This is a genomic window from Schaalia sp. Marseille-Q2122 (assembly GCF_903645355.1).
Taxonomy (GTDB): domain Bacteria; phylum Actinomycetota; class Actinomycetes; order Actinomycetales; family Actinomycetaceae; genus Pauljensenia.
The window spans coordinates 173014-230684 of record NZ_CAHJXR010000007.1 but is presented as its reverse complement, the minus strand read 5'-3'; the positions used below and the strand labels follow the sequence as shown (position 1 = coordinate 230684).

Annotated in this window: 45 protein-coding genes, 1 other RNA gene and 2 pseudogenes (1 of these 48 running past the window's edge); 13 read left to right on the top strand and 35 right to left on the bottom strand. The window is 61.1% G+C overall.

The genetic code is table 11. The features are described from left to right. Window positions 1-486 carry the 3' portion of a LysR family transcriptional regulator gene (locus HWX48_RS09625; protein WP_175957009.1) on the top strand. It extends 438 nt beyond the left edge of the window, so the window shows 486 of its 924 coding nt (coding positions 439-924); its start codon lies beyond the left edge, outside the window; its stop codon occupies window positions 484-486. 102 nt (window positions 487-588) lie between these two features. Here the strand turns inward: HWX48_RS09625 and HWX48_RS09620 are convergent, their stop codons facing one another. From HWX48_RS09620 to clpS, 4 genes are read right to left on the bottom strand one after another with little or no spacing between them, the layout of a single operon-like run. After that, window positions 589-1413 carry an MBL fold metallo-hydrolase gene (locus HWX48_RS09620; RefSeq protein ID WP_175957007.1) on the bottom strand — a complete coding sequence of 275 codons (825 nt, stop codon included), beginning with the start codon at window positions 1411-1413 and terminating at the stop codon, window positions 589-591. Then, entirely contained in the window at window positions 1413-2240 is an 828-nt protein-coding gene (gene murI / locus HWX48_RS09615; protein ID WP_175957005.1) for a glutamate racemase, read from the bottom strand. The genes HWX48_RS09620 and murI overlap by 1 nt, the downstream gene beginning before the upstream one ends. A gap of 15 nt (window positions 2241-2255) precedes the next feature. Beyond that, window positions 2256-2822 (bottom strand): DUF2017 family protein, encoded by a 567-nt coding sequence (locus HWX48_RS09610; protein ID WP_175957003.1) that lies wholly within the window; start codon window positions 2820-2822, stop codon window positions 2256-2258. Next, window positions 2816-3109, bottom strand: coding sequence for an ATP-dependent Clp protease adapter ClpS (clpS, locus tag HWX48_RS09605; RefSeq protein WP_175957001.1), 294 nt, complete (start codon window positions 3107-3109; stop codon window positions 2816-2818). Before clpS ends, HWX48_RS09610 begins: the two co-directional genes overlap by 7 nt. Before the next feature lie 81 nt (window positions 3110-3190). Between clpS and HWX48_RS09600 the strand changes: the two genes are divergently transcribed. After that, window positions 3191-4534: a nicotinate phosphoribosyltransferase gene (locus tag HWX48_RS09600; RefSeq protein ID WP_175956999.1), complete on the top strand. Its 1344-nt coding sequence runs from the start codon at window positions 3191-3193 to the stop codon at window positions 4532-4534. A gap of 138 nt (window positions 4535-4672) precedes the next feature. Here the strand turns inward: HWX48_RS09600 and HWX48_RS09595 are convergent, their stop codons facing one another. The 10 genes from HWX48_RS09595 to chvE all read right to left on the bottom strand — a co-directional run bounded on the left by HWX48_RS09595 (window position 4673) and on the right by chvE (window position 16055). Then, window positions 4673-6490 carry a DEAD/DEAH box helicase gene (locus HWX48_RS09595; protein WP_175956996.1) on the bottom strand — a complete coding sequence of 606 codons (1818 nt, stop codon included), beginning with the start codon at window positions 6488-6490 and terminating at the stop codon, window positions 4673-4675. After that, window positions 6487-6840 (bottom strand): DUF3039 domain-containing protein, encoded by a 354-nt coding sequence (locus HWX48_RS09590; protein ID WP_175956995.1) that lies wholly within the window; start codon window positions 6838-6840, stop codon window positions 6487-6489. The genes HWX48_RS09595 and HWX48_RS09590 overlap by 4 nt, the downstream gene beginning before the upstream one ends. Window positions 6841-6953: 113 nt before the next feature. Further along, window positions 6954-7727, bottom strand: coding sequence for a glucosamine-6-phosphate deaminase (gene nagB / locus HWX48_RS09585; protein ID WP_175956993.1), 774 nt, complete (start codon window positions 7725-7727; stop codon window positions 6954-6956). A gap of 259 nt (window positions 7728-7986) precedes the next feature. Then, complete coding sequence (locus tag HWX48_RS09580) at window positions 7987-8268, bottom strand: HU family DNA-binding protein (RefSeq protein ID WP_175956990.1); 282 nt, start codon at window positions 8266-8268, stop codon at window positions 7987-7989. A gap of 228 nt (window positions 8269-8496) precedes the next feature. Then, window positions 8497-10005, bottom strand: coding sequence for an L-arabinose isomerase (gene araA, locus HWX48_RS09575; protein WP_175956988.1), 1509 nt, complete (start codon window positions 10003-10005; stop codon window positions 8497-8499). Between the two features lie 100 nt (window positions 10006-10105). Further along, entirely contained in the window at window positions 10106-10816 is a 711-nt protein-coding gene (locus HWX48_RS09570) for an L-ribulose-5-phosphate 4-epimerase (protein ID WP_175956986.1), read from the bottom strand. 84 nt (window positions 10817-10900) lie between these two features. Further along, entirely contained in the window at window positions 10901-11941 is a 1041-nt protein-coding gene (locus tag HWX48_RS09565; RefSeq protein ID WP_175956983.1) for a LacI family DNA-binding transcriptional regulator, read from the bottom strand. 118 nt (window positions 11942-12059) lie between these two features. Beyond that, window positions 12060-13238, bottom strand: coding sequence for a multiple monosaccharide ABC transporter permease (gene mmsB / locus HWX48_RS09560; RefSeq protein WP_175956981.1), 1179 nt, complete (start codon window positions 13236-13238; stop codon window positions 12060-12062). Next, window positions 13235-14782, bottom strand: a complete 1548-nt coding sequence (gene mmsA / locus HWX48_RS09555; RefSeq protein WP_175956979.1) for a multiple monosaccharide ABC transporter ATP-binding protein — start codon at window positions 14780-14782, stop codon at window positions 13235-13237. The genes mmsB and mmsA overlap by 4 nt, the downstream gene beginning before the upstream one ends. Window positions 14783-14861: 79 nt before the next feature. Continuing rightward, a complete protein-coding gene (gene chvE, locus HWX48_RS09550) occupies window positions 14862-16055 on the bottom strand; it encodes a multiple monosaccharide ABC transporter substrate-binding protein (RefSeq protein ID WP_175956977.1) in 1194 nt (397 codons plus the stop codon). A 296-nt stretch (window positions 16056-16351) separates the two neighbouring features. Between chvE and HWX48_RS09545 the strand changes: the two genes are divergently transcribed. Further along, complete coding sequence (locus HWX48_RS09545) at window positions 16352-17098, top strand: glutamine amidotransferase (RefSeq protein WP_175956975.1); 747 nt, start codon at window positions 16352-16354, stop codon at window positions 17096-17098. An 84-nt stretch (window positions 17099-17182) separates the two neighbouring features. Here HWX48_RS09545 and HWX48_RS09540 read toward each other — a convergent pair whose 3' ends face one another. Beyond that, window positions 17183-17506, bottom strand: a complete 324-nt coding sequence (locus HWX48_RS09540) for a hypothetical protein (protein WP_254873058.1) — start codon at window positions 17504-17506, stop codon at window positions 17183-17185. A gap of 71 nt (window positions 17507-17577) precedes the next feature. Then, window positions 17578-18564, bottom strand: a complete 987-nt coding sequence (locus HWX48_RS09535; protein WP_175956971.1) for a S66 peptidase family protein — start codon at window positions 18562-18564, stop codon at window positions 17578-17580. 218 nt (window positions 18565-18782) lie between these two features. Between HWX48_RS09535 and relB the strand changes: the two genes are divergently transcribed. Together relB and HWX48_RS09525 are read left to right on the top strand one after the other, a co-directional pair. Next, window positions 18783-18995 carry a type II toxin-antitoxin system RelB family antitoxin gene (gene relB, locus HWX48_RS09530; protein ID WP_175956970.1) on the top strand — a complete coding sequence of 71 codons (213 nt, stop codon included), beginning with the start codon at window positions 18783-18785 and terminating at the stop codon, window positions 18993-18995. Beyond that, a complete protein-coding gene (locus HWX48_RS09525) occupies window positions 18995-19276 on the top strand; it encodes a type II toxin-antitoxin system RelE/ParE family toxin (RefSeq protein WP_175956968.1) in 282 nt (93 codons plus the stop codon). The genes relB and HWX48_RS09525 overlap by 1 nt, the downstream gene beginning before the upstream one ends. A gap of 24 nt (window positions 19277-19300) precedes the next feature. Here HWX48_RS09525 and HWX48_RS09520 read toward each other — a convergent pair whose 3' ends face one another. The 3 genes from HWX48_RS09520 to HWX48_RS09510 are packed head-to-tail and all read right to left on the bottom strand — an operon-like array spanning window position 19301 to window position 21522. After that, window positions 19301-19987, bottom strand: coding sequence for an alpha/beta fold hydrolase (locus HWX48_RS09520; RefSeq protein WP_175956965.1), 687 nt, complete (start codon window positions 19985-19987; stop codon window positions 19301-19303). Between the two features lie 58 nt (window positions 19988-20045). Beyond that, entirely contained in the window at window positions 20046-21263 is a 1218-nt protein-coding gene (locus HWX48_RS09515) for a type II toxin-antitoxin system HipA family toxin (protein WP_175956963.1), read from the bottom strand. Next, on the bottom strand, window positions 21256-21522 hold the full coding sequence (locus HWX48_RS09510) for a helix-turn-helix domain-containing protein (protein WP_175956961.1): 267 nt from the start codon (window positions 21520-21522) through the stop codon (window positions 21256-21258). The genes HWX48_RS09515 and HWX48_RS09510 overlap by 8 nt, the downstream gene beginning before the upstream one ends. 911 nt (window positions 21523-22433) lie before the next feature. Between HWX48_RS09510 and HWX48_RS09505 the strand changes: the two genes are divergently transcribed. Both HWX48_RS09505 and HWX48_RS09500 read left to right on the top strand, forming a co-directional pair. Then, the gene (locus HWX48_RS09505) at window positions 22434-22652 is read left to right on the top strand and encodes a helix-turn-helix domain-containing protein (protein ID WP_175956959.1); all 219 of its coding nucleotides are present in this window, start codon (window positions 22434-22436) and stop codon (window positions 22650-22652) included. Window positions 22653-22957: 305 nt separating this feature from the next. Then, the gene (locus HWX48_RS09500) at window positions 22958-25864 is read left to right on the top strand and encodes a hypothetical protein (RefSeq protein ID WP_175956957.1); all 2907 of its coding nucleotides are present in this window, start codon (window positions 22958-22960) and stop codon (window positions 25862-25864) included. Between the two features lie 35 nt (window positions 25865-25899). Here HWX48_RS09500 and HWX48_RS09495 read toward each other — a convergent pair. After that, a pseudogene (locus tag HWX48_RS09495) lies at window positions 25900-26762 on the bottom strand (IS3-like element ISPfr10 family transposase); the annotation flags it as partial. 269 nt (window positions 26763-27031) lie between these two features. Continuing rightward, complete coding sequence (locus tag HWX48_RS09490; RefSeq protein ID WP_175956955.1) at window positions 27032-28060, bottom strand: LacI family DNA-binding transcriptional regulator; 1029 nt, start codon at window positions 28058-28060, stop codon at window positions 27032-27034. Between the two features lie 198 nt (window positions 28061-28258). On the opposite strand from HWX48_RS09490, the gene HWX48_RS09485 reads away from it, so the two are divergent. The 4 genes and pseudogenes from HWX48_RS09485 to HWX48_RS11430 form a co-directional block, all read left to right on the top strand. Further along, window positions 28259-31318, top strand: coding sequence for a glycoside hydrolase family 2 TIM barrel-domain containing protein (locus HWX48_RS09485; RefSeq protein ID WP_175956953.1), 3060 nt, complete (start codon window positions 28259-28261; stop codon window positions 31316-31318). 40 nt (window positions 31319-31358) lie between these two features. Further along, window positions 31359-32738, top strand: a complete 1380-nt coding sequence (locus HWX48_RS09480) for an MFS transporter (RefSeq protein ID WP_175956951.1) — start codon at window positions 31359-31361, stop codon at window positions 32736-32738. Between the two features lie 930 nt (window positions 32739-33668). Next, complete coding sequence (locus HWX48_RS11435; protein ID WP_368483993.1) at window positions 33669-34097, top strand: DDE-type integrase/transposase/recombinase; 429 nt, start codon at window positions 33669-33671, stop codon at window positions 34095-34097. Between the two features lie 202 nt (window positions 34098-34299). Further along, a pseudogene (locus HWX48_RS11430) lies at window positions 34300-34644 on the top strand (recombinase family protein); the annotation flags it as partial. A 99-nt stretch (window positions 34645-34743) separates the two neighbouring features. Here the strand turns inward: HWX48_RS11430 and HWX48_RS09465 are convergent. The 8 genes from HWX48_RS09465 to HWX48_RS09430 form a co-directional block, all read right to left on the bottom strand. Beyond that, a complete protein-coding gene (locus HWX48_RS09465; RefSeq protein ID WP_175956947.1) occupies window positions 34744-35184 on the bottom strand; it encodes a hypothetical protein in 441 nt (146 codons plus the stop codon). 56 nt (window positions 35185-35240) lie between these two features. Then, window positions 35241-35617: a transfer-messenger RNA gene (ssrA, locus tag HWX48_RS09460) on the bottom strand. A gap of 105 nt (window positions 35618-35722) precedes the next feature. Further along, window positions 35723-38272 (bottom strand): DUF262 domain-containing protein, encoded by a 2550-nt coding sequence (locus tag HWX48_RS09455; RefSeq protein ID WP_175956945.1) that lies wholly within the window; start codon window positions 38270-38272, stop codon window positions 35723-35725. 15 nt (window positions 38273-38287) lie between these two features. Beyond that, complete coding sequence (locus HWX48_RS09450; protein ID WP_175956943.1) at window positions 38288-40090, bottom strand: DUF262 domain-containing protein; 1803 nt, start codon at window positions 40088-40090, stop codon at window positions 38288-38290. Window positions 40091-40310: 220 nt separating this feature from the next. Continuing rightward, on the bottom strand, window positions 40311-42170 hold the full coding sequence (locus HWX48_RS09445; RefSeq protein ID WP_254873056.1) for a cytochrome c biogenesis protein CcdA: 1860 nt from the start codon (window positions 42168-42170) through the stop codon (window positions 40311-40313). A gap of 34 nt (window positions 42171-42204) precedes the next feature. Continuing rightward, complete coding sequence (locus HWX48_RS09440; RefSeq protein WP_175956941.1) at window positions 42205-43161, bottom strand: anti-sigma factor; 957 nt, start codon at window positions 43159-43161, stop codon at window positions 42205-42207. Next, complete coding sequence (locus tag HWX48_RS09435; RefSeq protein ID WP_175956939.1) at window positions 43158-43721, bottom strand: sigma-70 family RNA polymerase sigma factor; 564 nt, start codon at window positions 43719-43721, stop codon at window positions 43158-43160. The genes HWX48_RS09440 and HWX48_RS09435 overlap by 4 nt, the downstream gene beginning before the upstream one ends. A 98-nt stretch (window positions 43722-43819) precedes the next feature. Then, window positions 43820-45751, bottom strand: a complete 1932-nt coding sequence (locus HWX48_RS09430; protein WP_254873055.1) for a cytochrome c biogenesis protein CcdA — start codon at window positions 45749-45751, stop codon at window positions 43820-43822. A gap of 191 nt (window positions 45752-45942) precedes the next feature. Between HWX48_RS09430 and HWX48_RS09425 the strand changes: the two genes are divergently transcribed. Next, window positions 45943-46194, top strand: coding sequence for a hypothetical protein (locus HWX48_RS09425; RefSeq protein ID WP_175956937.1), 252 nt, complete (start codon window positions 45943-45945; stop codon window positions 46192-46194). A 1657-nt stretch (window positions 46195-47851) separates the two neighbouring features. Here HWX48_RS09425 and smpB read toward each other — a convergent pair. The 4 genes from smpB to ftsE form a co-directional block, all read right to left on the bottom strand. Then, window positions 47852-48379, bottom strand: a complete 528-nt coding sequence (smpB, locus tag HWX48_RS09420; protein WP_175956935.1) for an SsrA-binding protein SmpB — start codon at window positions 48377-48379, stop codon at window positions 47852-47854. A 76-nt stretch (window positions 48380-48455) separates the two neighbouring features. Then, window positions 48456-49787 carry a M23 family metallopeptidase gene (locus HWX48_RS09415; RefSeq protein ID WP_175956929.1) on the bottom strand — a complete coding sequence of 444 codons (1332 nt, stop codon included), beginning with the start codon at window positions 49785-49787 and terminating at the stop codon, window positions 48456-48458. Window positions 49788-49845: 58 nt separating this feature from the next. Further along, window positions 49846-50760, bottom strand: a complete 915-nt coding sequence (gene ftsX / locus HWX48_RS09410) for a permease-like cell division protein FtsX (protein WP_175956928.1) — start codon at window positions 50758-50760, stop codon at window positions 49846-49848. A gap of 6 nt (window positions 50761-50766) precedes the next feature. Then, on the bottom strand, window positions 50767-51456 hold the full coding sequence (gene ftsE / locus HWX48_RS09405; protein WP_175956927.1) for a cell division ATP-binding protein FtsE: 690 nt from the start codon (window positions 51454-51456) through the stop codon (window positions 50767-50769). Window positions 51457-51757: 301 nt separating this feature from the next. Here ftsE and HWX48_RS09400 point away from each other — a divergent pair, with 301 nt between their 5' ends. Then, window positions 51758-52756 carry a CAP domain-containing protein gene (locus HWX48_RS09400; RefSeq protein WP_175956926.1) on the top strand — a complete coding sequence of 333 codons (999 nt, stop codon included), beginning with the start codon at window positions 51758-51760 and terminating at the stop codon, window positions 52754-52756. Window positions 52757-52849: 93 nt separating this feature from the next. Here HWX48_RS09400 and prfB read toward each other — a convergent pair whose 3' ends face one another. Both prfB and HWX48_RS09390 read right to left on the bottom strand, forming a co-directional pair. Further along, window positions 52850-53965, bottom strand: a complete 1116-nt coding sequence (prfB, locus tag HWX48_RS09395; protein WP_175956925.1) for a peptide chain release factor 2 — start codon at window positions 53963-53965, stop codon at window positions 52850-52852. A gap of 181 nt (window positions 53966-54146) precedes the next feature. Next, on the bottom strand, window positions 54147-57620 hold the full coding sequence (locus tag HWX48_RS09390; protein ID WP_175956924.1) for an ATP-binding cassette domain-containing protein: 3474 nt from the start codon (window positions 57618-57620) through the stop codon (window positions 54147-54149). Window positions 57621-57671: the final 51 nt, after the last annotated feature.

Genomic DNA, 57671 nt, shown 5'->3' with positions numbered 1-57671 from the left:
GCTTTGGAGCGGGACGCAACGCCGGGGCCCGCGCCTCGCGGTTTCACGGATACCCTGCTTCTTGATGAGCCGTGGGTGTTGGCGACGCCTGCGCATGCCCCTGCGGTGAGTTCTGAGGATGATCTGGCTGCGCTGACATGGCTGCGCACCCCGGCGGGATCGGCGGGCGGGAAGGCGACGGCCCGCTTGACGGCGAGTATTGCGCACCCAGCGTGGTCGGTGCACACCTACTACAACTATGGTGCGGCCGTGTCGATGGTGGCTGCTGGCTTGGGGTCGACAGTGTTGCCTTCCCTGGCGCTGAGCGAGGCCATTCCCGAGCAGGTCCGCCTCACTCCCCTGCCGACCTTGGGTGTGCGTCGCATCCTCTTGCGCCACCGGACGCGCTCTTCGGGCCCTGATACGCCGACGGGGCAGGTCATTGAGCTGCTCAAGCGGTGGGTGAGTGAAAATCCGCAGTCGTGGGGGATTCAGCAGTTCAGCTGATTCTTCCCCCTTTCACGAGGCCACCGCCGATCCACCGTCGGTGGGAGGCGTGCGCTGCGCTTGGGCTGGGCAGGTGTGGGTGGGGCCTTTGAAGGGGGCAGGTTAGAGCGTGTAGACCTGATTCGATTGGGCAACATCAAGCGGCCCTGACCAGGTTTGGCGCACCTCGTTGACAACGACGGCAGGATCAGTCCAGGGCTGAATGTGGGTGACAACCAGCCGACCGACACCGGCTTCAGAGGCGAGGCGGCCGACCTTGACGCCATTCATGTGGATGCCTTCGACCTCGTCAGCCAGGGTGAAGCCCGCTTCTGACAGCAGCAGGTCCACGCCGCGAGCGCCCTCAATCATTGTCGGACACAGGTCGGTGTCGCCGGTGTAGAGCATGTTCACGGTTGAGGGTGCCTCGCCCTCCTGCAGCGCGTCCTCACCTTCGGCTTCGGCTGGGCCTTCAATGCGCACACCAAATGCGTCCACCGAGTGCCAGCCTTCCACGGGCGTTAGGCGTAGGGGGCCACATTCAAGGGGTTGGCCAGCCTCAAGGCTGTGGATGCGGAAGTCCAGGGCGTAGTCCTCTTCGGGAGGGCAGCCGTCGATCTGCCGGATGCGGTCGAGAAGATTGCAGGTCCCGGCGAGCAGCAGCGGCGCTTGGCCTCGTGCGGGCCCCCAGCGGCGGTGAACGTGCAAGGAGATGACGTCCCCCATGTGGTCGGCGTGGCAATGGGAGAAAACCACGGCATCCAGATCGGCGGGGTCAATGTGGTTCCAAAGGGCTCCGAAGGAACCCGGTCCCAGGTCGAGGGCGACGTTCCATGTGCGTTCAGCGCCCAGGGCGGGGTCGTATCCGCGGGCTTGGACGAGGTAGCAGGAGGCTGCTGAATGGGGGCCCGACATGGAGCCCGTACACCCTATGATGGTGAGTTTCATCAGCAGGTTCCTTCCACGCACACGCGTTCTGCTCGGCCGACCTCTGGCCCGAGGAATCGGCGGGCCAGATGAGAGAAGGATTCTTCTTCATCGGTGGTCAAGAATCGGTGCTCGACACCGGCCCCACCCTGGCGCGGCTCGTGGAGCATATTGCGGTCCATCAGCGTGTTGTAGGTGAGGTTCGCCGTGGTTTCTGACGAGGTCACCAGGGTCACGCCCTCTCCCATGACGCGGCCGATAATGCCGGTGAGCAGCGGGTAGTGGGTGCATCCCAGGACGAGGGTGTCGACTTCGGCTTCGCGCAGGGGTTCGAGGTATTCGCGGGCGACCTTTTCGAGTTCTTCGCCGTGGGTGATGCCCTGTTCGACGAAGGGGACGAAGCGCGGGCATGCTTGGGTGAAAACGGTCAGGTCAGGGACGGCGGCGAGGGCGTTGGCGTAGGCCTCGGAGCGGATGGTTGCCTCGGTGCCAATGACCCCGACGCGGCGGTTACGCGTGGTGGCCACGGCTGAGCGGGCGGCTGGGGTGATGACTTCGATGACGGGGATGCCGGCGTCGATCCAGTAGCGTTCGCGCGCGTCAGAGAGGGCGGCTGCGGTGGCTGTATTGCAGGCGATGACGAGGACTTTGACGCCGCGGGAGGCCAGTTCGTCCAGGCCTGCTAGGGTCATTTCACGCACCTGAGCGATGGGGCGTGGCCCGTAGGGGGCGTTTTTGGTGTCGCCGAGGTAGAGGATGTCTTCGTCGGGAAGCTTGTCGATAATGGCGCGCGCCACTGTCAGGCCTCCGAGGCCGGAGTCGAAAATACCGATGGGCGCGTTATCCATATATGGACAGTAGTTCTATTTCATGCCCGCTTGCATTGCCTGCAGGAGTGAATCCTGCCACCAGGTGACAAGTTCGTAGACAACGGACATCATGGTTTCGCGTGAATTATCGCCGCGTTGGGCGCGTTGGTGGACTCGTTCGGCGTCGTCTTCGGTGACGATGTGAAGTTCCTCCGCCAGGACGAGGCGCATGTCGTTGAGTGCGGAAAGCCACTCCCACACGGACTCGTGGTGGACGAAGATTTGTGTCGTTCCCGTCTGGGAGATTTCCTCGAGTTGGTCGAGGACGCAGCGGATGCGGTCGCTTTTCTCAGCGCGCAGATAGTCCTCAGTGAGGGCTCGTAGTTCCATGGCCGTGTCATTGTCTTCTGACATGTCCGGCAGGAGGCGGCTGAGGGTGGGCGAGTCGGGGCTTTCGCGGGTGAGTTCAGGTTCGGTGACGGCGACGACGATTTGGGACAGGGGCGCGGGCTCATCAAGGATGCCCAGCGTTTCGTTCATGAGTCGGCGTAGCAGGTGGTTGAGATCGGTGCTGATGCTGGTGGTGTATCCGCCGACGCTTCTGCGGAACTCCCCTAGCATTGCGCTGGTTCCAGCAGTGCTCGTAGTCCGTAGGCGTGAAGGGCCAGCACGTCCGCTTCCATTCGTTCCCGTAATCCCGTTGACACCACGGCGCGACCGTGGTCATGAACCTGCCACATCAGTTGATCGGCATATTCTGCACTGTATCCGAAATGTCGTTGAAAGACATGCGACACGTAGGTGGTGAGATTGACGGCGTCGTTGAGGACCACGGTCTGCCATGCAGCCATCTTTGACCGCGCCGGTGCGGTCTGCAGTGCGGGTTGTCCCAACGTCGAATGTGCCATGAGATAAGCCTAAACGTGAGAGTCACCTAAATGTAAGCGTTTTACACACCTTGGCGTCAAAAGTCAGGATAAATTGAGCGTATGCCCGCTTCTCATTCAACAGCTCTGCTGACAGATATGTACGAACTCACGATGCTCGATGCCGCCCTTCAGGCGGGCACCGCGTATCGTCACTCCGTGTTCGAGCTCTTCGGACGCCGCCTGCCTTCAACTCGTCGTTTCGGCGTGGTTGCGGGCACGGGCCGTATCCTGGAGGCCTTGGAACGTTTCCATTTTGAACCCGAGCAGATCGCTTGGCTTGCCGACAATACCGCGCTTTCAGAAGCCGCGCTCGAGTACCTCTCGACCTTCCGTTTCAGTGGCAATATTGACGGCTATGCCGAGGGCGAGTGCTACTTCCCGGGTTCTCCTCTGCTCACCGTTGAGGGTACTTTCGCCGAGTGCACCCTGCTGGAGACCCTGCTGCTGTCGGTGCTTAACCACGACTGCGCCATCGCATCAGCCGCCTCTCGTATGACGATCGCCGCCCACGGCCGCCCCTGCATGGATATGGGTGCTCGCCGCGCTCACGAGCGGGCAGCGGTGTCCGCCGCCAGAGCAGCCGTCATCGGCGGGTTTGCGGGTACCTCTAATCTGGAGGCCGGTAAGCGCTACGGTATTCCCACGATTGGTACCTCGGCCCACTCCTTCACGCTGCTGCATGATTCGGAGCGCGCGGCCTTCGACGCGCAGATCGCGCGCCTGGGTACGAAGACGACGCTGCTGGTGGACACCTACAACGTCACTGAGGGCGTCAATAACGCTGTCGAGGCTGCTCGCGCTGCTGGCGGTGAACTCGGCGCGGTTCGTTTGGATTCGGGTGACCTTGTTGCCCAGGCCTTCAAGGTGCGCGGCCAGTTGGATGCCCTGGGTGCAACCTCGACGAAGATCACGGTCACTAACGACCTTGATGAGTATGCGATTGCTGCACTGGGTGCCGCCCCGATTGATTCCTATGGCGTGGGGACGAAGCTTGTGACGGGTTCGGGTGTGCCGACGGCCGCCCTCGTGTACAAGCTGGTGGCCCGCGACGATGGTAATGGCGTGATGGTTCCCGTGGCTAAGCGCTCCGAATCCAAGGGCACCGTCGGTGGCCGTAAGAGCGCTGGCCGTCTGGTTGACGAGGATGGTTACGCCTCTGAGGAGGTCCTGGTTGCCGGGTCTGACGAGGCTGCCCGCCTGTCGGAGTTGGAGGCGCTGGGTGCCCGCCCGCTGCAGGTGCCTCTGGTTCGCAATGGCGTCATTGATCCCACCGCGTGGGGTCCGAGCGCTCTGAAGGAAGCTCAGGAGCGTCACGTGCGCTCCCGCAATGAGCTGCCCTACCAGGCGTGGCGTCTGTCCGAGGGTGAGACGGCGATTCCGACTCGCTACATTTCCTTGGACTGACGCGGGATCGTGTGGCGGGATTTCTTCCGTCACGCTGGTCATGTGTCGTAGAGACTGCGCCCCTCTTCAGGCCTTCATGGTGTGAAGAGGGGCGCAGCCTTTTGCGCCATGTGTCGGTGAAGCGACTGTCATTGGGTGTTAGCGTCGTCCAACGAACCATTCGCGCAGCAGGGCAATGCGTGCGGCGATCTGCTCGGTGCTGGCCTGGGCGACTTCGGGGCCACCGCAGCGCTGGCGCAGTTGAGAGTGGATGACGGCGTGGGTTTCCCCTGAGCGACGTGACCAGGATGAGACGAGGTTTTGTAGTTCCTTGCGTTTGGCGGCGCGCACGCGGTGGTCGGAGATTCCTGAGTTTTCATCGCGGAGTTTCGCGGCTGCGCGGGCACGCTTTTGGCTGGCGATCTGTTCTTCTTGACGGGCGCGCAGCAGGGTCGTCACCTGGTCGGGCTCCAGCAGGCCCGGTATGCCCAGGTATTCCTGTTCTTCCACGGAGCCGACCTCGGCCACTGATCCCCAGGCGGCGCCGTCGAAGAGCACGGCGTCGAACTCCGCGTCGGCGCCGAGGGCCTCGAAGGATCCCAGCAGGTCAGAGGAGGCTTTCTCCTGTCGGTTCGCCTGGGCGATGAGGGCATCCTCGGGGTTGCAGAGGTCGCCTTCCTCGTTGGCGTTCGTTGGCCGATCGAGGGCGTGGTCGCGTTCAACCTCCATAGCGCCGGCGAGGTCAAGCAGCGGCAGGACGGAGGGGATGAAGACGGTGGCGGTTTCTCCGCGGCGGCGTGCGCGCACGAAACGCCCGACGGCCTGGGCAAAGAACAGGGAGGTCGAGGTGTTGGTCGCGTACACGCCCACGGACAGGCGCGGCACGTCCACGCCCTCGGACACCATGCGTACGGCCACCATCCACCGGTCGTCATTCTCCCGGAAGGTGTCGATGCGTTCGGAGGCATCCTTATCGTCAGAGAGGACGACGGTGGCTGCCTTGCCGGTAATCATGCGCAGGTGGCGTGCGTAGGCGCGTGCCTGGGTTTGGTCGGAGGCAATGACGAGGCCACCGGCGTCGGGCACCTGGCGGCGCACCTCGGTCAGGCGCTGGTCGGCGGCCTGGAGGACGGCAGGGATCCACTCGCCCTTGGGGTCCAGGGCGGTGCGCCACGCCTGCTTCATCATGTCCTTAGTGAGGGGCTCACCTAGGCGCGCAGAGTATTGCTCGCCAGCGCTGGTGCGCCAGGACATGGTGCCCGAGTAGGACATGAAGAGGACGGGGCGCACGACGCCGTCACGCAGGGCGTCGCCGTAGCCGTAGGTGTAGTCGGCTTGTGAGCGGCGGATGCCTTCCTCGTCCTCGACGTAGCGCACGAAGGGGATGGGCGAGGTATCCGATCGGAAGGGTGTGCCCGTGAGGTTGAGTCTGCGGGTGGCGTCCTTGAAGGCTTCGGAGATGCCATCGCCCCAGGATAGGGAGTCACCCGCGTGGTGGATCTCGTCGAGGATGATGAGGGTGCGGTGGGCGCGCGTGCGCGCCGAGTGCACGGCGGGGTTGGAGGCTACCTGGGCGTAGGTGACGGCAACGCCGTCATAGTGGGAGCCTGCCATGCCTTGGGAGTTACTGAACGCGGGGTCAATGTGGATGCCCACCCTGGCCGCGGCGTCAGCCCACTGGCTTTTTAGGTGCTCGGTGGGGCAGACGACCGTCACCTTGTCGACTATGCCTGAACCCATGAGTTCAACGGCGATACGCAGAGCGAAGGTGGTTTTACCGGCGCCGGGGGTGGCGACGGCGAGGAAGTCCTTGGGGGATTTTTCGAGGTAGAGGTTCAGTGCAGCTGCCTGCCAGGCGCGCAGACTCCCCGCAGTGCCCCATCGGGCGCGCTCAGGAAAGGACGGAGAGAGGTTCTGAGCTGCTGAGGCGGAGACTCGTTGCGGGCCGCTGGTGGAACCAACAGGGCCGCGATTCACTGGTGGGAACCTCCCGAGCCTCCTGAACGACCATCAGAGAAGGGCCAATTCGGGCCAAAGTTATTCATCTCGTCGCGCAGGGCCTTGCACTTGGGGCACACCGGGTATTGGCTGGCGTCCCGGGTGGGAATCCACACCTTGCCGCACAGGGCGACGACAGGCTGGCCGGTCATCATGGAGGAGTCAGCTTTGTCTTTGCGGACGAAGTGTGCGAAACGGTCACCGTCACCCGGATCCTTCTCGCGCTCTACCTCAGTTCGTTCCAGCAGTGCGGTCGAGGACTGGGGGTTCGATGGCGCGTTCGGGCTTTCGGGGCCGCCGGGGGCCATGGGTTCATCCAGTGCTCGCATGTCCTCCATTGTAGGTGCGCAATCGCCCTCGCCCCACATGTGCGGGGCGAGGGCGACGCGGGAGTTCTCACACTCGGGTGTTCACGCGCTTGTGATCAGGGCGGGTGGAGGGATCAGAGGGATTCCTTTTCCCACACCTCACGGTAGAAGTCCTTGAGTTCGAGGAGGGAGGCTGCGGCCTCGTCAAGCAGGACGGTGGTGTTGTCGTGCATCTGAAGGATGGTGGCGGGCCAGCGTGCGGAGATGCCGCCTTCGATGAGTTCCTTGACGGCCTCGGCCTTGCCCGCGCCGGTGACGATCATGAGGTTTTCGCGAGCGTCCATGATGGTGCCCAGGCCCTGGGTCACGCAGTGGGTGGGGACGTCGTCGATGTTGCCGTCGAAGAAGCGGGCGTTGTCGCGGCGGGTCTGTTCGGTGAGGACACCCACGTGGGTGCGGGAGGTCAGGGAGCCGCCGGGTTCGTTGAAGCCGATGTGGCCGTCGGAACCAATGCCCAGGACCTGCAGGTCAATGCCGCCAGCGTCCTTAATGGCCTGATCGTAGGCGGCTGCGCCTGCGTGCAGGTCGTCGCACCAGCCGTCGGGGCCGTGAGCGGCGCCCTCTGCCATGTCAAGGTGGTCGACGAGGTTGCGGTGGATGAAGTTGGCGTAGCCCTCGTAGTGGCCCTTGGGCAGGCCCACGTACTCGTCGAGGTTGAAGGAGCGGACCTGAGCGAAGGAAATACGGCCAGCCTTGAAGCGTTCGATGAGTTCAGCGTAGAGCGGAAGCGGTGAGGAGCCGGTGGCCAGGCCGAGGACGAAGTCGGGCTTGCGGCGGTACAGGGCTTCAACGTGGTCAGCGGCGATACGTGCGATTTCTTGCTCGTTGGGAAGGATTGCGACCTTCATAACGTGTGCTCCTCATCCTTGTGGATTCTTGTCACTGTCTATGTGACAGGCTCTGGGTGTCCCAGGCTCTGGGTGCGACAGACGATGGGTGTGACAGACCGTGGGCGTGGCACACTCCCTGTGGACACTTTCACAGTGTAGTCACCACAACCAGTGTAGTCATCAGACAAATTTTTGGGAACCTACCCAGCCCAGAAAACATAAGAAAAGGGCGGGCGCCGAAGCGCCCGCCCTTTCGAGACTCCTCAGAGGCTCAAACTCACTTAGCAACAGCCTTCTTCAGGGTGGAGCCAGCGGAGATCTTCACGCCGAAGCCAGCGGGGATCTGGATTTCTTCGCCGGTGCGGGGGTTGCGGCCGGTGCGAGCTGCGCGCTCGACACGCTCCACGGAGAGCAGGCCGGTGACCTTGACAGCTTCACCCTTGGCGAGGGACTCGACGAGAACCTTCTGGAAAGCGGACAGGGCGGCGTCAGCCTGGACCTTGGTCAGGCCAGCGTCTTCGGCGATGGCGGCGACGAGCTCAGTGCGGTTGACAGACATTGGATACCTCTTCTGATTCGGTACAAGATTAGGAACCTCGTGCGAGGTCATAGGGAAACAGTACGGAATAACAGGCGGTTTTGTCAGGTTGAACCGGCGTTTCTTCCTGATTTCTCACGTTTTGCTGAGGTTTGGGGGTGGTTTTTCACCAAAACCACCCCCAAAATGCGACATTTTCAACAAACTGACCGTTGAGTCAGACACGCCGCAGGAAGCCTCCGCTCCCCCTCACAGCCCCTCAGCCAGACGGTAGTACACCTGGTTCCAACGCAGACGATCAGCGAAGCTTCGCGTCGTGGTGTCCTCGTCAATGACCACCAGTTCCATGCCGGCAATCGATGCGAAAGTCTCCCACTCAGCCACACCTACCTGAGTAGTCATCGCCGTATGGTGCGCCCCACCTGCCGTCAGCCAGGACTCAATAGAGGTCTCCATATTCGGTTCAGGCACCCACATGGCGCGGGCCACCGGCAACTTCGGCATGTCATGAGGCGGCTCAACCACCTTCACCACATTGGCCGTCAAACGGAAACGATCACGCATATCCGCCAACGCCACCACCATGCCCGGGCCAGCATCAGCGTTAAACACCATGCGCACAGGATCCTCACGATCCCCAATACCCAGGGGATGAATCTCAATGCGGACCTTCTGAGCGGTCAGACTCGGGCAGATCTCCAGCATGTGGGCGCCCAGAATCATCTCCTGACCAGGCACAAGGTTATAGGTGTAGTCCTCCATCAGGGAGGCACCGCCCGACAGCCCCTCGCCCATGACCTTCGCCACACGCACCAGCAGGGCCGTCTTCCAGTCGCCCTCAGCACCAAAACCATAGCCCTCAGCCATGAGACGCTGCACCGCCAAGCCCGGCAGCTGCTTCAGGCCACCCAGGTCCTCAAAGTTCGTCGTAAACGCGCTCGCCCCGCGTTCCTCCAAGAAGGAACGGATCGCAATCTCCTGGCGGGCAGCATAGCGCAGGGACTCGTGACGCTCGGCGCCCGCGCGCAACTCCTCAGCCACGTCGTAACGCTCCTCGTAGAGCGCAACGAGGGCATCAACGGCGGCCTCGTCAACCGCGTCAACGACCGCAACCAGATCATTGACCCCCCAAGTGTTGATCGACACGCCAAGACGCCGCTCAGCCTCAGTCTTATCCCCCTCGGTAACAGCCACATTGCGCATATTGTCGCCAAAACGCACAATGCGCATCTCCTGGGCCGCCGCCCAGCCCGCCGCAGCACGCATCCACGAGGCCACCCGCGCGGTGACCTGAGGGTGGGAGGCGTGGCCCACCACCGTGGTGCGCGAAACCCCCAGGCGGGTGAGGATGTAGGCGTACTCGCGGTCACCGTGAGCAGCCTGGTTGAGGTTCATGAAATCCATGTCGATGGAATCCCAGGGGATCTCAACATTGGCCTGGGTTGCCAGGTGCAGCAGGGGCTTGGAGAGGACCTCCATGCCGCGAATCCACATCTTTGCAGGGCTGAAGGTGTGCATCCACGCGATTACGCCGATCACCTGATCGTCGGTGGACGCATCCAGCATGGCCCTGCGGATCGCGTCCGAATCCTTCAAAACCGGCTTCCACACGACGGGCACGGGCAGGACACCCGAGTCATTGAGCAGGCGCACAACCTCCTGGGATTGCTCAGCGACTTGGAGCAGAGTCTCCTCGCCGTAAAGATCCTGACTGCCGGTGTAGAACCAGACCTCGCGGCCCTCGTAAAAGTTCTTCATGGGTAACTCCTGATTTCTTGTGTGCCTAAAAACTGAGCTAATGAGGGGCTGCGCACCTGCCCGCGCCCAGGCGGGAAGGTGCGGCGCGTGAAGCGAAGGATTACTGGCCGTAAACGTTCTGGTAACGGGCGTAGAGGCTCTCAATAGCCTCCTTCGGAATCGGAATCAGGTCACCACCCTGACGGGCAATATGCACCGTGCGGGCAACCTCTTCAACCATGACAGCGGCCTTCACCGCAGCACGCGCATCCTTCCCTATCGTGAAAGGCCCATGGTTTTGCATGAGCACAGCAGGGCTGGGGTGATCCTTGAGGGTGTCGACAATGCCCTTACCAATCGAATCATCACCGATCAGCGCGAAGGGGCCAACGGGAATATCACCACCGAACTCGTCACCCATCATCGTCAGGACGCAGGGGATGGCCTCGCCTCGCGCGGCCCAAGCGGTGGCGTAGGTCGAGTGCGTGTGCACCACTCCCCCAATATGAGGCATATGGCGGTAAACGTAGGCGTGAGCAGCAGTATCTGAGGACGGCTTGCCCGCGCCCTGAATCAGCTGCCCGTCGAGGTCGCACACCACCATCGCCTCGGCGCTGAGATCATCGTAAGAAACACCAGAGGGCTTGATGACCAACAGATCCTGGGAGCCGTCTTCGGCCTCGCCGCGAATACGCTGCGAGACATTCCCGGCGGTCCACACCACCAGCTCCCAGCGCGGCAACTCCGCATGCAAATCAGCAACATACTCGCGCACGCGCTGAACCTCAGCGGCAAACTCGGGGGTCCATGTGGCGGGATTACGATGGTCCATCATTTCGTCCTTGAAAGCGGTAGAGAGTGTTCCTCCCTAAGGATACCCGCCCTTAGCGCCCGACCACATGAGGAAGCAGAACGCTCAACCAAGGGAATGCGTGCGCGCCTTCCCACTTGAATCGCGCACGATCAGATCCACCGGAATCATACGCGCCCCAGCCTGCCCACTCTCCACACACTCCAGCGCTAAATCCACCAGCGCCTTACCTAAAGCCGCAAAATCCTGGCGGACAGTCGTCAAACTGGGCGTGAGGAAAGGGGAGGCCGGACTATCGTCCACACCGACCACACTGACGTCCTCAGGCACCCGCAAGCCACGCAAGTGCAGCGCATGCATCGCACCAAGAGCTAAATCATCGCTGGCCGCCATCACCGCCGTCGGCATCGCCTCTAAGGGCACGGCCATCACCGCATCAAAACCAGCCTGCGCCGCCCACGAGTTCGTCGGAATGACACGAGGAGTCAAGCCAGCGGCCTGCATCTCGGTCACGTAGCACTCCTCACGCTCCCGCGACTCGTACCAGCCATCCCTACCCGCCAGATGTGCAATATCCTCATGCCCAAGCGAACGCAAATGCGCAATCAACGCCCGAATCCCCGGAATATGATCCAAGGTCGCCGTAGCAGTGCCCAAGCGGCGCCCCATCTCCGGTGACATGACGGCAACGAGGGGCATCGGCGCGTCCAAATCATCCAGCCCCTCCAGGATTGACTCGAGCGGCTCAATGAGGATGATGGCCTCGACAGACAAACTCGTGAAGCGCCCAATAGCGTCACTGAGCGTCTCTGCGGTGAATTCCTCCAACGGAGACAAGACCGTGAGGAAACCCCGATGGTGGGCGGCAAGCTCAACGCCGAGCTGCATAGAGCTTGGACCAAAGTAGCTTTGAGCGGGGTTAATAATGCCCAGCAATCCCGAGCGTTGTGTGACAAGAGCACGCGCAGTCGAATTGGGACGGTAGCCCAAGGTTTTGATGGCTTCAAGGACACGTTCACGGGTTTCAGGGGCAACAACGCCCACTCCGTTAATGACGCGCGACACCGTTTGGTGCGAGACCTTGGCAAGCGCGGCGACATCGTGCATTCGGGCGCGACGATGCGCCGACTGAGGCGGTTTTTCCATGAGTTTTAGGCCCTCATTATCGACCGTTGATACGCCAAAGGCGCGGCGGCTGCAATACCGTGTATCGAACCGCCGCGCCTTGGGCAGACCGGCTTAAGTGTCCAGCCTTAAGCGAGGATCAGGCCAGGGAACCTGCGCGACGCTTGTTGTAGACGTCGAAGGCAACTGCAAGCAGAAGCACCGCGCCCTTAACGATCTGCTGGGTGGAGGTCGAAGCACCCATGAGCTGCATGCCATTGGACATGACAGCCATGATCAGACCACCAATCATTGCGCCAGCAATACGACCCACACCACCGGTGGTGGAGGCGCCGCCGATGAAGCAGGCAGCAATGGCGTCAAGCTCGAACATGTTGCCAGCGGAAGGCTGAGCACCATTCATACGAGCCGAGTAGACCACGCCAGCAATAGCGGCAAGGAAGCCCATGTTGACGTAGACCCAGAAGGAGACGCCACGGACGTTAATACCGGACAGGCGTGCGGCGGACTTGTTACCACCAATGGCGTAGACATTACGGCCAAAGACGGTGGACTGGCTGATGGTGCCGTAGATGAGGATGAGCAGCGCCAGCAGGATCAGCACGATGGGCAGACCGCGAGCCGATGCGAGCTGGAAGGCGAAGAGCATGACAACAACGGCAACAGCCACGATCTTGACGATGAAGATCCACAGGGCCTCGACAGCCTGGTTGTATTCAATGGAAGCCATGCGCTGACGCCACTGCTGGAAGGTGAAGCCAACCACTGCGATCGCGAAGATGACCAGCGTGAATACGTCGAATCCGGGACCACCCAAGAGACCATTCAGGAAGCCATTGGCGATGTTGAAGTATTCCTTGGGGAAGGGAGAGACCGACACGTTGCTCAGCACGTTGAAGGTCAGGCCACGGAAGAGGAGCATGCCGGCCAGGGTGACGATGAAGCCGGGGATACCCATGTAGGCAACCCAGAAGCCCTGGAAGGCGCCGATGGCGATGCCCAGGAGCAGGGCGGCAATCACGCCCATCCACCACGGGTAGCCCATCTTGACGACGAGCACCGCAGAGAGGGCGCCTGTCACTGCCACGATCGAGCCAACCGACAGGTCAATCTGGCCCAGGACAATGACAAAGAGCATGCCAATGGCCAGGATCAGAATGTAGGAGTACTGCAGGACGATGTTCGTCAGGTTAATGGGGCTGAGGAACGCGGGGTTGAGGGCCGCGAAGAGAATCACAATCGCAACGAAGGCGATGAAGATACCGCCCTGACGGATGTTTGCGCGAATGAGTTCTTTGAGAGTGATGTGATCGGTCACTGGTCGGACTCCCTTGTCGGCTCAATGGTCATAAGTTCCATGAGCTTTTCTTGAGTGGCTTCGGCAACGGGCATTTCGCCGGTAATGCGCCCGTACGCCAAGGTGTAGATACGGTCTGAGATACCCAGGATTTCCTCAAGTTCGGAGGAGATGACGATAACGGCCTTGCCCTGCTCCACCATCTTGTTAATGAGGGTGTAGATTTCGAACTTGGCGCCAACGTCAATACCACGGGTGGGCTCATCAAGGATGAGAACGTCTGCGTCGGTGTAGAGCCACTTCGAGAGCACAACCTTTTGCTGGTTGCCGCCCGACAGTGAACCCGCCTGCTGCAGGACCGACGAGGCGCGAATATTCATCGCATCCTTGTAGCCAACAGCGACAGCCAGCTCTTCGTGAGCGTTGACAAAGCCGCGACGAGAAAGCTTGAACAGGCCGGCGGTGGCGACGTTATGGCGGATATCGTCAATGAGGTTCAGACCGTAGGTCTTGCGGTCTTCCGTGGCGTAGGCAATGCCGTGTTCGACGGCCTCGGAGACGCTTCGCGCCTTGATTTCCTTGCCTTCCTTGTACAGGCGGCCGCTGATGTCACGACCCCAGGAATGACCGAAGATACTCATGGCGAGTTCGGTACGTCCAGCGCCCATCAGGCCCGCAATACCGACAACTTCGCCGTGGCGAACGTTGAAGGATGCGTCCTTAATGACGAGGCGCCCAGCTTGGGACGGGTGGTAGACAGTCCAGTCTTCAACGCGGAAGATTTCATCACCAATATGGGACTCACGTGTCGGGTAGCGCTGCGAGAGTTCGCGGCCAACCATGAGGGAGATGATCTTGTTCTGCGTCGAGGCGGGATCCTTCATGTCGATGGTCTCAATGGTTTGACCGTCGCGCAGGATCGTCGTGCGGTCAGCAATGGCCGCGATCTCATTGAGCTTGTGGGAGATGATGACGATGCTCACGCCCTGGTCGCGAAGACCTCGAACAATGTCGAGGAGGGCGGCCGAGTCATTATCGTTCAAAGCGGCGGTGGGCTCGTCGAGGATGAGGAGTTTGACATCCTTCGCCAGAGCCTTACCGATCTCAATGAGCTGCTGCTTGCCAACGCCGAGCTGGCCGACGGGGGTCTTCACGTTATCGTGCAGACCCACGGTTGCCAGAAGTTCTTGTGCGCGGTGGTTGACTGCGTTCCAGTCAATGAGGCCCGCGCGAGTGGGCTTTTCGGTGCCGAGGAAGAGGTTCTCTGCCACCGAAAGGTAGGGGATGAGGGCAAGCTCTTGGTGGATGATGCCGATACCCGCCGCTTCCGATTCCTTAATAGAGGAGAACCTTTGCTCCTCGCCATCGAAGATGATGCTGCCGCCGTACTGGCCGTGAGGATACACGCCCGACAGGACCTTCATCAGGGTGGATTTACCCGCACCGTTTTCACCGCACAGTGCGTGAATTTCTCCTCGACGGACCTCTAAGTTGACGTGCTTGAGCACCTGGACGCCGGAGAACGACTTATCAATGTCGCGCATCTCCAGAATATTGGACGTCATGTCACTTCCGTTCCGCTGGACTGATTGGACTGAAAAGGGTGGGTGCGCCCTTTATTTCGAGCGCACCCACCCTCACTGATTACTCAGCGAGGCCTGCGGCGACCTCTTCAGCGGTGTAGTAGCCCGAGCCGATGATGATGGGCTCGATGTCTTCCTTGTAGATGGTCTGAACATCCAGGAGGAAGGAGGGAACGACCTTGACGCCGTTATCGTAGGTCTTGTCGTCGTTGACCTCGGGTTCCTGGCCCTTACCGAGAGCCTCAACGGCCTTCACAGCCTGCTTGGCGAGGGTACGGGTGTCCTTGAAGATGGTGGACTGCTGCACACCGTCGTTGATGAGCTTGACGGAAGCGATTTCAGCGTCCTGGCCGGTCACGACGGGCAGGCCCTTGTCGAGGCCGGGGCCGTAGCCAGCGCCCTGGAGGGCGGTGATGATGCCGCGGGAGATGCCATCGTAGGGGGAGAGAACGCCAGCGAGAGCCTCAGAGCCACCGCCGTAGTTGGAGGTGAGGATGTCTTCCATACGCTTCTGAGCGGCTTCCTGCGACCAGCGCAGGGTGGCGACCTGGTCGATGGTGGTCTGGCCGGACTTCACAACGAGAACACCCTTGTCGATGAAGGGCTTGAGGGTGTCGAATGCGCCGTTGTAGAAGAAGTGCGAGTTGTTGTCATCCAGGGAGCCAGCGAAGAGCTCAATGTTGAGCGGGCCCTTGGGGGCGTCAGCCTTTTCCTTGCCGTCCTTGTCCACGAGGCCCAGGCCCACGAGGAGGGCGTTAGCCTGTGCGACGCCGACCTTGTAGTTGTCGAAGGACACGTAGTGGCTGACGTTCTCGTTGTCGCGGATCAGGCGGTCGTAGGAAACGACGGGGATGCCTGCGGCGCCAGCGGCGTCGAGCTGAGAGGACAGTGCGGTGCCGTCGATGGCGGCGATGACGAGGACCTTGGCGCCAGAGGTGATCATCTGGTCAACCTGCTGGGTCTGGGTGGGGATGTCATCGTTGGCGAACTGGAGGTCGACCTCGAAGCCGGCCTCTTCCAGGCCCTTCTTGACTGCCTCGCCGTCAGCGATCCAGCGCTCGGAGGTCTGGGTGGGCATAGCCACGCCGACCTTGACGACCTCGCCGTCAGCTGCGGGTGCCGGTGCTGCGCCGGACTCTGCCGATGCGCCAGCGCCTGCGCCGCCGCCGGAGCAAGCGGTAAGGGTCAGTGCTGCTGCAGCGAAGACGGCTGCGAAGCCTGCTGCGCGCTTCCCGAAGGGGTGACGAATGTTCATTGATTTTCTCCTAGGTGATGGCCGACTGCTATGTCGGACTCACTACAGCTATGTAGCGAGGTGATCGCTCACAGAGACGATGTTAACGTTCACTCTCGGGTTAAACATAATTCGACAGATCACCTTTTGGTAACAAAACCACCTGCGCGAGCTTAGCTCCGCACATTTTCCCCACCTTTGTCCTAGTGCACGGCCGAGTGCGCTTGCCTCTACAGTGGTTCATACGGCGGCCCACGCGCGACGTCCTCGTAGCGAGGCCGACGCCTCCCCCACCGCCCTCGACGAAGGAGCATTCAATGGCGAAAGTTCTTCTGGCGGGCGAATCCTGGGTCAGCGACACTACCGATCACAAAGGATTCGACCCCTTCCCTCACACCCAAGTCCACATCGGCTGCACCGAGTTCCTCGCCGCCCTACGTGCAGGTGGACACGAAGTCACCCACCTGCGATCCCACGATGCAGGCAGCGACTTCCCCTTCAGCGTCGAAGAGCTCAACGCCTACGACGTGGTCATCCTGTCCGATATTGGCGCCAACACGCTGCTACTACCCCCGGAGGTATTCGAACAGGGCCTGCGCCGCCCCAACCGCCTGAAAGTCCTTCGCGACTGGGTCCACGCTGGTGGCGGCCTGATGATGGCTGGCGGCTACCTCAGCTTCCAGGGCTTTCGCGCCATGGCGAACTACGCAGGCACGCCCCTTGAAGAGGCTCTTCCCGTGACGATCGCACGCTGGGATGACCGTGTCGAAACGCCAGAAGGGGCCCACGGTCAGCTGAGCGACATTACTCATCCCATCACCGACGGCCTCGACAAACAATGGCCCTACCTGCTGGGATACCAAAAACTCACCCCCGATCCCGATGCCACTGTGCTCGCCACCATCGAGGGCGACCCCCTGCTGGCGGTGAAAGAGTACGGGAGTGGGCGTTCGGCTGCGTATGCCACCGACATTTCACCCCACTGGGCGCCGCGCGAGTTCATGGAGTGGCCCGGCTACCAGCAGCTTTTCTGCGCTCTGGTGAGCTGGCTGGCGCGAGAGTAGGCGCCGACGGGTTTTGGTCGCACCTGGTGGTAGAAAACGGGCCGTTTTTACCCTATTTTTCGCCACCAAGTGCGACCAAAATATTTAGCTCTTGCTGCGGCCCTTCGGGAGGGAGGCGAGGCCGTTCGCGAGCAACGCCAGGATCGAGTAGGCCACCCCATAGATCAACGCCGAATCATTGAAGAAGATGTACATTGGCGGCAGGAATACCACGAAAGGTGCCAGCAACCACAGCAGACTCAAGCCCTCGGCAAACCCATCCCAGACGGCCAAGGCAATCACGATCGCCGGGAAAAGAACAAATATGGTGGCGATCAACGCCGACGTGCTCTGATAGGGGTCAGGCGTCAGAAGCCTGATCACCAGCGGCACAGCGAAAAAGACCACCGCAAGCAGCGCAATACGCAACCACGTACTCTTTGTGTTCCACCTCATCAATCAATGGTGGCAGGTCTTGGCAGTCGGCGCTAGTGCAGCGCCTAGTCCAATAAGGTGACGGTCTGCTCGTCAGCGTCGAGGTGGACTTGCCCGCCGATGGGCAAGGTGAGCATCGGATGAGTATGGCAGCAGTCGTAATCGGCGAGGATCGGGAATGCACCTTCACCGTCAAGGACTTCAAGGAGGACATCGCTCGGGGCACGTCCCGTTCCGGCGTCATCAAAAAGCTCATGCTTACCCAGAATGAGCCCACCAAGTATGCCGAATACATTCGCGCATTTAAGTAGAGCGAAAAGCCTTTCAACCGTCGCAATATCCTTCATAGAGTCTTCAATGAGCAGGATGTCGCCCTTGCGGATCTGGGGCATATACGGGGTATTCCAGATGGCCGACATGGTGTTGAGGTTGCCGCCAATGAGACGCCCCTCAGCTGAGCCTGCGCGCAATGTGCGCAGTTGGTTTGGTTGACAGGTTTTAGCGCGGTCCTGCGTCAACCATGGGATTCTCTCCTCCGTCCACTCCTGCGGGTTGGGCAGCGTCAGAGGGCGCGGCGAGTCATCTCCGATAGCGTCCATCATGCGTTCAAAGGTCACATCCACCAGAGGTGGGAATTCTCCAAAGGAGGCGACCATGGCGGGCCCATAGTAGGTGATTACCCCAGTTTTCGCGTAGAGAGCCAAGAGAATTGCGGTCACATCGGACGCTCCGATCACCACCTTGGGGTCGTCCGCGAATGCCTCGTAATCCAAGTAAGGCAGTAGCGAATTCGAGTTCGTCCCACCGATGGAGGACATCATGCAACGAACCTCAGGATCGCGGATCAGGGTGTTGACTTCATCAACGCGTTCACGGATTGTGCCCGAACGATAGTGGTCGCTCTTTCCAGTGAGCGTCCCCTCAACGACAGTGAAGCCGCGTGAAACGAGGTAGTTGCGGCCCCGCTCATAGCGCACCGGCACTTCAGCGGTGATGGGGTATGAGGGCGAGAATACGGCGATCGTTTCGCCACTACGCAAGGTTGGTCGCATGGTGACTATCGTGGCAGATTCTCCAGAAGGAAGATGCGAACGCTGATCAGCGGGATCGTCGATATCAATGTTTTCTGCCGCCCCATGAGAACGAGACGAGTGTTTACTCGTCCAAGACGTTTAGCCACCAAGGTTCCCTTCGGGATTCCAAAGCATGAATTCTTGCAGACACGGAGCCCATGAATACAATGTATTCAGGAGATGATGAAGGAGTTAGCATGCCGACAATGACGATCCGCATGAACACAGACGACGCCGAACTCGTGCGAAAGTTTGCGGAATTTGAAGGAATGACGATCTCCGACTTTGCACGCTCGGCGATCCTGGAGAAAATCGAAGACTCCTATGATCTTGAGGAGCTTCGGCAAGCAATCGCTGAAGATCAGGGGGAGCGTTTCAGTATTGATGAGGTTCTTGAGGAGCTCGCCTAGTGTCTTCAAAACCTGTCGCATACCGGGTCGAGTTGACGGCGAAGGCACGCAAGCAGCTCAAGAAGATGGACCGCTTTGACGCAAGGATTCTAGCGACGTGGATCAGAGACAATCTTGAAGGATGCCTCGATCCTCACGCTTTAGGCAAAGGACTGACCGCCAACCACTCCGGAGAATGGCGATATCGCGTGGGCTCATATCGCATCCTCGCAGTCATTCATGACGATGTTGTCACCATCGAAGTATTTTCAATTGGGCGCCACGACACTATCTACCGATAGCTGGCCTCCAGACGAACGCAGCACTCAGCTAAGCTTCTCAGCCACCGCGTTCAACGCCTCAGCCAACAACTTCGGGCAAGAGACCATCGGCCAATGCCCCGATTCCAGATTCACGAGCTCCAGATTTGTGGTTTCTGCGAGTTCAGGAGCGCCCCCTCCCTCGATGACTTCCTGAGCTACTTCTGGAGAGAACTCTGGACACAGCACAGTCACCGGTATAGCGAATCGGGCAGGAGAGGAAAGAGTCACCATCCCCTTGCTGACGCCTTCTGGAACACCGACCATGCGGCTCTGCATGGCGTCCTTGTCACTGGCCGACAAATCTGCAGAATCTGGACCCTCAAAACTCTTCCACCCCGGGAATCTCATCCATCCGTCTTCCGGCTCGAAGAAGTCCGCGTATGTCGAAGCACTGGTTTCTGGGAATCCACCGATAAAGACCACGCCGGACACGCGATCCGGATCCGAGTCAGCGGCCATCCATGCCAACGTAGTCGCTGCAGAATGGCCAACCAGCAATGGGCGATCAGCGGCAGCAATCTCTCGCTTCACTGCGTCGAGCTGGTCGGCCAAAGTTGCCAGCTTATTACCGTCATCTTGCCCCGGTAGAGAAACTGGGATACCTCGATGCCCCTGCGCAGCCAGCTCCGCGATCACCGGATCCCACACATCAGCCGTGAGCCACAGGCCAGCAATCAACACGATGTCCATGTTCAGCACCCTCTCTTCCGAATCTATGACATTAAAACGGTGAGCATTCCGTTGCAGATCAGCCCTGACGAAGTCGCTCGATAAAACCCCCAATGTCATCGACCAGGCCAGGATGGGCTCCCGGTAGGGGCACTTCGGCCTCGACAGCTCCGGACAGGTCGGCGAGCATCGTCTCGACACGTGCAGCCGCGTCAGAGATGCCCCACCGCTCACCCTCAGCAACCAGATCGCCGCCTGTCACCGACGCATGCCGGTACACGCCATTCACTGCCAACGCCAGCTCCCCATCTGTAGGCAGGTGAGTCTGAGGCACCATGTCGTAGGCGGGAGCCAGTCGGCAGGTACCGTCCGGCGGATGAAGGACGGACACGTTTTTGGCATGCATATCAAGGTTGCCGACAGCCACTGCCACCACGACTTGTCCGAACAGAGCCTCCACCATCCGCATGCCGCCCGCACCTCTGAAAGCTCGCGCCAGGCGTTCGAGGGTAACTACGCCACCCTCACGCTGATACTTCTGCACCCCAGAAGCTCCTAGCACTTGGTTGCCATCCTCTTGGTGGACACGCCCTTGAGGGGCCAGGGGGTCACGATCATAGCGTTCGATCACCACGGCCGGAATCCCATCGAATTCCTCGACCCATGTGTCGTAACTGGTCAATCCAACTGCTCGCGCCAGTCGCGCACCGTATTCCTCGTCGTAAATGAGCGTCGGATATCGAGCATGAAGAGGCTTGAGAATATGGGTCGAAGGAGCTCCGTCGACCACCCGGCTCCACCCATTGCCATCCCTGCGAGCCAGGACAATCTTGTCCTGGACGCCAGCCAGCGAGGTTTTCCCACCGATTGGTTTGTTTCCCAGCGGTTCCTCCGATACTGCTGCCAGCATGCGAGCCACATCGCTTTGCTTCACAGGCTCATACCGAGGACTCTTGGGTTCGCCGGGTACCTGCGGATCCCAGATATGGAGAGCTCCTGCCACGTCGCGCCCATACTGGCGGAGCATAGCGATAACATCATGCTCTGGCACCCCGGCCGTCTGCGCCAGTCGCGTTCGCATCCGCCCTTCGGGCAACAGCTCAGCGAAGAAGTTGCGTCGAATGGGTGCTCGCGAACGAGTCGCTCGGACCTGCAGGGGCGCGGAGATCGACATCACCGTTGAGTCGAGGCCGAAATGAATCGCAGCAGCAGGATCAGGAATCAGATCGAAGGTGCGCCAGTCTCCACGCAGCACACCGAGCCGCTGACCGTAAAGCTCAACGACGAGGTCACCCATGATCGCCCTCCTCTTGAGTGGCACCTTCATCAGTGGGGACAGCGATAGTGGCCGTGAGTTCCATGCCGGTTGCCTGCATGGCCGCAAACAACCGGTCCATCATGATAGACGGCTTACCAGACTCCAGCTCCCAGATATACTTCTGAGTGGTGCCGATCTGTTTTGCCAGCTCGCGCTGGGTCAGCCCCGCCACCAAGCGCGCTTGCTGCAGCATTCGTCCGAGCGATTCCGGACCCGTCACCTTACCCTGGTACTGCATCGAACCCCCCACTTCGCTGTGTTGACCACGGGAGAATTGACTTCGATATTGAAGTCATCTTACTTGACTCCAATATTGACGTCAATGGAATTGGTGCTATTTCCTGTCGGGTTGGGTGTCATCTGCTTGGACGTGGTAAGGCCGGGGAGATCTAGGAAATCAAACCCCGATCCGACTGGAGCAACCCCTCTCAGCACGATCAACATGCTTCACATACCAGAGTTAACTTACAGGCCGAGCATCCCCACTTATCGGCTTAATACCGCTGTTCATCCAAAGCATTAACTCGCGAGGAACCCCGGATAGAGTAAACATACTCAACATAGAACATGCATGTATAGCATGTTGGGCAATGACAGCATTCCCACAGCGGCAGGACTCAGCGACCTCGTCCAGTATCACGTCATGCAGGCTCTAACACACACCTCGGCGACGGCGGCCACAACGTCACCCACTACGAGATCACTCATCTTGCCCAGAATCAGAGCCACCTGTCTGGGATAGAGAAGCTGTTCTTGAGGCTGTCATGCGCACGAAAACCCCGAGGTTCCAACGGAACCTCGGGGTTGTTTGTGGAGCCCAGGGCGCACGTGTCGAACTCATCCCCCTGCTCGATCACCTGCTTCTGGCAACCCTGCCAGCAGCGGCTTAGCCCTCGGCAAACAGCGTTTCGGCTCGTCCAGGAGGAGAACCATGAGGACCGGTGTAAACGTGCTCAAATCAAGCCAAAAGCGGTAGACTTAGGGACGCCCCGCATGGAGCCCACGCGGGGAGGCGCAGCCGCCGATCTCGCTTGAGCGAGATGAGGATCGGACGTGAGGGACCTTATCGGGGAGATGTACCCCGGAGATGCTAGGACGGGTCTCACCTGGCACACGTGGTGGGCAACGATGCCACCATGTGAGGTCCAAATGGCTACTGTTGCCAGTATTTCCCCGCCCGTTGTGTATTCGCTGAGGGATCTGTCTGACGCTGGATATGGCTCCGTTGACACGCTCCGCCGCGCGATTCGCGAAGGTCGTCTGGAGGCCGTCCGCGTCGGAGGTCGTTTGAAGGTCACCCCAGAGACACTCGACGCATATCTGCGTTCGTCTGCCGAGCGGTACACCCGTGATGGCGGTGCGCGATGAGTGCGTCAGACTTTCGGACCATCGCTTCACAGCTTGATGGAAGTTCCTGGACAGCCTCCGAGGAAGCCGTCAATGGGGTGCCTTGTGCCGTGCTAGTCCGGCATGTTGAGCGCCGTCCTGAAGCTCCTTCCGGCGACAACGCCGACGGTGAAAACCGCCCAACTCGTGACAACCTTCCCGAGAAGGTTGTCATTTCTTGCCCTCAAGAAGCCTCGTGTACCAAGCAAAACGACTTCCGGCCATATTGTTCTATGGGAGCGAAGTCGTGGCCGGGCCGGAAGGCCGCGCGCCACGACGGAGCGTTCGTGCGTGGAAACGCCTCGGCGCAGCCCGATTCACCTTCGTTGTCATGGTCGCCCTCGGTGGATTTGGTCGAAGCTGGCCTGGGTCCTCTCGATGAGGATGATCTCGATCTGGACGCGTTTACTGACGACGACGGGTCGGACGATGGAGTCCTAGCCGGTGCTCCGTTCGCCGCTGGCTCCTCTGGCGACGACGACGCCCCTGCCGTCGCGTTCGCCGACCTGCCGACCGTCCGGGCGATGGGCACGGGCCGGACCCGACCTGTGATCGGGTTCGATACCGAGTTCTGCTACGAGGTCAACGAGTCCGGCGAGACCGTCCGTCGGATCATCTCCTACCAGTTCGCCCTCATCGACCCATCTGACGACGCCTGGCGCTTCGACATTGTGCTGATGCCGCTCGTCCCTGAGCGTCTTCGCATCGAGGACTGCCTGGCCGTGGTCTCGCGCGAGTCGGGGCTGTGGGAGACGGTCGGCCTTCCCGACCCCCGAGGCGTGCCCCGTCGTGAGTTCTGGGCGACCGACGAGGAGGTCGCGGGCCAGCGTGCTGCCCGTGGTCACGCGACCTCCTACGGGGTCTCGATGGTGAAGCTGGCGAAGCGCGGCCTCATTCGCGTCGTCCTTGCCGGGCACTTCCTCAGGGCCGATCTCTCGGCGTTCGCCTGCCCTGGGCCTCGTGCTCGCTACGAGGACGTCATGCGTCGGGTGCGATCGGCGAGCGGTGGCCTCATCTCGATCAACCCGATCCGCATCGTCGCGAAGTCCGGTGCCAAGGGCTCCGGCGAGCGTTACCTCCCCTTCTCGATCATCATCCGCGACACCATGGGCCACGCCGCGCCGGGGATGAAGTCCCTGGACGTGCTCGGGCGAAACGTCGGCATCCCGAAGATCGACGTCGATCCGTCCTGGAAGGAGCGGATGGGCGACTTCGCCGACCAGCACCTGCTCAACTTCCTCGACTACTCCGCGAACGACGCCGTCATCGTCTTTGAATACCTGGGGGCGGTCTGGGGTGAGAACGTCGTCCCGCCGACCACGCTGAGTGGCGGTGGGGCCAGCGCCCTGAAGGACGCCGTGATGGGGTACTGGGGAATCGATCGTTCGGCCGACTTCATGGCCCGGTTCCAGGGCCTCATGAAGGTCAAGACCGGTCAAGAAGTTGAGTCCGACGGGCTCGGGTACTACACCGAGCTGGATCTCGCGCCCATCGACGGTGACGCCAATCAGGTGCACTCGGCGTGCTCGCGCGCGTTCCACGGCGGGTGGAACTCGTCGCTCGTCATCGGTCAGATCAACGCCCCGACCTTCGACCACGACATCCAGAGCGCGTATCCGTCGGCGATGGGGGTCATCGCCGACGTCGACTACGAACAGGGTGCCATCGAGCAGGTCCTCAAGGACCGTGAGCTCATGGTGGACGACTTTCCGATGGGCTTCGCGACACCGCTTGTCGCCTACGTCTCCTGGGAGTTCCCCGGAGGGACTCAGCCGTGTATCCCGGTCAAGGTCGAGAGCTCGGTTGTATACCCGATGAGCTCCGAAGGCATCATCAACACGCTGGGCGAGGTCCCTGAGACCTTCCGAGGGCGGGATGGTGCCTGGGCCATGGGGCCGGAGCTACTCCTGGCCGTCAAGCTCGGGGCGAAGGTCCGCGTGCAGATCGGGTACCGGCTCCGCGTGCTTGAGATCGACGGCTCGCCGTCGATGTCGCTGCGTCATGCCGTCCGTCAGATGGTGCGCGACCGTGGGATCGCCAAGCAGACGTTCGGCAAGAAGTCCCTTGAGGAACTCATCATCAAGGTCGTGACCAATTCCTGCTACGGGAAGCTCGTGCAGGACATCTCGCGCCGGACCGGGTGGAACGCCTGGGACCAGGAGTCCGAGGAGATCGGCGGGTCGTCCGTGACCTCGCCCTATCACGCCTCGATGATCACCTCGCTCGTGCGTGCTCTGCTGCTGGCGGTCGCCAACGAGGTCGAGGTGCTGTCGGTGACCACCGATGGCTTCATTTCCGAGGTCGGGGACATCGAGTCTCTCGACGCGTTCGGGCTTGCGGACGTGTTCCGCGACTCGCGTGAGGCTCTCACCGGCGACCGGTCCCTCTGGGAGGTCAAGCACCGGCAGGACGCCGTGCTGAACCTCACCACTCGTGGGAACGTCGCGCTCAACGACGGCGGCGTGCTCGCGAAGGCGGGGCTCAAGACTCCGTCGGGGATCGAGCGCGGGTCGCTCGAAGAGCGCCGCTGGTTCCACGATCTGACAGCGACGCGCGCGGGCAAGATCGACAACGCTCACACCGTGTTCCCGTCGCACCGTGAGCTGTCGGCTGCTGGTGAGAAGCGTCAGGACTTCATCCCTCACGACGTGAAGCCGAAGGTGTCCGTCGACTTCGACATGAAGCGGTGTCCCGTGTGGGACTCGATGCGTGCCGAGCTCGTTGAGATCGGCGGCGCGAGCTACGAGGTCGCGACGTTCCCGACGGTCCCGTGGAACACGGTTGGTGAGTACCTGAGCGCGAAGAACAAGGCCCGATACGCGGCGAACTACCGTCCGGGAACGGTCGGTGCGAACCGCCCCACGGGCGCGCTGCGCACTCTCGACGAGTGGAACCTGCTCCGAGCTCGGATCGAGTCCGGCGGACTCAAGGTGCGCTCCGACGGCGGGGTCCTTCTCCAACGGATCGTCGCCGCGCACCGCCTGGGCATGGCCACGGTCCCGATGCTCGACCTCAAGGTGCCCGTCGCCGAGAAGTGCGCGTGGTTGTCCTCTCTCGGGTTCGGTGAGTTCACCCGTGCCCAGTGGGACCACCTCACCAAGGCCGACCGTCTGTCGCGCGTCGGTCGATCGCTTCAGAGCTCGGTGTGGCTGGAGACCTTGGACGTGATCGAGAACCTGCCGCCCGCGTGGTGAGGACACAGACCCGGACACCATTGCGGCGTCGCCGTCGCGTCGCTGATGAACTCGGGCCCGTTGTCGCTGCGGAGCACACCCGGTGCACCGCGGACGGCGACGAGCTCTTCGAGGTGGGCGGTGAGCCGGTCGGCGGTGATCGACCGCTCCACGAGCCCGCCGATGCATTCGCGGGTGTGCTCGTCGACGATGGAGCAGATCTTGATCGGGCAGCCCCGCTCGTCGGCGTCGAACTGGAAGTCCACCGCCCATACGAGGTTCGGTGCGACTGCCGCCGGGGCGTCGACGGTCGAGGATCCGACACGCTTGCGGCGTCGCCGCTGCGGGACGCGGAGGCCTTCGGCTCGCCAGAGGCGTTGGATCTTCTTGTGGTTCACCGCCCAGCCCTCACCCCGGGCGTCGTGATACGCCCGCCGGTACCCGTAGCGGGGATGCTTCTTCGCCCACGCGCGCAGCCAGTCTCGCAACGCGCGATCAGGGTCGGCGACCGTGTCGCCCTTGAGCGGGCGACGGTACGCGGACCTGCTCAGCCCGGCCAGACGGCACGCCATCCGCTCGCTCACCTGCAGTGTCCTGATCAGGTGCGAGACGGCGGCGCGGCGCCTGCCCGGGCCTAGAAGTTTCCCTCGGCCAGCTCCTTGAGCGCGGCCTTCTCCAGCTCCGCTTCGGCCAGCAACCGCTTGAGCGTGGCGTTCTGCTTCTCCAGCTCCCTGAGACGCTTCGCGTCGTCGGCCTTCAGTCCGCCGTACTGGTTACGCCACCGGTAATACGTCTGCTCGGATATCCCAAGCTCCCGACACACCGCGGCGATGTCGCTGCCGTCGGCGAGCATCCTGTCGGCCTGCCCGAGCTTGCGGACGACCTGCTCCGGGGTGTGACGCTTCCTGCTGTTCGACATGATCTGACCAGTCTCCCTGCCCGCAACCACGGGCGACAGGACGACTCCCAGAACCACCGGACCTAAAAAACGGGGGCAGCCCAGGCCCTACACCACTCTAAGGGGCTCTACTGTCGGCGTTCTTCGTCGAAGGAACTCCGGCCAGCGGGTTTCCTCACGCGAAGAACTCCCCAGGGCAATGATTCGACCGAGGATTCTCCATCAAAGAACGCCCGCGTCGCCACCTCCTCAAGGCCAGAGGCCCGTCATCTATCTATTCATCCGCCGAATCATCGCGGCAAGGCGTAGGGAGCGGTGCTGCCTCGCTCGACCAACTCCGTGGGGATAACGATCCGTCGGCTCCCGTCGCGCGGCCCGCCCTCCAATTGTTCGACGATGAGGTCCACCATCGCCGAGCCGGCGCGATGGAAGTCTTGGCGGACGGTGGTCAGAGGAGGGAAGGCGTACTCCGCCAGTGGCAACCCGTCGAAGCCGACGACGGAGACGTCTTGGGGCACTCGTCGCCCGCTCTCGTGCATGGCGCGGATGAGGCCGAGGGCCACCTCATCGTTGGCGCAGAAGACGGCGCTTACCTCGGGGTCGCGCGCCAACTCGAGTCCCGCGCGGTACCCGTCGCCTGCTTCCCAGCCTCCGCTCACTGGCGGGGGAGCGGCGATGCCTTCTTCCTCCAGCCGTCTCGACCATGCCGCCATTCGGACCATGGCCGACTGTGAGTCATGCGGCCCGGTGACGTGGTGGACGGTGCGATGGCCAAGGGCTAGGAGGTGGCCCACCGCGTCGCGCACTCCCTGGATCTGGTCCGCTGAAGCGGAGGGGTAGTACCCGACGAGGGCCGAGTCCGAGGAGGCCACCGGCAAGCCCGCCGGAAGTCCAAGATGGGTGTGGGTGGCGCGGCCCGACTGCACGATGATGAGCCCGTCAATGGCCTGGTTCGAGAGTTGGTGCACCGCCTCATGTACGGCGTCGGTTTCGGGATGGGCCACCTGCACCAGGGTGACGGAATATCCCAGCCTGCTGGCGGCGTCGAGCACCCCGCTGGCGGTGTGCGACTCGCCGGTGCGCTGGATGGTCTGAGTCAGGACGCCGATGACGTTGAAGGAGCCGCTGCGCAGCGCGCGGGCGGCCCGGTTGGGCGCGTAGCCGAGCTGCTTCATCGCCCGTAGGACCTGATCGCGGGTGGCCGGGCGCACCTTGTCCGAGCCGCGGGACACCCGTGAGACGGTCTGCTCGGACACGCCGGCGAGCCGTGCGACGTCGGCGATTGACGGCGCCTCACGGCCGGTGCGTCCTGAACCCATGCCGCAACCCTAGCGCAGAGCGGTTCGCCTCGACGCGGCACGCGGCGTCGAGAGAGCGAGCGTACAACTATGGCGACGTCATCATAAGTGTGGATGCACGGTTTGCCTGCTCAAACATGCTTGACATTGACTTCTTGCAAGGACAAAATGGCGACGTAGCCATCAAAATCCCGTCCCCTCAAGACAGGAACGCCGACGATGCTCGTTCCCCGCTACTGGGAGGACCTCTCGGTCCTTCACCTCAACACCCTGCCGCCACGCTCCTACTACGTGCCGGACTCGGGCGCCCACCCTCGAGACGTGGTAGAGCGTGAGGCCTCGGACCGCTTCCAGCTCTTGAACGGCATCTGGCGCTTCTGCTACGTCGCAAGCGTCCACGACCTGACCGACGAGTTTTGGGCGGAGGGCTACGCGGCCACGGGATTCGAACCCATGCCGGTGCCCAGCGCCTGGCAGTACCAGGGCTACGACGTGCAGCAGTACACAAACATTCGCTATCCCATCCCGCTCGATCCTCCGCATGTTCCCCAGGACAACCCGGCCGGGGCTTACCTCACCGATTTCGACTACGTGCCATCGCCCGAGGCGCCCAACGTCACACTCACTTTCGAGGGTGTGGACTCCTGCTTCTACGTCTGGCTCAACGGCGCCTTCGTTGGCTACAGCCAGGTCTCCCACGCCACGAGCGAATTCGACGTCACGGATAAGGTCCGGGTGGGAGGCAACCGGCTGGCCGTCCTTGTCCTCAAGTGGTGCGACGGCACCTACCTGGAGGATCAGGACAAGTTCCGCACCAGCGGCATCTTCCGCGACGTGTTCCTCCTCAAGCGGCCCCCAGCCATCCTCTACGACTACGCCATCACCACCGAAACCGGGGATGCCGGTGCGTTGGTGCGCTTCCGAGGCGCCTTCCGGGGTGGGGAAGTCCCGGTCCGCCTAGCCCTCGCCGACGCGTCGGGGGCGCTGATCGCCACCGGTGACCTCGTTCCCGACGCGGACGGCGGGGCCTACTCTCATGCCGCCGTCCTAGAGGTGCCCCAACCGCACATGTGGACGGCGGAGGACCCATACCTCTACACCCTCACCATCGAATGCCCGCATGAGGTGATCCGGGAACGTGTGGGTGTGCGGGAGGTGAGTATCGATGGGGCCGTTCTTCTGCTCAACGGGGTACCATTCAAGATCCGCGGCGTCAACCGTCACGACTCGGATCCCGTGACTGGACCCGTGGTGGATCTCGAGCACATTCGCCGCGACCTGCGCATGATGAAGCGGTACAACATCAACGCCATCCGCTCGGCCCACTACCCAAACTGCCCGCAGTTCTACCAACTGTGCGACGAGTACGGCTTCTACGTCATGTCCGAGGCCGACAACGAGAGCCACGGTACCCAGTTGCGCTACCTCAAGGACGAGTCGTGGCCCAACGTCGTGGAGCAGTGGAACAAGCTCATCGCGGACAACCCGGACTGGACCGAGGCGACGCTGGACCGCGTGCGGCTCTGCGTCGAACGTGAGAAGAACCGGCCGTGCATCATCTCCTGGTCGGCGGGCAACGAATGCGCCTACGGCGTGACCTTCGAGACGACCTTGGCCTGGATCAAACGGGCCGATCCGACTCGGGTCACCCATTACGAGTCGGCCTACTATCGCTCGAGCGACCGACGCTACGACTACAGCGCCATCGACCTCTACAGCCGCATGTATCCCGGGCTTCACGAGGTGCGCGAGTACCTCGACTCGGGTCCGGACAAGCCGTTCATCCTCGTCGAGTATTGCCATGCCATGGGCAACGGCCCCGGCGACTTGGAAGATTATTGGAGCCTCATCGACGCCGACGAGCGGGTGTGTGGAGGCTTCGTCTGGGAATGGTGCGACCACGCCGTCCGGGACGGAGCCACGCCCGACGGGCGCCCCATCTATCTCTACGGTGGAGACCACGGCGAGGCCATTCACGACGCGAACTTCTGCGTCGACGGGCTGGTGACGCCGGAACGTATTCCTCACCCGGGCCTGCTCGAACTGGGCAACGTACTGCGGCCGGCGCGCGTCGTGGGCTACGACGCCGGGGTGCTGACGCTGCGCAATCAGCTCGATTTCACGGACCTTCGCGACTATGCCGACCTGTCATATTGCCTCAGCCTCGACGGCGAGGACGTGGCGGAGGGAACGCTGGAGCTGCCGGGCCCGGTGCCGCCGCATTCGACGGTGCGTCTGCCGCTGGAACTCGACATCCCCGCGCGCGGCCGCTGCTTCCTCACCGTGACCTACAGGCTCCGCCGGGCCCGGCCGCTGCTCGATGCGGGACATGTGCTCGGATTTGACGAGATCCAGATGCCGACGGCGGATCCGCGTCATGGCAGGGCCGCCGCTCTGCTCGACACGGCGCGCGTCGGCGATGTGCCCCGCATCGAAAACGAGGGGCCCCAGATCGTGGTGCGCGGCGAGGGGTTTACCTATCGCTTCGACACCCGCACCGGGTTGGTTGCAAGCATGGTCATTGGCGGCGTCGAACTCCTTGAGCGCACCGCCGAGGTCAACATCTGGCGGGCGCCGACCGACAACGACCGGTTCATCGAACTCGAGTGGCAGCGAGCCCGGTATCACCAGGCCAGCGCCCGCGCCTACTCCTGCGTCGCGAGGCGTATGGGGGACGTGGTCGTCGTTGAGGCGGTCATGGCGATGGTGGCGCCGTCGATTCAGCCTGTCATGTTCGTCGACGCGCGGTGGAGCGTCGACGGCGAAGGGACCCTGGATGTCGCCTTGACAGCGCGGCGAGACCCAGATTTTCCGCCGTTGCCCCGCTTCGGCCTGCGCCTGTTCCTCCCCGAGGACATGGATCGGGTGACGTACTTCGGCCTGGGTCCGGGGGAGAGCTACGTCGACAAGCGCCGCTCGTGCCGCCATGGCCTGTATACCCGCACGGTCGACGAGTTGTTCGTGAACTACATCCGTCCGCAAGAGAACGGCAGCCACGCGAGCTGCGACTATGTCCACGTGGCGGGGCCGAGGGCGGCCCTGTCGGTGGCCAGCGTCACGTCGTTTTCTTTCAACGCGTCGCGCTACACCCAGGAGGCGTTGACGATGATGCCCCACGACGTGGACCTCGTCCCATCCGGAAACATCATTGTGTGTCTTGACGCAGCCATGGCGGGCATTGGCTCCAACAGTTGCGGGCCTGAACTCTTGGAGCGGTACCGCGTCGACGCTTCCGAACTGACCCTGGCCATGAGGCTCGTGCCCTCCAACGTCGGCTGAGTGTCATGCGGCCTCTTCCAACTCCGCAAACGAGGTGACAATGAACGAGAAGAAGTACCTGCGGTGGTACAACAAGGTGGGTTACGGCTCCGGCGACGTGGGGGGTAATGTCGTCTACGCCCTGCTGTCGGCCTTCGTCATGATCTATCTCACCGACACCGTCGGCCTGAACGCCGGTATCGTCGGTACTCTGATGATGCTGTCGAAGTTCTTCGATGGTTTCTCCGATATCATCTTCGGCGCCATCTTGGACCGCACGCAGACGCGCATGGGCAAGGCTCGCCCCTGGATGCTGTGGGCGTTCTTCGGCTGCGCGGCCATGGTGATCGCCATCTTCGCGATCCCGCCGTCTATGGGGGATACCGCGAAGTACGCGTGGTTCTTCATCGCCTACACGCTGCTCAACTCGGTGTTCTTTACGGCCAATAACATCGCCTATTCGGCCTTGACGGCGCTGATCACGAAGAACGCGGCAGAGCGGGTCCAGATGGGCTCCATCCGGTTCGTGTTCGCCTTCGGCACCAGTCTCATGATCCAGACCGTCACGGTGGAGGGCGTGAAGCTGTTGGGTGGCGGTGCGGAGGGCTGGAGGGCGCTGGCTATCTGTTACGCCCTGCTCGGGCTGGCGGTCAATACCGTATCCGTGCTGTCGGTGCGTGAGTTGTCTCCGCAGGAGCTCGCGGAGACCACCGACGAAGAGAAGGCCAGGGAAGCTGACAAGGTGCCGCTCGGCGAGTCGCTCAAGCTGCTGATGGCCAACAAGTACTACCTGATCATCCTGATCATCTTCATCATGACGCAGATGTTCACCGCCACCCTCAACATAGGCATCTACTTCATGACCTACATCCTGGGTGACGCCAATCTTCTTGGCAGCTTCGCGTGGGCCATCAACATCCCACTCATCGTCGGGCTTCTCTTCACCCCGCTGCTGGTGGCCCGCTTCGGCGGCATGTACAGGGTGAACCTGGTGGGCTATTGGATCGCGGTTCTGGGACGCCTGGGAGTCGTCGTCGGTGGTTACATGGGCAGCATCCCGCTGATGTTGTTCTTCTCCGGTGTCGCGTCCTTGGGCATGGCCCCTCTTCAGGGGACCCTGAACGCGTTGATCGCGGAGGCCTCAGAGAACACCTTTCTGCGGTTTGGCAAGCGCATCGACGGCCTCATGTTCTCGTGCACATCGTTGGGCGTGAAGGTAGGTAGCGGCCTAGGCACGGCCGTGGCGGGCTGGCTCCTCGCGGCGTCGGGATATGTCGCCAATGCGACCGAACAGGCCAGCGGCGTGATCTCCATGCTGTACTTCATGTACCTATGGGTGCCCGCTATCGCCAACGCCATCATCCTGGCCCTGCTGTGGAAGCTGGACGTGGGCAAGGCCAACGAGGCCTTGCGGGAGAGGAAGTCGCCAGCGGCGCCATAGATGGTCGGAGTCGTACCCGCGAAGCCCGCCAGCGCACGTCGTCCTGAGTAATCGCGGTCCGCCATCCGCTTGAGCCTGGGTGGGCTTGGTGAGACAGTTCGTATCTGCGTCAGGGTGCGTTAGCATGAGGACAAGTCAAGATATCGACCTTCGAGTGGGGGCCATTGATGACTGAGTCTGACCGGGCTGAGTACGATCGTGAGCGGATTGATGCAATCCTCAAGATGATGCGGGAGGATTGAACCGTCCTGGGTTTGGTTCCGGTGGTCAGCCTGAAAGGATTTGCCTCAGCCGAAGCGTTTGGCCCCAGAGTTCAAGTCGCGTGCTGTTCGTCTTGTCAGCGACCGTCTGGCATCGGAGCAGAGAGTCTGGCTTACCAGTGTTCTACGCGAGGAAGGGCGTCAATCTCGGGGTGGGGTATGAGACGATGCGCCGCTGGTATCGCGATCCCAGCCTGAGACAGGATCTTGAACATGCCCCATCAAGGAGTGCGAGGTGGCCCGCCTGCGGCGAGAAAACGCTCAGCTCCGCCAGGCCGGCGCGATCCTGAAGGCAGCCTCGGCTTTTTTCGCCAAAGAACTCGACCCCCGGTACCCGAAATGATCGCTTTCATCGACGCGGGCCGGGCCAGGTTCGGCGTTGAACGCATCTGCAAAGTTCTATCCGAACACCGCCAAGGCGGCTTCATCACGGGTGCGAGGGTATCGCAAGGCCAAGAACCGTACGCCCTGGCGGCGCTGCTTGCGAGATGCCGCTTTGATCCCCGTCATCGAGCGCATCCACCGAGAGAACACTTACGTGTACGGGGTGCGCTAGATGTGGCATGCGCTCAAACGCGAAGGCTAGGCCGTGGGGCGCGAACAATACCGAGCCTGGCTGTCGAGGGAGATTTGCCGGACTCAAGGAGGGCGTCGCGTCTGCCCCGGGTAGGTGACAATCTGGAGCGCTCCTGGGACCGATACACGCCCAGATCTGGTTGAACGCCACTTCGCACGCAGTGCCCCTAACCAGTTGTGGGTGGCCGACATTACGTGCGTTCGCACCCGCAGCGGGTTCGTTTACACCGCCTTCGTAACAGATGCCTTCAGCCGCAAGATCGCTGGCTGGGCAGTGAGTAACACACTCAATACCGAGGCTCTACCCCTGCAAGCCCTGGAACAAGCTATCGCTACTGCCAAAGGGCAGTGTCGAGGGATTGGTCCACCACAGCGATCACGGCAGCCAGTACGTCTGCATCGGCCTACCCATGAACGCCTGGTCGAAGCAGGAATGGATGCCCCTAACGGCACCGAAGGAGAATACTTGCGACAACGCACTAGCCAATCCCTCAACGGCTTATGCGCGAGCGAGTTGACCTAGCTTCCTAGCACGGGGCCGGACTGACCGAAGTCGAATGAGCAGGCCCTATGCTGGGTGAACTGGTGGAACAACACCCGCCTGCACAGCGAACTGGGCTATGCCACACCCCAAGAAACCGAAGACCGCTACTACCAACACCACACCCACCAAATGAGCACCGCCTAGGAACCAAACCCAGGACGGTTCACTCAACGCGCAGGGCGTGCGCACCACTCGCGGGTACCGCTTCACGCCGAAGAATCTGAACAAGATCCTGAAGAACCGCGCCTACATCGGCGAGTACTCCTATGGCGGCTATGTCATTGAGGACGGTATGCCTCGCCTCGTCGAGGACGACGTGTTTGAGGAGGTGCAACGCAGGTTCGCGATCAACAAGCGTCGCGGCGCGAAGACGAAGGCTGAGCTCGCGGCGCAAGGCGACGACGCTCCCGACTACTGGCTCACTGGCCACGCCTACTGCCTCACGTGCGGCGGGCCGATGGAAGGCGTCTCGGGCACCTCGAAGACCGGGCGGAAGTACCGCTACTACTACTGCCTCAATCAGAGGAAGAAGCAGTGCACGGCGAAGACGGTGCGCAAGGACGAGATCGAGGCACGCGTCGAGGAGATCGTGGAATCTTTCCTCGCCGAGCCCGATATGCTCGCCTCACTCGCTGTGGACCTCGCCGACCACTACAAGCAGACACACGGGCGCGGCGACGAGATCCTCAAGGCACTTGAAGCCCGTCGGACAGACGTGGAGGCCAAGCTCGCCAACTTCGTCAAGGCCATCTCCAAGGGCATTTTCAACGACACCACCGCCGAGGCCATGCGTTCCCTGGAAGAGCAAAAGCATGAACTTGACGCCGCCATCCAGGCTGAGCACGTCAAGGCGACCCTGTTCGAGGACGAGGCAAGCATTGGCGCGTTCTACCGGCGCTTCGCCCAGGCGACCATCGACACGCCCGAGACTCGCGAGCAGCTCTTCGAGTACTTCGTGGACAAGGTGTTCATCGGGCGAGACCAGATCGTCGTCGCCTCGTACTTCCACGACAGCACAGCAGCCATCGAGTTCGAGGACCTCGAAGAGGCGCTGACCAGCGGGCATAGAACGGGGGAAGTGCGAACCTACGCTCGAAAGCGAGAGTTCAACACTTCCCCCTCAGGTGGAGATGCGGGGAATCGAACCCCGGTCCGACGGCCGGCCCCGAAGTCTTCTCCGGGCGCAGTCTGCTGTTTTATTTCTCAGCCCCTGACGTCATGCAGACCTGCTGCCAGTAGGCTCAGTCGACTAAGTGTTGAAGCGTGCTCATCGACACGGCACGCGACCAGTGGCTCCCAGAACGACGCCAGACACCAGGCTGGGAGCACCACCTGGGCTGACGGACTAAGGGTTCACGCGGCGATATCAGGCGGCGAGAACGTAGTCGGTGCGATTCTGTTCGGCACCTATTGGTTCGAACGCATCGTTAACGAGTTGAGCGAACATCCTCGGCCCGCTTCCCTTCGATCGACGACCGTCGTCGAAACCGATCATCCCCTATTGAGTTTTCACTCATCCGGACCGCTTCGCTCACGCAAAACTGTCCGGATAAGAAGGGTACACCGCCAGCCCCACCCGCACAAGAGATAGGGGTCTCACCACGTTACCGCGCACTCACATCATGTGCCTCTGAGCCAGCGGCAATGAGCGCCTTAACAAACGTCACGGCGCACTCAATACGATCTTCACCGTCAACGTACTTCGTTTCATTATTCTCAACCCAATGCAGCGTGCACTCATCACGATCACAATCACAAGCCTTCGCCAGTCTGAGGAACAGATACCCCTCTCCCTCGGCCTGCTTCTCACCCTGAAAGCTCTTCAGAACCTCCATCACTGCACTGCTTCGCGGCGCATCACCAACCTCAACCAGCACTCCCCCATTAATACTGGCAATCCCTATCTTCGAGCGCTTGAGGCGCAAAAAGCGAGGCTCCCACCCGCCTTTACGCTCATAGGGACTCTCGTCGAGGTACTCCTCGTACCCGGCACTGTGCAGGCTCTCCGCAATCGCTTCCAAGTAGGGATCACGGTACCCAACTGTTTGATTGTCATGATCAAGCATCTTGAGCTCATAGCCCATGTGACCATGCGGAGTTCGATAGACTCCTGCGGCTCCGTCACGCATACAGTCATAGGCCAGCAAGTAGTACGGCCACCTGTAGCAGCCCTCCGCCCGACTCTTCTCGAGGTACTCCTCGACCCGTCTGCGCGCAACATCGTCGATACTCACTCCGGCGGCAACCTCGTCAAGCACCGATTCGAAGGCCGTCCGCGCCGCCGCCCTATCGGAGCGGTTGTCTTGAGTCAGAAGCCTTCTCCACCGACCATCACCTTTGAGCGGCGCGATCTGGAAGGCCTTTCCGTTGTCCCTGCGGGAGTAGTCGGCGGTGGCAAGCCACGCTTGAGCGAAGGCAGCACGCATTGTGTCGCTAGAAAAAACCTCATAGAACGCTCCGGCGCGTCTGGGCAGGTCCTCGCTCAAGCTGAACATGCGTAGCCCGCCGCGGAGCCATTCGTGATCCTCAAGGTCACACAGTGCGCCCTCACACGCTGGGTGGGCGGAGAGAAAGGCCTGCTTCTCGCGCTCTTCTTCGTGTTGGTGAGTGTTGAACGCGGTCCGCGCACTCGTTTGCAGTGCGCCCTCGCAGATCAAGCGCGTGGTTTCTTCAAGAAGCTTGCCGTACTTGTCCGCATGGAGTTCGTTCGTCAAGGCTTGGAGAAGGTTGCGAAGAGTGCGCATCCGGCGTCTCAGTTCGACGAGGCCGACGGCGCCGTCCTCCTGAGCAGGAACGGCAGGGTTTGCTGTCCTGTATTCGATGAGGGCTGAGAGCAAGAGCCGCAAGTCGATGTGCGGAGACTTGTCTCGAAGAAACTCCGCAAGTAGATCACCCTCGTTCTTCACGTTGCTCATGTCGAACAAAGCGACGGGAAGGGCTGAAGGTTGGCCATTCAGGCCTTCCTTTTCTGATGCGAGGTTCAGCTGGTGCCCTGCGCTCAGGGGAGAGCGGAAGATGGTACCACCCTGGCGCGGCTTGTCCTGGACACTCGCAACCCCGTCCTGTGGGAGGTTCCCCCTGTCTTCCCAGATTTCAAAGGCAGAGAAGAGCTCTTCAAAGGTGCGAGCCCGACCAGGACTATCCTCCTTGAAGAGGTCCTCGATAAGTGCGGATACGTCATCTGGAGGGCTGGCATTGAATCGCTTCCAATACGCATTGTTCAATACAAAGACGCAGTATTTCAGGAGCGCCTGGTCAAGGCTTTCCGCATCCCTTGCGTAATGCCAGAACATATTGCTCCAGGTGGTATCGATCCTGCGCGAGAACTCCTCGACTCTTTGAGCCTCCACTTCCTTGACGCGATGGAGCATGCCCAGCAGGTGGCCTTTGAAGTTCTCAAAGTCGGTGAGTGCTCGCCCGCGAGCATTCATGGTGATATAGAGGGTGTTAATGTCTTGAAGGTCGTCAACAATATGAAGGTGGAAAGTCACCGCCTTCGCCCCATCCCCTGTCAAGCGTTCCCACTGAGCCGTTGCTTCGTCAGTTTCGAGTGTTCTTCCCGGTGGGTCAAACTCTTCTTCGATGGCTTTAATCATGGTGAGCATCGAGGAAATAGTGGGGTCTTCGTCCCACCCATAGCGGAACCACGCTTGGTCGCGGATCCAGTCTGCTAATGCTGGCGTGTTCTGTGGCGGCAGGTTTTCGCTCCTGACAAGTTCTTGACAGAAGGCCCGCGAACTTGAACGGGTTTCGTAGGTGAAGTGCAGGCAGTTCTCATGCGAGAGATCTCTTGCTGCACGAACGCCAAGGAACCAGTGGAGCAGGAATAGTGTTGTGAGCCGTTGCTGGCCGTCCAGAGGGAGGAAAGTGCCGTCCTCTTCCATCGTGCCGTAAATGAAATCAAGGTCGAGGGCGTCCGCTGTCCTGGAGTCCATTCCGAAAGCTGGCGAATGAGGAGTGAGAGCCTCGCGCAGTGCGCGGAGAAATGAGGATCGAATAGCCTCAACGTTCCCCGAGGCATCCTCTCGCCCCTGGGCGTAGTCCCGCTGGAACAGGGGAATCTTGATGCGTGTGATACCTCGTTCAGCAAAAAGGCCTGCGTAGCTCGTTGCAGTCCCCGACACTGCGCGATGGGTGAGAAACTCACTATCCACTTACTCAGCCCCCGTCTATTCTTCCTTGAGGAAATCACGCAGGCTTTCCTCAATGGCAGCGAAATAGTCCGCACGATCAGTGTCACTCCAAAAGTATGACTGCGCTGCGGCCTCGTCACGCGTGTAGTACTTCAAAAACACATGACGCGTACACGGCGGAATGAAGGTCCCGTCACGGTCATGACGCAACACCTTGTAGCGTTTTACTCCGAAGACGCTGTTGCTCAATGCACTATTGACTTCCCTCGTCAGCAGCGCAAGATTATCGATGCTGTGGACAGTGTCTTCCCCAGCCAGGCCGAAAGCGCGGAGTCCCTCAAGAAGTGCCGACGACGCCTTATCGAAGTCTTCCTCAGTGATCTCAGTGTTCTCAAGAACAGCCTTCACTTCTTCGAAGGTTTCACCAAGGATAGTGTGATTGGCGGCAGCTCCACCGAGTCCTGCCGTTACCATTTCGAGAAGCCCCACATGGTCCTCAAGCCATGTTCGCCATGCGTTGTGACTGCTCAGCTCTTCCGAGTTCTGAGCATGGATGTGCTCAAGGCTCCACTTACCTGCCATATAGAGTTCGAAGGGAAAGCGCCCCCTTCCAGCTAGCGACTTCCGGGTCACTTCGATGTTCATCAGAAGCAGTGCGTCTTGAACCTTGGACTTTTCCCCGTAGTGAAGGTCTCTCAGTTTCGATGGTGTGAGGCCGAGTGTCTTGCGCACTTGTCCACGCACCCACTGACGAAAATCCGTTTTACTGCGGGCGCGGCCCTGTGTGAGGAGTAGCGTCCAGTCGGTTGGATTGGAGCAGAAGCGAAGGAAGCCAATCCAGTGGTAGAGCTCGGGATGGTTGTACCAGCCCATAAGTGTTGCGTGCAGGGACCTCACATCGTTCCAGAATTGACGCCAGTCGCCGCTGACTTGATGACGCAGACCTTCAAAAACTCTATGCCCCGCCGACGAAGGCCCCTTATCTGCTTTCAGGTCGACCAAAAGCTCGAAGATGCGGCTGATTCGAGTGGGAGTGGTCTCCGTGCCAGCAATGAATGCCCACTTCGCTGGATCTCGGAGTTCTTGTTCAAGAGCATCCCATTCGCTGGCAACCTGGTAGGCCAAGGCTTGGCCGCCTTCTTCTGCGGCGTCAATGGTGCTCAAAAGCAGGGATTTGAGTAGCTCGGCATCTGTCAGAGGAATCCGCCCGCTATTCAGCCGCCGGAACGCTGCAATAGGGTCTGCACCGTCGGATAGTTCGTACCAGATGATTCTCACCTGGTTCTCCAGGGCGTCGAAAACGTCTGGAGCTGCGCTGTTGTGGTCACTAAACCACCTTCGTATCGCGCAATAGGCCCCGATTACATGTTCTTCATCGATATTCGCCGCTTCCTGTGTGCACTCAGGATTATCGAGGATGCCTCGCAACGCCGTGCGAGTCTCGTAATCCAGGGTGAAACCGGGTTCTGCGTGTTTTCCGGTTTGGCCGGATTGGGTGAGGAACTTGAGGATAAGGAAAAGCGTTGTGAGACGTTGTTGCCCGTCAATGACCTCCCATAGGGGGTTCGGCTCCACCGTCAGGGGCGCACGCTCGATACCGCAGAGGAGGGATCGATTCGGCATGTCACTTTGTTGAGCATGACGAGCCTTGACGACGATGGGTTGAAGGTAGTAGACGGCTTCAGGTCCACGGTGTCGACGATGCTCAACAATGTCGTTGAGGAGCTGCGTGACCTCTAGTGAGGTCCATCTGTATCCGCGTTGGTAGGCAGGAATAAGGAACTCTCCTTGCAGTGCCCCCACAGGTATTGCGCCAACCCGGGACCCCATACGTGCCATGTGCAGCTTCCTTTGGATCCTTGTCTCTGTTTGACGTCCTCCCCGCACGGAAGGACTCACGCGAGACCCACAGAATACTCAGAAACATTTCAACACTATCAAAGGTACCCGCCTCCTCCCCCACACCCCACCCAAAACACCGCGAGTGGTCGCATACAAGCGACCACTCGCGGAAAAGCTCAGGCAGGGAGGCTTATGACACCCTCCCCCTCAGCCCGATCTAGAACTGCGCCCAGGCGGGGCCCTCACCGCCGCAGCGGCCCGAGCCACACACATTGCCCAGGATCTCAAGCTCATGCAGGCTCACGCCAGCAGGCACAACGAGCTCAACAACGCCACGTTCAGCCTGCTCATGGGCGGCGAGCTGCACCGGGGTTTGGGCGCCATTCAACGGGACCGTGCTCTCCTCACCCGCGGCAGCACCGTCAACGCCTCGCAAGGTCACGGTCCCCTCGCCAGAGGTCAAGAGGGTGACATGCGTCCCGTAGTAGGACACTCGCACAATCGCTCCATCGGCGGCGGCCTTCATCGAACGCGCATCGACCTCCCACGAACCCGACAGGGCGAAGGTGTCAACACTCTGCTCAGCAGGCAAAGCGTACTCTTGCGCTCCCGCACTCAAGGCGCCATCGACGAAGCCTCGTCCGCCCTCGCTACCCAACACAGTGTGCGTGGTGCGCGGCCCGGCCTCTTCCTCCTCCGAAGCAAACAAGGGTTCCGGCAGCGTCAAGGAAGGATCAGCCTCACGCAGGAGCGTGCGAATATGCGCCTCCAGCAGGCCCTTGCCACCATCACCGTACTTAAAGTAACGGTTCTGGCCCTTCGCATCCCCCAGGTACAAGGAGGGCCAGTAGTGGTTGTCGTAGGCCGTCCACACCGCCAGATTCGAGTCAACTGCGACGGGGAAGGTCAGGCCATACTCGCCAACCGCTGCCTCAACATTGCGCGTCTCCTTCTCGAAGGCGTACTCAGGCGAATGGACGCCCACCACGCTCAAGCCCAGCGGCCCGTAGACCTCGTGAAGCTGCTGGATGATGGGCAGCGTGCGCTGACAATTCACGCAGGAGTACGCCCAAAAATCGACGAGGACGGCGCGCGCGGGCGCCCCGGCACTGGTGACCATCGTGTCGGCGGGGGCAGAAGACGGCGTATTCAGCCACGCGACCGCACCCTCCAGGGGCTTCATAGGGCCGCACTCGCCGAGGGCTGGAGCACCATCCACGCAGGACTCGCCGGTGCCCTCCTCACCATGCAGCCAAGTATTCACCTGGGACTGCAAGGAGCCCGTCCAGTCAGGCAGGACGCGCTGAAGGACGGCGGGCACATTAAAGACCAAGCCCACAGCCAGGCCAAGCATCGTCACGCCAGCAATGCTACGGATCAGGCGCTGACGAGTGCGGAAGGCGGCAATACGTTCCGTCACGCGGCGGCCAGCCAGGGCGAAGAAGAGTAGCGGCAGGGCCGTGCCCACGGCAAAAGACAACGCCAGGGCCACGGTTTCAGCACCAATATTGCCGGTCGAACCAGCAACCGAAACGGCAGCCAGCACTGGGCCAGCGCAAGGCACGTAGGCGGCGCCCAGCACCAGGCCGAGCATGAAACCATTAGCGGGGCGCTTGCCCGAAGAGCCGCCAAAACGTTGGAAAGGCTTTTCCATCCACTCCATGACCTGCGGAATCAGCATGCCCACGCCAATCAGGGTCAGCAGCACAATGCCCGCCCAGCGGATGAAATCTTGAGGAAGCCCCAGCAGGGACAGCAGGGTCGAGCCCAGCAGCGTAAAGAAGGTGAAGCTGACAACCAGGCCAGCAACCACCAGGTAGGGACGCCAGCGGGACACCGGACGCACCGCAACTGCCTCGCCTGCGGGCGCCTGGCTACCAACCACGCCGGGCAGGCCCGTGATGGAGATCCCCTGCGAGCCCGATCCCTGCCCGGACGTCCCCAAAGAACCCGCCACCTGGAAGCGACTACTCTGAGCGCCACCAGAAAAGAAAATCACCGGCAAAACGGGCAGAATACACGGCGAAATACCCGTAATAAAGCCGCCCAAAAGACCAATCAACACAAGTGAGAACACAGACTAATCCTTAATACTGAGGTGCTAGCGCACGTCAGATGTGAACTGCTGGGGTTGCCGAAACGTCAGACCCATGCGGGACCACCGGCAGGGTTCGCCTCGCGTCCCCCGGAGCGTCCCCCTGCTCAACTCCGTCCGTCGCGGTTTCCGGCATCGCCTGCTCAGAGACCCGAAGCACCACCAGAGGCTTAGACGTCGGCTGAGCCGAACCCCCCGCGGGTTCGAGGGTAATAAAAACCTCCAGACCCGGCTCAGGCATCGCGTCAATGAAAGAGAACACCGCACCGCGATCGGGCGCGTAGGTTCCCGCAGGCATCACCACGCCATTCATGCGCTTCCACACCTGCAGAGTGTGGCCAACCGGCGCTTCCATCTGCGAAGGTAATGTCAGCGCGGTCATCTCCATGTCAGCAGACCAGGTCAGCGTCGCAACGTGCCCGTCAGCCATGGTGTGCTCAATGCGCGCCACGTCCTGCATCTGGTTGAGCTTGGCGTAGCTCATGGTCGAATCCATCGAGTCCATGGCGCTCCACCGCCCAATCCCCACGCCCGCAGCCAGCAGCGCGAAGGCCGCCGCCACGCGCACAACGCCGCTCAGGATGCGGCGTGCGGAGAAGGCTCGCCGCAAGGGGAGGATCTGGGCGTCGGCCTCGTCAATTGGGGCCGACGAGGCTCCCGCGCCGACAGTCGCGGGAAGGGGGTGCACCTGAGCGGTGGCGGGTGAGGGTGCCGACTGAGGCAGAGTTGAAAGCGCAGGCGCGCTGAGCTGTTCACCCATTGGCGCGGGCTGTTCCCCCATTGGCGCGGACTGTTCGCTTATCTGCACCTGCCCAGCGCCCTGCACCTGCCCAGCGCCCTCCACCTGAGGAGTGCGGGCGATGGCCTCGAGAATCTGGGCGCGCACATGCGCGGGAGGCTCAACGGGAGGCAGCGAGGCCCCGAGGAGGGCGCCGACCTCAGTGTCGTCGAAGGGGTCTACCTCGTGAGTCATTGTTCCACCCCCATCACAGTTCGTAGTTTCTTAATTCCATCACGGATTCGAGTCTTCGCGGTACCCACGGGCACGCCTTGATATTCAGCGATCTCCACGTGAGTCATGCCGGTAAAGTACGCCAACGCAACGGCGGTCTTATGGGGCTCACCAATGGCGGCCAAAGCCTCGTGAACCTCAGCGCCAGCAAGACGCTCCTCGACCTGCGCCAACGTGCTATCAATATCGGGCAGATAGTTCGTCCAAGAGTTTTCCCGCTCGCGCGCCCGCTGCGAAGAACGCACGCGGTCAATGGCGCGGCGACGGGCAATGGTAACCATCCACGCCCGGCCACTGCCCTTATCAGCATCAAATTGCGGGGCGCGCTGCCAGATCTCCAAAAAGACCTCTTGGAGCACCTCTTCGCTTTGAGCCCGGTCAACAAGGATCTGCACAATAAGGGCATACATTCGCCCCGACCACGCGTCGTAAAGGTAGGCGAAAGCCTCTTGATCCCCACGCGAGATCCGGCTGAGCATCTCAGCTTCGGTAATGGTCTGGGCACAATTCACACCTGTCATCGTAGAAGATGGTTTCTTCCTCCCCCACTCCAAAATGGCTTGGGGGAGGAAGATCACGCCCGGCGCGAGCGTATTCGAATACGTGGCCGATTCAACCCTCACCCGAAGGTGAAGGAATACAGCTGCACACCGGGCGAGACTGTAATGTCGATCGTTCCTTCCTGGGTCGTATCGGTGGCCACAAGTTCCAGGGCGTTGGGAACGCCACTGATCGTGTGGGTTCGGGTCTGGCCATTCAGCGTGGTCGTGATAGCCCCTTCCCCGGAAAGGACGAGGTTCACCTGTTTGCCGTGGTACTTGAGGCGCAGTTTCGCTTCACCGGCGGTGGGCGTAATGTGCTGAGCCTCAACGGTCCATGCTCCTTCGAGGGAGAAGGAGTCTGCGGGCTGGTTGGGTGGGAAACCGAAGGTGGCTGCCCCCTTGGCGAGGGGTCCGCCTGCGAAGTACTTGGCGCGCCCATAACCCAGGTAGGTTTCGGGGGTGCGGGAACCGCTGGTGGTGGGGTCGTCCGTGGTAAAGATCGGGTCGGGCAGTTCCACGGTGGGGTTGGCTTCGCGCAGCAGGGTGCGGATGTGGCGTTCGGTGGTGGCATCGCCGCCCTCGCCGTAGGAGAACTGGCGTAGGGTGCCCTTGGCGTCGCGCAGGTAGTGGGCGGGCCAGTAGTGGTTGTCAAAGTTGCGCCAGGTGACGAGGTCGGAGTCGACGGCGATCGGGTAGGTCAGGCCAAAGTCGGCGGTGGCCGCGCGAACATTGTCGACTTCGCGTTCGAAGGCGTATTCGGGCGAGTGCACGCCGATGATGGTCAGACCGGCGTCCTTGTATGTTTCGTGGAGTTTTTGGATGCTCGGGATGGAGCGCTGGCAGTTGATGCAGGAGTAGGCCCAGAAGTCGACGAGGACGACCTTGCCGTCGAGGTCGGCTGTGGTAAGTGCCTGTTCGTTGGGGGTGTTGAGCCATGCGACGGTGCCTTCAATGGCGGCGAAGGGGCCGCAGTCGCCGAGGGTTCCTGCGCCGTCAACGCAGCTGGTGCCGTCGGGCGCATCCGGGGTTGCGCTCGCGTCGGCTCCGGCGCCGCGGCGCTCGTTGCCGTGAAGAAGCTGGTTGGTGTGTTCATGGAGGCCTGCGGTCCAGTCCGGCAGTGCGCGCTGCACGACAGCGGGGATGTCGAAGACGAGGCCGAGGGAGAGGGCGATCATGGAGACACCGGCGATGGTGCGGATGAGGCGCTGGCGGGTTCGGAATGCGGAGATGCGTTCGACGACGCCTCGGCCTGCGAGGGCGAAGAAGAGCAGAGGGATGCCGGTTCCGATGGCGAAGGACAGGGCGAGGGCGACGGTGTCGGCGCCGATTTCTCCGGTGGTTCCGGCGACGGATACTGCGGCGAGGACGGGGCCCGCGCAGGGTACGTAGGCGGCACCTAGGACGATGCCGAGGAGGAAGCCATTGTCGGGGCGCTTTCCGCTGGAGCGGCCGAAGCGTTGGAAGGGGCGCTCAAGGACCTCCATGACCTGGGGGATGAGCATGCCGATGCCGATGACGGCCAGCAGGATGATGCCCGCCCAGCGAATAATGTCTTGGGGTAGGCCCAGTAGCGACAGCAGTGTGGAGCCCAGCAGGGTGAAGACGGTGAAGCTCAGGACTAGGCCGGCAACCACCAGGTAGGGGCGCCAGCGTGAGACGGCGGGGGCTGTTGCTTCAGCTGTGGCTGCGTTAGGTGTGACGGTGGCACCGATACTGTCGACTGCGTTGCCCGTGGTGTCTGTCGTGCTTGTGGTGCCTGTGGTGCCTGTGGTGCCTGTCCCGACTGTGTTGCCGAGGGTCTGACCGCCGAGTGTGCCTGCTGCGAGGCCCGGCCCGCCTATGCCGGGGATGGCGCTGCCGAAGCCAGATTTTGACTGGATGTTTCCTGCTGTGACGCGGCTACTCTGGGCGCCGCCAGAGAAGAAGATGACTGGGAGGACAGGCAATATGCAGGGTGAGATGCCCGTAATGAAGCCGCCGAGCAGTCCAATAAGGACGAGGGAGGTCATGGGGTTCCTTTCATTGATATTTGCCCCTAGTTCGGCGCCCTCCCCGGTGAAGTTTGCGCGGCTTCGAGAAAAACAGGGGTGACATAGCTCACTGGACGTGTGGCAATCCTTTTGCTGCTCTGCGGCGAATCTTCACATGTGAGCGCATCCGAGGCTGTGGATGCCCCGATCCCTTTACTGAAGGAGTTTTCATGAACATCCGTAAGATTGCCGCTGCTTCCGCCGTTGTTATTGCCACCATTGGTCTGGCCGCCTGCTCTTCCGAGGCTCCCGCAGACAAGATGATGTCTGAGGACGCCATGATGTCCGATTCCATGATGATGGACGACAAGATGTCGGATGAGACCATGAGCGACGGCATGATGATGGAAGATTCCATGATGTCGGACGGCCACATGCACGACGGAATGATGTCTGACTCCATGATGTCGGGTGGAAACTGAGGTTTTCCCTGCTTCCGTTTTCCTTGTGTCGCATTGATTTCCTCCTCTAGTGGTGGGGCGTTCCAGACGGAGCGCCCCACCACTATTGGTACGCCCCAACGCCTTTGGTACGGATCAGCGCCATTGGTACGCCCCAACGCCTTTGGTACACCCCAGCGCCATTGGTACGGATCAGCGCCATTGGTAGACGGCATGCCCCATACCAATTGCGCCCAGGCACACCCATAGTTCTCATCCATACCCATACCACCGGCCCAGCCCAAAGCCACTGGTACACCCCAGCACCATTGGTACGGATCATCGCCATTGGTACGAGGCATACCCCATACCAACAGCGCCCAGACATACCAATTACGCCCAGCCATACCCATCGCGAAGCAGGGCACAGACTGGGGCAGGCAAGGCTGACACCTGCAACGCAGCGGGGCATGGGAGCCGAAGCACAGCGAAGGCGATTGGGCATAACCACCCCCTAACGGCCACGCCCCCTTCGCCGCTGGTACGTTTCAGCGCCATTGGTAGACGGCATACCCCATACCAACAGCGCCAAACCATACCAATTACGCCCAGCCATACCCATCGCAAGGCAAGGCGGACACCAGGACAGAAAGTGCTGACGCTTGCAGCGAGGTTGGGCATAAGGGCCGAAACGAAGCGAAGGCGATTGGGCATAACCAACCCCTAACGGCCACACCCCATCACCATTGGTACGCCCCAGCTCCATTGGTACGGATCAGCACCTTTGGCAGATGGCATGCCCCAAACCAACAGCGCCAAACCATACCAATTACGCCCAGCCATACCCATCGCAAGGCAAGGCGGACACCAGGACAGAAAGTGCTGACGCTTGCAGCGAGGTTGGGCATAAGGGCCGAAACGAAGCGAAGGCGATTGGGCATAACCAACCCCTAACGGCCACACCCCATCACCATTGGTACACCCCAGCTCCATTGGTACGGATCAGCACCTTTGGCAGATGGCATGCCCCAAACCAACAGCGCCAAACCATACCAATTACGCCCAGCCATACCCATCGCAAGGCAAGGCGGACACCAGGACAGAAAGTGCTGACGCTTGCAGCGAGGTTGGGCATAAGGGCCGAAGCGAAGGCGAAAGGGCACGAGCGACCCCAGTGTCCACAACCCCCGTGTCCACAACCCCAGGCAGAACTACTGCCCAGGCAGGTAGAAACCTCTCCAAGATCCCCTGCCTGCGGCCACACCCCATCACCATTGGTACGCCCCAGCTCCATTGGTACGGATCAGCACCTTTGGTAGATGGCATGCCCCATACCAACAGCGCCAAACCATACCAATTGCGCCCAGGCATACCCATCGCAAGGCAAGGCTGACACTGGGGCAGGCAAGGCTGACACTCGCAACACAGCCGAGAACAGGAGCCGAAGCGAAGCGAAGGCGATTGGGCATAACCACCCCCTAACGGCCACACCCCCTCGCCGCTGGTACGGATCAGCACTATTGGTACGGTTCAGCACCAATGGTACGGATCATCGCCATTGGTAGACGGCATACCCCATACCAACAGCGCCAAACCATACCAATTACGCCCAGCCATACCCATCGCGAAGCAGGTCGGACACAGGGCCAGCCCTGAGCGCCGCCAACATACGCCGCCCCACCGACCTCAGTGAGGCAACCTAGCCCCGTGCACGCCGAGCATACGCCCGCATGGCGCGCTCTGCCTCACGCTTATCTTGGGCTTCCCGCAGAGCCTGACGCTTATCCCACTCCTGCTTACCTTTTGCCAGGGCAATCTCGACCTTGGCGCGTCCGCCAATGAAGTAGAGCTCCAGGGGCACGATGGTGTAGCCCTTGGCCGCCACTTTCTGTTCCAGGCGCAGGATCTGGTCCTTGTGTAGGAGGAGCTTTCGCTTGCGCGTGGGTGCGTGGTTGTTCCAGGAGCCCTGGGCGTACATGGGGATATTGGCGCCGTAGAGCCAGGCTTCGCCGTCCTTGACTTCAACCCAGGCGTCAACCAGGGAGGCGCGCCCCATGCGTAGCGCCTTCACTTCGGTACCGGAAAGGACGATACCGGCCTCCCACTTGTCCTCAATGAGGTAGTCGTGCAGTGCCTTCTTATTACGGGCAATGGTTCTGTGCGCGTCGGCTTCTGCTTTGCGTTTTTCTGCCTCGGTGGGCTTGGGTTTCTTCCACTCCTTGGGCATGGGTTCGCCTCCTTCCGGGTGACTTTCTACGCCTCCGCGTACTCGGGAGGCTCACGACACTAACTGCCCGATTCTCCTACAGGAAATCCATCGGGTCAACGTCAGCGCCATTTTGCATGAAGGACAAATGCAGGTGGCAGCCCGTGGAATACCCTGTGGTTCCCACCCAGCCGAGGACTGAGTCGAGGCCGACGGACTGGCCGGGATACACATTGGTGCCTTCCATATGAACGTAGGCACTCATCCACGATGACCCGTTCATCAGACCATGATTAACGTAAACGACATTGCCACCAGCTTCTTCAAAGGTCACCGCCGAGACAACCCCGGGGGCACTGGGATAGATGGGGGTGCCACAGTTGGCGGCAAAGTCAGTGCCGTTGTGGAATCGGCTGGTGCCAAGGACGGGGTGGTGGCGCCATCCGAAGGGCGAGGTCATGATGAGGGGGATGCGCAGGGGCGAGTAGAAGCCGCTGGCTCCGCCTGTTGGCGTGGAGTAGATACGCTGTTGAGCGCGGTTTTCTTCGTCGATTTTGGCGAGTTTGGCGCTCATGGCATCGTATTCGGCCTGCCACTTGTCGAGCTGCTTGGCGGCTTCTTGCTTTTTAGCTTCCCATTGCACTTGCTTGGCGTCGGCGTTCTTCTTGAGCTCGGTGAGCTCCTTGACTTTCGCTTCTGCCTGACGTTGGGAGGTTTCGGCTTCCTCTGCGGCGCTGCGGGCTTTACTTTCGAGGTCGCTGATGCGTTCGGTGATGGCCTGCTGGCGGGTGGCTTGGTTGCGTTGGCGTTCTTGGATATTGAGGGCCGAGGAGATCGCGGTGCTTTGTGAGCGTGCGAGTGCTTCTGCGGCGGCGGCGCGTTCAGCGATGCCTTGGCTGCCTTCGGCGCTCATGGCGAGCATGACGGGCGAGGGCGCTCCCCCGCGGTACATTTCGCGGGCGAGTTCCCCGATAGCTAGGCGCGCCTGGTCGTGGAGTTCTTCGGCTTCTGCGATTTCGGTGTCGATTCGGGTTTTTTCCGCTGTCGCGGTTTCGAGTTGGCCGAGGGCGGCCTGGTGGGTGCGGTTGGCCGCGTCGTAGCGATCTTGCGCCTGCGAGAGTTCGTTTTCTGCAACGGGGATCTGGGCACGCAGGGAGTCAAGTTCAAGGTAGACCTGAGCGAGGGTGGAGTCGATGCCTTCCATGTCGTGTTTGATTTCTTCGACGCGGTTGGCGGATTCTTCTTGGGCGCGTGCGACGGAGTCGCGGTCGTCCTCAGCCCATGCGGGCAAGATGGTCAGCGGCACGACGAGGCCAAGGGCGTAGAGCGCAGCAAGGAGGCTGCGGCGCCAGGAGCGGGTGGCTGCCGTGGAGCGCAGGGGGGCGAGGGCGGTGGCCTCGTCCTTAGTGGGGGGAGTAGTGGCGGTCATCGGTGCTGCTCCTTTCCGTCCTGCGTGCCTGCGGTGCTGGGGTAAGCGCGTGGGGACCTTAGATCTTGGTGTACTTCGCGAGGGAGAAGGCGGATGCGACGAGGGCGAGGAGCACCGCCGCAGCGATGAGGACCGGGGCCATGATCCACACTTCGGCCATGCCAATGAAGGTTGTCCATGGGAAGGCGGGGGCGATCCAGTCTGCGACGAGGAACTTCACTCCGGCGAAGAGGGCGCCCACTGCGAGGAGTGCGCCGGTGACTGCGGCGAGGGCGCCTTCGATCATGAAGGGCGCTTGGATGAATAGGCTGGAGGCGCCGACGAGTCGCATGATGGAGGTTTCGCGTTCGCGGCTCATGGCTGACAGGCGGATTGTTGTCGTGATGAGCAGGATCGCTGCGATGGTCATGACGCCGGCGAGGCCGAGGGAGAGGAGTTTGGCTTTGTCGATCACCTGGAAGAGGGGTTCGACGATTTGGCGTTGGTCTTTGACTTCGGAGACGCCAGATACGCCGGAGAACTCCTCGTTGATAATGGTGTATTGCTCGGGGTCGACCAGTTTGACGCGGAAGGAGAATTGCAGCATGTCTGCGGTGGTCCAGCGTCCGAAGGAGGATTCGCCGAAGAGTTTTTCGAAGTTGGCGTAGGCCTCTTCTTTGGACTCTTCGTAGATTTCCTTGACGTAGGGGGTCATTTCAGCGGAGTTCAGGCGCTCCCTGACGGCGGCAATCTGCTGCTCGGTGGCTTCCTGGTTGTTGCAGTCGGGGTTTTTGTCGTTGATGGCGCACATGTAGATCGAGACTTCGATCTTGTCGTACCACTCGGTTTTCATGCGGCCGACCTGCATTTGTGCCAGGCCTGCGACGCCTACGAAGAGCAGCGAGACGAAGGTGACGATAATGACGGCCACGGACATGGCGCGGTTGCGGGATAGGCCTTTGCCGACCTCAGCGAGGATGAAGCGCAATTTCATGGTCTGTCACCGTGCCGATCCGTAGACGCCGCGGGATTGGTCGCGGATGATGTGGCCGTCACCGAGTTCGATGACGCGTTTACGCAGCTGGTCGACGATGTCGGCGTCGTGGGTTGCCATGACGACGGTGGTGCCGGCGCGGTTGATGCGGTCAAGGAGACGCATGATGCCCAGGCTCGTGTCGGGGTCGAGGTTACCGGTGGGTTCGTCGGCGAGGAGGAGCTCGGGGCGGTTGACCATGGCGCGGGCGATGGCGACGCGTTGTTCTTCACCGCCGGAGAGTTCGTGTGGGAGGCGTTTTTCTTTGCCGGAGAGTCCGACGAGGTCGAGGACGTCGGGCACGGCTGCTTCGATGGCGTGGCGCGGTTTGCCGATGACTTGCATGGCGAGGGCGACGTTCTCGTAGACCGTTTTGGAGGGGAGGAGTCGGAAGTCTTGGAAAACGGTGCCGACTTTGCGGCGTAGTTTTGGCACTGACCAGCGTGAGAGGCGGCCGACATCTTGGCCGAGTACCCATACGTGTCCTGAGGTCGCGCTGATTTCACGCATGACGAGTTGGAGGAAGGTCGATTTACCGGAGCCGGATTTGCCGACGAGGAACACGAATTCTTCGCGTTCGATCTCCAGTGAAACATCGTCAAGGGCCGGGCGTGCACCTGGCTTGTAGACCTTGGTGACGTGGTCAAAGCGAATCATGAGAGCGTCTCTGATTGGGGACAGGGGTACAGTCAGACTATGTGTGCCCTTAGCAGATCTGCGCGAGCGACACGCCCACTTTGAAAGTCCACTTGTTGTGGTCCTGCTTCCTCAGGTGGCGCTCAGGGCATCTTCACGGCACACGCAGTTGAAGCGTGGCGTCCAGGGAACTCAAAGAGTATCTCCACTAGTCTCACCAGCTGACTGTGCTTCAGTGGTACCCGGCCCGAGGCCCGGGACGTGTACAAAGAGCGTCCAAGAGCAGCAAACCTACCTCAAGGACACCCAGGGAGGAACGCCCGTGCGACTCACCCGTTGTTTCATTGCCACACTCGCCGCGAGCACGATCATTGTCCTTCCTGCCGCGAGCTCCGCCCTCGCCGCCCCTGTCGGCCTCAGCCCAGCTCCTGCCGTATTTGCACCTCTCCCGCGGGCTTTGAGCGTTCACGAGGCACCCCACGCTGATACGATCTTGCGGCGCGTCAACCAGTTGCGCGCCAGCCTTGGTCTATCTCCTGTGATCCGCGTGGCGGAGCTTGACGCCATCGCGCAGAACTGGAGCGAACACATGGCCGCCATCGGAGTGCTCAATCACCGCCCTGGCTTCTCAGAGCTCTATCCGGGCGGCTGGACCGGCGCTTCTGAAAATGTCGCGATGCGTCAGAGTTGGGCTGAGGAGGACGCTGGCACGGAGCTGTACCTCCAGTGGGAAAACTCTCCTGGCCACTACACCAATATGACCAATCCGGACACGAATGTTATCGGTATCGGAGTCTCGTTCAATCCGGCGACGAATTCTTGGTATGCCACTCAGAACTTTGGCAACTACCCTGATGTCTCCCACCTGACAGTGTCGGGGCCTGCGCCAACTACTGCAGCCCCGGCCTCTCCTCCCCCACCCGAACAGGCGCAGGCACCCGCCTCAGAGCTTTCTCCCGACAATGCCTCCGACACGCAGCCTGCCCCCGTAGCAGCAGGCGGAGGTGACGACGCTGCCTCCCCTAACAGCCAGGAGGCGCGCGATGGACTTGACGGCTCAAATCGGACGCAAGCAGCCAAGCAGGATCGAGCTGATGCCGAGGGCGCCCGCTCTGCTGGCCCAACGAGTCCGCAGAAGGGCACGCAGTACATTCACCCTGTCCCCGACACTGATACCTCGGCCATGAAGTCTGCACCCACTCCTGATCGGACTCCTTCTGGCCTCTCAGCGACAGGGCTTCACATGTCGGCCGTGGGCGTGGCAGTCCTGTCAGTCACTGCCGGGGGTCTTCTGCTGATGCTTCGCCGCAGGCACGCCTGAAGAGGCACAAAAGCTCAACAACGCCTCGCCCTCGTCCTGGTTTTCAGGACGAGGGCGATAGCGTTGTATCAAGATCTCGCGTAATGCTGAGGATCAGGCTTGGGCAGCCTGGTTCTTCCTCCAGCGGATACCGGCATTAATGAAGCCGTCAATGTCGCCGTCAAAGACATTTTGCGGGTTACCGGATTCAAACTCGGTACGCAGGTCCTTGACCATCTGGTAGGGCTGGAGGACGTAGGAGCGCATCTGGTCACCCCAGGAGGCCTTCACATCGCCAGCCAGTTCCTTCTTCTTGGCCTGCTCTTCCTCGTGACGCAGGACCAGCAGTCGCGACTGGAGGACGCGCAAGGCGGCCGCACGGTTTTGGATCTGCGACTTTTCATCCTGCATGGACACAACGATGCCCGTCGGGATGTGGGTCATACGCACCGCCGAGTCGGTGGTGTTCACCGACTGGCCGCCAGGGCCCGAGGAGCGGAATACGTCAACCTTGAGTTCATGTTCGGGAATCTCAATATGGTCGGTGGACTCAATGAGAGGGATGACCTCAACGGCTGCGAAGGAAGTCTGGCGGCGGCCCTGGTTATCGAAGGGGCTGATACGCACGAGGCGGTGCGTGCCCGCCTCCACCGACAGGGTGCCGTAGGCGTAGGGGGCCTGGACCTCGAAGGTCGCTGACTTCAGGCCTGCTTCTTCAGCGTAGGAGGTGTCCATGACCTTCGTGGGGTAGCCGTGGCGTTCCGCCCATCGCAGGTACATGCGCAGGAGGATTTCGGCAAAGTCAGCCGCATCCACGCCGCCAGCGCCCGAACGGATGGTGATGACGGCGTTACGTTCGTCGTATTCCCCGTCCAGGAGGGTGCGGATTTCCAGGTCGGAGATGTCCTTCTTGAGTGTGGCGAGGTCGCCCTCGGCTTCCTCCAGGAGCAGCTCGGCTTCGTCGGGGTCTTCACCTGCCATTTCCACCATGGCTTCGAGGTCGTCAATACGCTCGGACATGGAGGTCACGCGGTCGAGTTCCGACTGGCGATGGCTCAGTTCGGAGGTCACTTCCTGCGCGCGGGCAGGATCATCCCACAGGTCGGGGGCTGCCGCTTTTTCGGACAGTTCCTCGATCTGTGCGCGGAGGTTGTCAGGCTGGACGACCGCGATGATGTTTTCCATCGTGGTGCGCAGTGCTTGGATCTCTTCAGAAAACTCAATGGCCACGTGGCAAGCCTAGTCGATTGACGCCGCCTCGTCGCCTCTCGCAGGGGCTTGGGGGCGAAAAGATGAGGAAGAAAACACCCACCGCCCGACGAGGACGCCGCCCGCACGTCCTCCCCGCACGCATGACGCACCCCCGCCCTCGTCCTTCACAGGCGAGGGCGGGGGCGAGGGCTAGGTACACTCACTCGGAACGCAGGGCCTCCACCGGGTCGGCCTTGGCGGCCTTACCGGCGGGAATAATGCCTGCAATGAGGGTCAGTACTACCGAAATCCCAATGAGCACCAGCGACGCCCCCGGGGGCAGCTGGGCAATACCGGACACGCCGAATTGGGACTCGACAATCGCATTGGCGGGGATGGTGAGCAGCAGTGTCACACCGATACCGATCATGCCAGCCAGCAAACCAACGAGGATGGTCTCGGCGTTAAAGACGCGGCGGATATCCCCTCGTGAAGCGCCGATGGAGCGCAGGATACCGATCTCTTTCTTGCGTTCCAGCACGGAAATGTAGGTGATGATGCCGATCATGATGGAGGACACCACCAGGGAGATCGCCACGAAGGCAATGAGCATCGTCGAGATCATGTTGACGATCTCGGTCACGCCCGACATGAGTGCACCCACGAAGTCGGTGTAGGTGATGACTTTCTTGTCCTGCCCCTGATCGCGCATGGAGGCGTTGTAGTCCTCGAGGATGGTCTTCACACTTTCCTTATCTTCGAAGCTCAGGGGGTAGATGTTGATGGTGTCAGGGTCGGTGAGGTCTCCGTAACCAAACTTCTTGAGATTCGTGTCGTAGGTATCGCGGCTCGAGGTCAGGATCGAGGTGAAGATTGTCGAGAGCTCTTCCGCGTTCGCTTTAAAGACGAAGGCTTCAGCCAGTTTCTTCTCGTCAATGGTGAAGGCATCGGCCATGGATGCATGGAAACTAGCGGCAGCGTTTTGAAGTTGGCTGACGATCTGCTCTTGGATGTGGGTCATGAGCGTGGTCATGGTCTGTGCCATGGCCTGCTGGATCTGCGTGCCGATCGCCTGCGAGATCGTGTTCATGAAGGCCTTCGCCAACTGCTCCCCCACGGTGGAAACAATGGTTTCCATCATTGCCTGACCGACGTGCTGGAGGGCGGGGTCCTCTCCTAAAGCCTTCGTGAGGTTGGCCAGGAGCTTTTCTTGGTTGATGATCTGCGGGTCAGTGAGGGCCTCACGCACCCGCGTAGACACGCTCTCTTGGCTGAAGAACTCAATGGCGAGGTCAGTGACACTCTTCCCTTCACCCGCGTGTTGTTGCAGGTAGAGAAGAAAATCCTGAGCAAGAGAGTTCAACAGAGGGGTGAGGCGCTGCCCCGCGTCGGGCGCGATGACACCGTCAGCGAAAGCGGCCTGCGCGATTTTGACGAGGTCCACCTTGGCCAGCTCTGGGAACTGCGCCGTCAACGCAGAGAAGTCAATCGCCGAAGGGTCAACGGCTGCGCCAATGTTGGACAGGTCAATCTGAGACATGTCGAGGGAGGAAAGATCTAGGTTGCCCATGTCCAGGCCACTAAGGTCCATACCGCTCAGGTCAAGGCCAGATAGGTCAAGGCCGCTCATATCCAACCCCGACAGCCTCGACGCCAGGGCATCTGCCCCGCCACCGAAGGCTTCTTGGATCTTGGCCTCATCAATGCTCAACAGCTTAGACATGTCAAAGCTCTTCAGAGGGTCTTCTTTACCTTCCTCATCGAAGGACTTTCCCGTCACCACATTGATATTGGGCCGCGCAAGCTGATCCTTCACAATGCCAGACTTTTCTGACATGCGGATCAGGTGCTCGGTGAGTTCAGGAGCGTAGTAGATACCGGGCACCAGAGCAGGCGCATCATCAGCTTCAAGGGCCTTCGCCACGCCCACGATCCGCAGTGTCTCACCCGCATTGACGAGGCGCGTCATGTGTTCCTTGTTTTTCGACTGGTCAGCCCAGACCTTCAAGGAGTCATCCCAGGTGTAGCGGTCCCCCGCGTTGACGAGCTTGTAGGTCACCTTCAAGAATTCGTCGTAGGAGTAGACACGCTCCTCCCTTCCACTTTGCGCGGAGGCTGAAGTAGGCGCATCCGCACCGCCCGTATCGGCTGACTGTGCCTTGTCGGCGGTGCTTGCCCCGCTGCGACGGCCTCGTAAATTGTGACGATCCAAGCTCTTGGTGATCTCAGAACGATCACGCAAGCCCATGTTGTACTCCAGGACGTCCACCAGCTCACCGCTGGCTGGCAGGACGAGGATCATTTCCTCTTTGGAGCGGGGCCAGTGGCCCTTGAGCAGGCCAATGCTTTCCTCGTAGATGCCCGGACTAGAGGGCAGTTGGCGGAAGGTGTCAGTTTGGGCGTTGGCGGCGAAGAACTCAGGGAGGGCTTCTTGCACGCCTCCCTGCTCAAGCAGGGTCGAGGGGTGGGCCTGCACCGGCTCATCCTTGACGTACTTCGCGTCCATGGGCAAGAACAGGTGTGGCGTCACCTTGTAGGTGTAGTCGATGCTTTGCACGTGGGAGGAAATATTGCCCCCATCTTGCAGAAGGAAGGTCCTCAGGGAGCGCAGGTCATTGCTGGTCACCTGGTCGAGGGTGTCGTCGAAGCGCGAGTCTGTGCGTACCGTCTTCGCCGACTGTCCCGCGTCGGCGTCGCCCTCGCTTTGTTGACCGTCGTCGGCGATGTGACTGCTGCGTTGCTCGAAGAAGACGCCGAAGTCGAAGCCGACTTTTTCAATGGACAACGGGTAGGTGGTGAGGAGTTCTTCCTCCCGGTCGGCAATGTACTCATTGACCCCATTGGCCAGGGCAAGGATCGCTGCAATACCGATAATGCCGATGGACCCAGCGAAGGCCGTCATCAGGGTGCGGCCCTTCTTCGTCATGAGGTTGGAGAAGGACAGGGCCAGGGCTGTGAAGAAGGACATGGAGGCACGGCGAATGTCCTTGGCGCTGCGCTGTTCGTGAGCGGCAGGGTCGAAGGGGTCAGAGTCGGCAATGACGCGCCCGTCAGCGAGTTCCACAATACGAGTGGCGTAGTGGTGGGCCAGCTCGGGGTTGTGGGTGACCATAATGACCAGGCGGTCTTTGGCGACCTCTTTGAGCAGGTCCATGACCTGCACGGAGGTCGCAGAGTCGAGGGCGCCTGTGGGTTCGTCAGCCAGGAGGATCTCGGGGTCGTTGACGAGGGCGCGCGCGATGGCGACGCGCTGCATCTGCCCGCCGGAAAGCTGGTTGGGTTTCTTGTGGATGTGATCGGCGAGGCCCACGTCGATGAGGGCTTGGCGTGCGCGTTCGCGCCTCTCCGATCGACTGACACCCGAGAGGGTCAGGGCAAGTTCCACGTTGGAGAGGACTGACTGGTGGGCGATGAGGTTGTAGGCCTGGAAGACGAAGCCGATGCGGTTATTGCGGTAGGTGTCCCAGTCGCGGTCTTTGTAGTCGCGGGTGGAGATGCCGTCAATGACGAGGTCGCCCGCGTCGAATTGGTCGAGGCCGCCGATGATGTTGAGCATGGTGGTTTTGCCCGACCCGGATTGGCCGAGGATCGCCACGAATTCGTTGTCTCGGAAGGACACCGAGACATCGTCGAGGGCGATCTGCACGAGGCTAGCGGTGGTGTAGGCCTTGCGGATGGAGCGGAGCTCAAGCATGAGGGGCTTTCTGTTGCGGGTGTGTGCGGCGCCCTTCGGTCTGAGAAACGT

Coding starts and splice junctions, on each gene's coding strand:
- HWX48_RS09465 (WP_175956947.1), bottom strand. CDS start 35,184: ATGCCCGCTGGTCAGCGCCTCTTCGAGGTCCTCGAACTCGATGGCTGC.
- HWX48_RS09545 (WP_175956975.1), top strand. CDS start 16,352: ATGGCGAAAGTTCTTCTGGCGGGCGAATCCTGGGTCAGCGACACTACC.
- HWX48_RS09480 (WP_175956951.1), top strand. CDS start 31,359: ATGAACGAGAAGAAGTACCTGCGGTGGTACAACAAGGTGGGTTACGGC.
- HWX48_RS09580 (WP_175956990.1), bottom strand. CDS start 8,268: ATGTCTGTCAACCGCACTGAGCTCGTCGCCGCCATCGCCGAAGACGCT.
- HWX48_RS09570 (WP_175956986.1), bottom strand. CDS start 10,816: ATGGACCATCGTAATCCCGCCACATGGACCCCCGAGTTTGCCGCTGAG.
- HWX48_RS09535 (WP_175956971.1), bottom strand. CDS start 18,564: ATGCGACCAACCTTGCGTAGTGGCGAAACGATCGCCGTATTCTCGCCC.
- HWX48_RS09435 (WP_175956939.1), bottom strand. CDS start 43,721: ATGACAGGTGTGAATTGTGCCCAGACCATTACCGAAGCTGAGATGCTC.
- murI (WP_175957005.1), bottom strand. CDS start 2,240: ATGGATAACGCGCCCATCGGTATTTTCGACTCCGGCCTCGGAGGCCTG.
- HWX48_RS09485 (WP_175956953.1), top strand. CDS start 28,259: ATGCTCGTTCCCCGCTACTGGGAGGACCTCTCGGTCCTTCACCTCAAC.
- HWX48_RS09415 (WP_175956929.1), bottom strand. CDS start 49,787: ATGACCGCCACTACTCCCCCCACTAAGGACGAGGCCACCGCCCTCGCC.
- clpS (WP_175957001.1), bottom strand. CDS start 3,109: ATGGCACATTCGACGTTGGGACAACCCGCACTGCAGACCGCACCGGCG.
- HWX48_RS09590 (WP_175956995.1), bottom strand. CDS start 6,840: ATGCGAGCACTGGATGAACCCATGGCCCCCGGCGGCCCCGAAAGCCCG.
- relB (WP_175956970.1), top strand. CDS start 18,783: ATGCCGACAATGACGATCCGCATGAACACAGACGACGCCGAACTCGTG.
- HWX48_RS09515 (WP_175956963.1), bottom strand. CDS start 21,263: ATGGGTGACCTCGTCGTTGAGCTTTACGGTCAGCGGCTCGGTGTGCTG.
- chvE (WP_175956977.1), bottom strand. CDS start 16,055: ATGAACATTCGTCACCCCTTCGGGAAGCGCGCAGCAGGCTTCGCAGCC.
- HWX48_RS09610 (WP_175957003.1), bottom strand. CDS start 2,822: ATGCTAGGGGAGTTCCGCAGAAGCGTCGGCGGATACACCACCAGCATC.
- HWX48_RS09520 (WP_175956965.1), bottom strand. CDS start 19,987: ATGGACATCGTGTTGATTGCTGGCCTGTGGCTCACGGCTGATGTGTGG.
- nagB (WP_175956993.1), bottom strand. CDS start 7,727: ATGAAGGTCGCAATCCTTCCCAACGAGCAAGAAATCGCACGTATCGCC.
- HWX48_RS09440 (WP_175956941.1), bottom strand. CDS start 43,161: ATGACTCACGAGGTAGACCCCTTCGACGACACTGAGGTCGGCGCCCTC.
- araA (WP_175956988.1), bottom strand. CDS start 10,005: ATGAAGAACTTTTACGAGGGCCGCGAGGTCTGGTTCTACACCGGCAGT.
- HWX48_RS09505 (WP_175956959.1), top strand. CDS start 22,434: ATGGCTACTGTTGCCAGTATTTCCCCGCCCGTTGTGTATTCGCTGAGG.
- ftsE (WP_175956927.1), bottom strand. CDS start 51,456: ATGATTCGCTTTGACCACGTCACCAAGGTCTACAAGCCAGGTGCACGC.
- HWX48_RS09510 (WP_175956961.1), bottom strand. CDS start 21,522: ATGCAGTACCAGGGTAAGGTGACGGGTCCGGAATCGCTCGGACGAATG.
- HWX48_RS09390 (WP_175956924.1), bottom strand. CDS start 57,620: ATGCTTGAGCTCCGCTCCATCCGCAAGGCCTACACCACCGCTAGCCTC.
- HWX48_RS09430 (WP_254873055.1), bottom strand. CDS start 45,751: ATGACCTCCCTCGTCCTTATTGGACTGCTCGGCGGCTTCATTACGGGC.
- HWX48_RS09425 (WP_175956937.1), top strand. CDS start 45,943: ATGAACATCCGTAAGATTGCCGCTGCTTCCGCCGTTGTTATTGCCACC.
- mmsA (WP_175956979.1), bottom strand. CDS start 14,782: ATGACGTCCAATATTCTGGAGATGCGCGACATTGATAAGTCGTTCTCC.
- HWX48_RS09450 (WP_175956943.1), bottom strand. CDS start 40,090: ATGGCACGTATGGGGTCCCGGGTTGGCGCAATACCTGTGGGGGCACTG.
- ftsX (WP_175956928.1), bottom strand. CDS start 50,760: ATGAAATTGCGCTTCATCCTCGCTGAGGTCGGCAAAGGCCTATCCCGC.
- HWX48_RS09600 (WP_175956999.1), top strand. CDS start 3,191: ATGCCCGCTTCTCATTCAACAGCTCTGCTGACAGATATGTACGAACTC.
- HWX48_RS09490 (WP_175956955.1), bottom strand. CDS start 28,060: ATGGGTTCAGGACGCACCGGCCGTGAGGCGCCGTCAATCGCCGACGTC.
- smpB (WP_175956935.1), bottom strand. CDS start 48,379: ATGCCCAAGGAGTGGAAGAAACCCAAGCCCACCGAGGCAGAAAAACGC.
- HWX48_RS09620 (WP_175957007.1), bottom strand. CDS start 1,413: ATGAAACTCACCATCATAGGGTGTACGGGCTCCATGTCGGGCCCCCAT.
- HWX48_RS09565 (WP_175956983.1), bottom strand. CDS start 11,941: ATGGAAAAACCGCCTCAGTCGGCGCATCGTCGCGCCCGAATGCACGAT.